Raw genomic sequence first — 44,655 nt, forward strand, 5'->3', positions numbered from 1 at the left:
CCGCGACGTCTACCAGGACCGCCGCCACCAGATCTGGGACGAGCGCGACACCGCCACCCTCCGCGACGACCGCGGACACGTCATCGACACCGAAAACTGGGGCCGCCGCACAGACCACGGACACCACGACGACCACCGCCGCTAACCCAACCGCCGGCAGCCACACCATCGGGGACAGTGAACTGCCGACCACCCACCCGACCACCCACCACCACCTGCCGCGGCAACCAGCCGCGGCACACCCCACCCCACCCGAACGCGGGATTCTGTGAGCACGTGGGTGTGACGTATCGGATGGAGAGCGTGGGCGCCGGCCCGGGCCCATCACCACAGGCGCCGTCCCGAACGCCGAACGCCGAACGCCGAAGTCCAAACCTCGAACTCCGAACTCCGAACTCTGTGAAAACGACCGCAGCCACACATCCGTCCGACCCCGGGAGGTTCTCGTGGAGTCCTGGCAGTGTTCCCCGTCAGCGATCACAACCCCTCAGCTGACCCTCGACCCCTACCGCTTCCCCGGCGCCGAGATGGTGGAGTCCATGCCCTGCGATACCTCGCCGCAGATGCCAGGCGATCCGAACGCGAACACACTGCCTTCCCGCGACGAGGAGAATCCGCGGGTACCCCGGCAGGCATCCCACCTCCGCCTCACCTGGTCCCTGCAGCCGTCGGATCGGCGACGCCTGGACCTCCACGCAGCGCTGACCGCCGCGGGCATTCCGCCACTCCCCGGTGACCTGGCAGCGATCCGCACCCTGTCCTCCCTCGACGACACCACCCACGCGGCTCTCGTGCGGTGGATCAACACCAGCCGATAAGCCAACGAGGTCGTCCTCCGGTCAAGGCGCGCCGGCAGTCCTGGAGGCGTCCCTCGTGTCGGGGCCGGGTCGCCCCCCGAGCTGTTGAGCCCGGCGATCAAAGCCGTCGGGCTCAGCACGGGGAAGCGGCCCGGCCTCACGTTTCCGGTCAGCGGGTGGTCGCAGCTCCCCTGCGGCGCGCGTACAGCACCGCGCCGCCGATCGTCGCCACGGCTGCGAGCCCGGTGACGGCTATCGGCTGCCAGGGCTCATCGGCGGCGGGCTGCACGGATGCGGCGGGGACCTGCTCCGGCTGGTCCTCCACGAGGCCGCCGTATCCGCCGGCCAGGCCCTTGCGGTCGTACTCCGAACCGGGCATCTTGTCGCCGTAGCGGGCGGTGACCAGCTTCTGGTAGGCGGCGAGGGTGATGCCGCGCTTTCCGCCGAGGCCGGTGGTCGCCTCCTCGTTGAGCGGCTCGACCATGCCTTCGGCAGTGAGCCGGTACCAGGCGCGGATCTGCGGCTCGGTGAAGGTACGGGCCTGAGGAGTGCCGCGCTCGGCGAAGCCGACCTCGGCGTCCCCGTCCCGGATGCCGGCCAGTTGCCAGCCCTCGGCACCGACGTTCTGCACGCCGCTTGCCGGTGTGGCGGCGTTCCCCTTGGGCGCGAGCAATACGGCGGCGTGCTTTCCGTCGGAGGCGGTCACCCGGGAGGCCAGGTAGGAGAGCCGGAGCGCGGTCTGCGGGGTCGCCTGGGCCTTGCCGGTCACGAACTCGGGGCTGATCTCGAACATCGGCACCGGGTCCTTCTTGAGATCGAACCCGGGCGGCGCGGCGACGGCGGGGGGTGCGTTACCGGGGGCGCCGAGGGTGCCACCGTCCGCGGCGGGGGCAGTGCGGGGCTGTCGGGCCGAGACCAGGAAGCGGGAGACGGTGTCGCGGAGTTGGTTGCTCTGGATGGTTTGCCGGGCGGACTCGTAACCCGCGATGCCGTCGCCCTCCGCAGCCTGCGCGGGAACGATTCCGCACAGGGCGGCGGCGAGTGCGGCCGTGGCGAGGACGGCGGCGCGGGGTGTCGCCTGCCTGGTGTGTCGCATGATCTGCATGGTCGGTCTGCTCCTCAGCCCTGGATGCCGATGCGGGAGTGGGTCCACTGGAACGAGTTGTTGTTTGCGTAAGTGGAGTGGTTCCACCAGGTGTAGGTCTGGGTGGTCTGCCACGGGTCGCCGACCGCGATCATGTTGGTGGCGCTGTCGTAGCCGTAGATGACGTTCATGTGACCGCCGCCGGTGCGCCAGCCGAATCTGACGGCGAACGGGCGGCCCGCGTCGATCTCGGCGACGGACTCACCGAACGAGGCGTTGCGGTACAGGCTGCGGCCGCTGCTCCTCAGGCCCAGCCTGGCCAGGCCGTTGGCCATGTCCTCCAGCGTGGCGGGCTGGTTGTTGCAGTTCACCCAGGTGCCCTGGGCCGCGAGTTGGCAGAACTGCTCCTGGCTGACGGAGCGGCCCCAGTGTTTGGCGATGGTCACACCGGAGGCGTCCCAACACCACTGGGTCCTGACCTGCTTCTGCATGTCGATCTTCAGTGTCTTCGCGGTCGTGGGGATGGGTTTCGGGTTCGGCGTTGCACCGCAGACCGGCAGCGGGGTGGTGTTCTCCTTGATGAAGGCATCGGCTATGTAGTACGAGCCGGTGTAGATCCACCTCGGGTTGTTCTCCACCGTGTCGCCCGTCGTCCGGCAGGACATCCAGACCCTGGCGCCTACCTTCGAGGAGCCCTTCACCTGGGCAGAAAGGGACGGCTGGGCACGGTGGTTGACGGTCTGGTAGTTGCCCTGCCCGCCGATGACCGTGCCGCTGACCACATCGGCCTGGGCGAGGGCGTTGAAGCCGAACAGCAGACCGCCGGAGAGTGCGGCGGTGATCGCGGCTATCAGCGCTTTCTTGCGGCGGGACGCGCGGCGTTTGTGCATCATGCTCCTTGATCTGAGAACGCGGAACTCGCCTGCCTGGGCGAACGTTTCACAAAATGACGAGTAGTCAGCTGGCCTTTGGAGCCGAACCGTTGGGCACCAACGGAACGGCGCAGGATCATCACGGCGGCCCCGGACGGCTGCGGGGTGCCCGCCGCCGCACGGCCATTGCGGCGCGACCGCCACGGTCTCGGGGATCGGTGCACGGCAAGGAGGCCGACCACACGCGTCCGAGCAGAGGCCTACAGGCGGACGACTCGGCCGCCTCGACCCCGGCCACGGCCACGGCCGCGGCCTCGGCCTCGGGCCTCCAATGACTCAGGCCCGGCGCCGTGTTGGCGCTGAAGCAGCCGTGGTGAGCCGGGGTGGACAAGACATCACCGGCGATGGACCGGTGGCGGCACCGTGGCGGCGGGCGCGCTCAGCGGTCGGGGAGCCGGTCGGTACGCCACCCTTCGCCGCCGACCACCGCCCCGACGACTACAGCCCGGCGGCGCCGTCTGACCGTGTGTCACATCCGGGCGGGTCGATGGCCCTGCACTGCCGGCGAAGCTGAGCTTCAGGTATTCCGCGGCCACGCACAACCACACCTCTTTCCTTGAGTGGTTTGGGTGCCGGGAATCCTGCCAGAGAGATCAAGGGTTCTGAACGCCATCGCTCTACGCGCGAAGATGTCGCGAATTCAATTACCTTGAGGCGGTCATGTGATGGGTCGTCAATTCATCGACAGTGCAGGTGAGTTGTAGCTGGTCAAATCCTTGGTCCAGGCCATCCCCACCTGTTCGACAGCGCACGACTTTACGTAAACTTGGCACAAGGCACCCCTTTATTGGACACGATGTCAAGAAATTGAATAGCCCAGCGTGCATGCCGCGTAACTCTGGATCATTTCAAAAAGGGGAATCGCCCCCGGCTTTCCCATCGAAATGCACCCGAGCCGAGGCGGGGGCTCCCCTGTCCGCCCGGCGGCCACCGCCCCGGCGTCCGCCCGGTGGCCCCCTCGGGCCCTCCCCCGTCCCGTGCCCCGTTCCGCCCTGTGCACCGCCCGGGGCAGTCCAGGCGTCCATGCCGCCGTCCAGGAATCGGGCCAGCCATTCGTAGCCGATCTTCAACACCTGCCAGGTGATCTCCGCCAGGACCTGGCAGGAGGCGGTCACGAACACGAGCGGGGCGTCGTCGGGTAGCAGCCGGCCCGGCCAGGTGGGGAACTGGTCGCGCAGCGGAATCGAGATCGCACCGGGAATGAGTGCGGGCCGCCTCTATCGTCAGTTCGCCGATGCCCGACTGCTCGATCCGTCCGAGTAGCAGTGGCCGCCCGGCCTCGACCCGGACGGATCCCCCTCACCACCATGCGGATAGAAGCGCGTGCCGTTACCTGCCCTGCGGGGTCAGGAGCAGGGCCTTGGAGCGGGTGGTCCCGAGTGCGGTGGGCAGCGTTTTGGCGGACATGCCGTCGTCGCGCAGCGCGCCGGCGGTCTCCGGGCAGCGGCGATCCGCTCCAGCGCACCGGCGGCGCGCAGCGCGGCCAACGGCGCGTCCGTAGCCGTGGCGGTCAGCTGCCCGGCCAAGCCCGGGGCCCAGTCCGCGAGCGGTCCCGTGAGGTCGACGTCCGCTGCGAACAGGGACAGGTCACCGATCGTGTCCCAGTCCAGCGGGTACTCGGCGGTGCTGCGCCATCCGCACGCGCACACCGCACGGAACACCTCCGCGCGCGGGCGGCGGGCCCGGCCGTCATAGGCCGACCAGTGCGTGGCCGACGACACGTCAGACCGCCCCCGACACCGGAGTACACCGGACCCGGCTCCACCTCGACGCGAGAGTGCGCCTGAGATCCGCTGTCAGCGGCGGCCAGTGGCCAGGATGACGAGGAACTGGCCGCCGCCCGCCTGGATGTCGGCGGTCACCGGCATCCCCGGTGCCAGTCGGGAGAAGCGGTCCACCAGCCAATCCGCCGCCTCTTGGGCGTCCTTCCTGCTCGGGCAACGGCCCACGACCTCGCGGCCGCCCTTGCGCTCCAGCCTCTCGGCAACGGCGATCAGTGGTGCAGGTTCGACTACGTACAGGCGCTCCGGCCAGGCGATGACCACCTTGACCGCACCCTTGCGGGTGTTGCACCCGCGGTGCGCGAGGCGCTCGGCGACCTTGGCCTTCCGGTCGGCGGTCCGGCTGTCGACACTGGGCCCTCGCGGGTCGTTCACCGACTCGTCGGGGTCGACCGGTTCGTCACACACCCAGCACTGCCAGCCGTCGCGCTCGGCCACATCATCAAGGAGACTCATCCGAGCAAACTAACCTGTCCGGCCGCCACCCGCGCACCAGGGCCCTGGCAAGGCCTCAACACGGGCCGGCCCCCGCCGACCGCCCACCCGGCAGCCGCAGCCGGCCCGCCTCGCCTTGTACGGAAACGGGAGGCCGGCGGCTACCAGCTCTGCCACGCCGGGGCGGAGTAGCGGGGTGCGCGCCGCTTGCGGGCTTCGAGCCCGAGAAACGCGGCTCCCGAGGCGAGGGTCGCGAGGAACGACACCGACATGGCCAGCGGCAGCAGGACGCTGGCGGGCTCCCCCAGGCCCAGCCACAGCGCCGCCGTACCCATCGCCAGGGCCACCAGCAACAAAACCCTCGCCGCGAGCGACAGCTTGCCGCTCACCGCGACGAAGGCATACCCGACGAACAGACCCGGCGCGACGGCCACTATCAAGCCCAGGAACAACAGGAACAGGAAAACGAGCAAGGCGATGATCATGTCGTGCCGACCTCCGGATCTCATGGCCAACTCGTGCCGAAGGCAGACGGATCCACGTCCCCCGGCCTTGCAGGCCCTCCGGCCGCCATGCTGTCAGATTTTCTGAACACGTTCAACTCAGGTTGTGGACGTGTCCACGAAGGCGGGGATCCGGGCGCTCTCGCCGGCCTTCGGCCAGAAGAACCCGTACTCGGCGGGAGGGACGTCGCTACAGGGGACCCCCCGACGGCAGCAGCTTGGTCACCGCGTGACAGCCATGATCACTACGGCTGGGCAGTCTGTGCAGGGACACCCGTCCCGTCCTCGCTGACGCCCATCTGGAGCCACCGCCGCACCCATTCACAGGTGTCTGGCATACACCCGCCCTCGAGGAGGGAAATCTCAACCGCGCCCCTGTGCAAAGGACGCTGCGGTCTCGGCCAGGGTGTCCGCGTCGATCAAAGCCTGGCCCACCCCGGGCGGGCGTTGACCCGCTGCAGGTCTCTATCCATCGGCGAGCGGCATCCAGTTCATGCTGACCGTGGCGTACGCCTCCCCGTCTCCCGGCGGCCGCGTCCATGAGCGGGTGGTGAACGTGTGCAGCCGTCCGTCCTTGATCGCGTAGCGGGGCAGTCGGACGCCGAACTCGGCGGTCATGGCCTCCAGTAGCGACCGTTCCACCTCGGTACCCTCCTCTCGGGAGCCGAGGAACCGGTCCGGGTCCAGTGCCTGAGGTATCCCCCCGATCCGGTGTATCTCTCCGCCCGCGTACGTAAAGGCGTACTGCTCGGCACCGTCCTGCGCTACTGAAAGATGGAAGAACGGTTCCCCGCGCCACGTCCTCAGACCGCTCCACACGACCACCGCGCGGGTGCCCGCGCTCGCGGCCGCGGCCGGGGAGACGAACCGCTGCGGGTCGAAATGCGCAGGGGCGCTGTCGAAGGCGAAGCTCCAGCGGGTGCCGGCCCGGCCGACGGCCATCAGGGCCTTGTCGTCGTAGGACGAGAACTCCCGCTGCCCGCGGAGCAATCGGTGGCGCGCTTCGACGGAAGTCATGGGCTCGGCGAGCACTGCCTCGGCACCGTCCGCGAGGCGTCCGGGAAGGTCCTCCGGCTCCACGCCTTCAACCAGGACGAACCGGTAGGACGTGAGGTTGTCGTGGGGGCCAGGGTCCGCGAGCCACGCCAGGTCGTCCGGGTCGAGGCCGACCCTCGGGCCCGGTGCCTCACCCGACTGCCCGGCCCTGGGGGTGGACAGCAGCTCGCGGCCCCGCTCGGGGGTCAGCAAGGGTCCGAGCAGGGGGTCGGCCACCCAGCCCAGCGGCGCCAGGTGGTCGGGGCCCAGCGCCCGCCATACCGGCAGAGCGTCCATCAGCGTCCGCCATGCCCCGTCGGTATTGCCCCACCGCGCCAGCTCCCGTGCCCGTTCGACCGCTTCGCCGAACGGTCCGGCCGCCGTGTACCGGTACGTGCCGTTGCGTACCTGCTCCAACGTCGCGTAGGCCAGCGACATCACCTCGTCACCGGCTCCCCGCAAGTGGAACTTCAGCGTGGAGTCGTCCCTGTACGAGTGCGCCGCGTGCTCGGCGACGAGCGCCGGCAGCAGCTCGGGCGCGTACTGCGGGTCGTTCACCACGTCCTCGAAGTACACCATGGAGGTCCGTCCGAGCAGGCGGCGTATCTGATCACCCAGTCCGGTGGCCCGCGGTCTGCCGTACCCCTTCGCCTCGTCCAGCGCCTGCTCGGCCCGTTCCCAGTTGCCGCGCAGCGCCTCCAGTCGGGCCTGCTCCACCAGGGCGTCCAGCTCTCGGGTCGTGTCGTTGGCGAACTCCGGCTCCCCGTCGGCCGGGCGCGCCCGCAGGCTGTGGAACTCCCGGTGCATGGCTCGCATGAACTCACCGAAGTTCGCGTGCCGCTCGGGTGCCTCGGCACGCCAGCTCGCCCACGTGTACACGGCCCACTCGCCGTCCTCGTCCACGTCCTCGGGATCCAGGAGGACGTGGGTGATGTCGGACTCGACGTCGAGCTGGAGCCCGCGCCGCCAGATGTCCGCATCCCGCCGCTCGTCGGGACCGGCGTCGTCGTCGAGGTACTCCTCGAACACGTCCGCGAGTCCGGACTCGTTGTCGTGCCAGCGCGCGTCCGTGGTCCCCGCGAGCAGCCAGACGAACCCGCCGGCCTGGCGCCACCCGTCGCTGACCTTGAGGAATTCCCGGTACGAGGGGGGCATCCGTCGACCGAGGCGCTTCTCCATGGCGGCAATCCGCTCCTCGGACGCGGGCGGGAACCCCAACCACCGATCACGCCGGGCGGCGTCGTCCTCCTCGCTCCGCGTGTCGTCATCGGGCAGGGAATCCGACCACTCCCCGCTCCATCCGAGCAGGAACGGCCGCCAGTCGATCGGTGTCGTATGCGTCATGCGCCCGATGCTGCCATCCGCCGCTGACAGTGCTCTGTGATGCCTGTCGGCAGGCATTGGGCGGCTGCTGACACCTCTAGTGACCAGCCCGATGGCGTTCTCGCGTTCAACGACAAGAGACAAACGTTTCGGTCCGTGACAGCCCGGTGCCCGCCCACGGCCTGAGCGACCAGCGGGCCTCGACGAGCACTACTCAGCCGGCCTGCGGGGCCAGTTCGGTGCCCCGCCGGTCGCGACCCGCCCAGGCGTCGGGACGGCTGGACATGGCGGAAATTTGTCGGACCAGCGGCCGCGGCCGGACCGGCCCCCGAGCCGTTCGTCATCCTCCACCCGATCCGCCCGGCCGTGCGGGCATCCCGCTTTCGGCCGGACGGACCGCCACCACATGGCACGTCACGCCAGTGAGATTCTCGTGACGGCGCCCTGTGCCAGGACTGCGTGGCCTCGGCGCGTCCGGTCCAGTGGCCTGCGGCCGGAATGGCGCCGGGCCGCCCGCCCGGCGCAGAGAGAGCCGGGGCGGGCGGCTGGATCACTGGATGGATCAGTGGTGATGACGTTGCGTCACCGCGGTAGCCGCCCGATGATCCACTCGCAGAGTTCCCGGGTGATCGCGGTGTGCGGGGTGGTGGCCGAGGACCAGAAGAACTCGTCCACCTCACTCTCCTCCGGGTCGAGCGTGGCGACCTTCGCGTACAGGTCCTCCTGCTTGTCGATATCGCGGATCGCCACCGCGCTGACGGTCGGGACGAAGCAGATGGCCTCGTGGCGCAGGTCGACCCTGCCGCCCTTCGCCACCAGCTCGTCCGCCACGATCTTGTAGGAGGCGAGGGTGCCGCCTGGTGCGCCGTCCAGCTCGGGGTAGCCGCTGGTGATGACCGGCTTCGAGGCGGGCGGGAACAGCCGCTTCAGCTCGGCGACCGTGACGTTGCTGCCGGCGGCCTGGGTGTAGAAGGTCGTGCCGGGGAAGCCGATCAGACCGGTGCTCTTCAGTGCCACTTCGCCGGGCGGGATGCTCAGGCCCATGCCGTCGCCGGTGCCGTTGGCCACCGCGAGCGTGCGCGGGATCCGCGGCCAGCCGCCCATGCGGTCCAGCTCGTCCAGCAGCTCGGTGCGCAGCGGGTCGATCTCGTCCTTGCCGGTCTCGCTGTTGTAGTGGCGCCAGAGCATCTGCCGGGCCGCCGGGCTGTTCATCTGCCGCGCGAAGTCGTTGTCCTGCGGGATGAAGTGTGCGAACGCCTGCAGGCCGATCGGGATCACGGCGCCACGGTGCGGGGTGTCGTAGGAGAAGTACACCTCGGTCTGGTGGTCCATCCGCCGCAGCTCCAGCTTGGCCAGCGCGTAGCGGGTGATCAGGCCGCCCATGCTGAAGCCGCCGACGGTCAGACGGTCGTCGCCGACGCGCTCGCCGAGGGTCCGCTGAATGGCCGCGATCACGGTCTCGGCGTTCTCCTGGATCCGCGCGGTGCGCTCGTCGAACCCGACCAGGATCACGGTGCGTCCCTGCTTGCGCAGTTCGGTCAGGAACTTGTACTCCCCGCCGTCCAGGCCCTGGGCGAGCCACTGCAGATCACTTCGGCCGAGGTTGAAGCCGTCCGCCATGATCACCGGCTTGGCGACGTGGTCGGTGCCCTCGCCGTAGTAGACCCAGGCGAAGCCGTGCGGCAGCTCCCACTCCGCGTCGCGCTGATGCACGGGGACCGTGATGGGCGGCTGCGAACTCAGCGGGGCCGCCGCGATCAGCTTGCCGCTGATCTGTTCCGCCTGGGCGTCCTTGCCGTCCTGGGCTGCGGGCATGGGTATCTCCTTCTGACTGCGCGCACGCCTCGGCGGTCCGGCCATGGCCGGACGCTCGGCGGTGCGGGGGGATGTGTGGTGACGACTCAGCGTGCACACATAGAGTATTGGATCAGTTACCTTCTGTCACGTCACTCGTTGGAGAGAGCCCCGACAGCGCGAAGCGGCTCCCGTCGTCGACGAACGACTGCCGTCGATGGCCCAGACGAAACCCCCGAACGCCTCACCCCGATCCAGGCCCAGAAATCCCCCCAACGACGTTCCGGCGGGCATGAACCCCCACGCCCGGGAAAAGATCGAGCACATCAGGCAGGCAGTCCGGGACGGCGACGATGCGACCATCCGCACCTTGCCGGCCGATCTCGCCCCTGTCGCGGAAACCGCCGCCCTGCCGTACCTGCGCCAGCGGCTCTACGCGGCGCAGTGACCTGCGGCGGGCGCGGCGATCACGGCTGGCCGGGCGGCGATGCGGCGGCCAAAAGCTCCTCGGCGGCACGGCTGATGAAGTCGCGGGTGCTGTCCGGGTTCAGAGCCTGGGCCTGAAGGTGCTCGTGCATGACGCTGTAGTGCTGCACCTCGGATCGCTTCTCCAGATAGAGGTCGCTGGTGAACCGTTCCAGGTACACCGTCCCGGCCCCGGCTGCGTCCGCGAAGTGAAGGATGGAGAACTGCCCGGAAATACCCGGGTGAGCCCCCACGTCGTGCGGGAGGACCTGCACGGTGATGTGCGACTGCCCGCCGAGGTGGTTCAGGAACGCAAGCTGTTCGCGCATGATCTCCGTGCCGCCGACCACGCGGCGCAGCGCGGATTCGTCCAGCACAACCCATAAGCGGAAGGGGCGGGCCGGGTGGTGGGCCCGGTGCTGACGGCGTAGCCGGACCTCCAGGCGCGTGGCGATCTGTTCAGCCGTGGCCAGAGGTATCGTTTCCTCGATGACGGCGCGGGCGTAGGCGGGAGTCTGCAGCAGGCCGGGGATCACCAGGGGCTCGTAGGAGCGGATCGAGGCGGCTTCCGTCTCCAGGCCGATGTAGACGGCGTACGGGACCTCGCCGCAGGCGACCCACCAGCCCTGTCGGTCCGCTTCCGTGGCCATCCGCATCAACGCGTCGACGACCTGCGGGTCTGTGACTCCGTAGAGGCCGCACAGGTCCCGCACATCGCGGGGCTTGATGGTGCGGCGGCCGTTCTCCAAGTGGCTGATCTTGGGCTGGGAAATCCACAGCCGCTCGGCCACCTGCGTACTCGTCAGGCCGCAGGCCAGGCGGAGCCGGCGCAGCTCCGCGCCCAGCCGGCGTCTCCTGACGGTGGGGTTTCCATTCTCCGCCACGCGCGGTCTACCTCCGGCTCGGGACTCGTTACCAGCCGCAGGAATGCCACGGCCGGGCCCGGGCGAACGCAGTCGCCGTACAGAAACGATCATCGAGCCCTGCAGGTGAGTGTCGCGCTGCGCGAACGGAGCCGCGTGCAGAGGCCAGGCAGGATTCACCCGGACGCCATGCTCTTCCACCTATCTGATGGAAAAGTCCGCTTACCTGAAGGGTTCCATGTGTGGGGTTCGCGTCAACTCCATCAGCCCCGGCATCATCCTCACCCCGCTCGCCCGGGACGAGACGAGCGGCCCCGGCGCCGCCGGATACCGGGTGATGATCGACAACTGCGCGGCCGGACGCGTCGGCACCGCCGACGAGGTCGCCACCGTCGCCGCGTTCCTCCTCGGCCCCGACGCCGCGTTCATCACCGGCAGCGACCTGCTCATGGACGGCGGCGTCATCGCCGCCATCGCCGCAGGCCGCATCAACCTCGGCGGCTGACATCCCAGTCAGACCGGGAAATCACCTACCACGGCAGGTCCGCGGGACCTCCCCGGTGACGCCGGCAAACACGCCGATCTTCACCCCAACTCCGCCCCCGCACGCACCATCACGCGAAAGGCCCCCTAGATGCAGACCGTCACCCTGAACAACGGCGTCGAAATGCCCGTCCTCGGCTTCGGCGTCTACCAGATCCCGCCAGAGGAGACCGAGTGCGCCGTCAGCGACGCCCTCGCCGCCGGCTACCGCTCCCTCGACACGGCCGCGGCCTACGTCAACGAGGAAGCCGTCGGCCGCGCGATCAGGAGCAGCGGCATCCCGCGCGAGGAACTGTTCGTCACGACCAAGCTGTGGGTCTCCGACGCCGGTGAGGACAAGGCGAAGCGCGCGTTCGACACCTCGCTGTGGAAGCTCGGTCTGGACTACCTCGACCTGTATCTGATCCACCAGCCCTACGGTGACGTCTACGGCTCTTGGCGGGCCATGGAGAACCTGCACCACGAGGGTCTCATCCGGGCGATCGGGGTCTCGAACTTCTACCCGGACCGGCTCGTGGACCTCATCGACCACAACGAGGTCACCCCGGCGGTGAACCAGGTCGAGACCCACCCGTTCTTCCAGCGCACCGCCGACCAGGAGCTGATGCGCGAGCGCGGGGTGCAGATCGAGTCCTGGGGCCCCTTCGCCGAGGGGCGCAACAGCCTCTTCACCGACCCGCACCTGGGCGAAATCGCCGCCGCGCACGGAAAGTCCGTGGCACAGGTCGTGCTGCGCTGGCTCATCCAGCGCGGCGTCGTCGTCATCCCCAAGTCGGTGCGCGCCGATCGGATGGCAGAAAACCTCGACGTCTTCGACTTCGAACTCACCGACGATCAGATGGCAGCCATCGCCACCCTGGACACCGGAGCATCCCTGTTCCTCGACCACCGCGACCCGGCCGTCGTCAACCAGCTCGGCAACTACACCCTGACCACCTGATCACGCGCTGCGGCTCATTGCACCATCAGGGGGACCCGTCTCAGCCGTAAGAGCGACCACGAAACCGGGACGCCGCCCCCGGCCTGGTCGCGCCACGCCATGAACAGCGTAAGGGTCTAAAGAAGGGCGAGCCCGATTCAGTCCTCGGAGCCGGACCGGCCGACGACCCGCGCATGAAAGGGCACGAGACGACCTGCTCGGCGTCCCGCGGCGGGCACTACCCCACCCACCGAAGGCAGTCCCGGGCGCACCAAAGAAGTGACATCCGGCCATGCGTGAGGGGTGTTGTTCCAGCCATACCGGGCGTAGCGTGAGCGCACCACCTGGGAGGTTGCGCGCCGGTCTCCCGCCTTGCACCTGCCGGCGCGCACAGCGAAGTGCCCCGCCGCCACGTCCCCCGTGCGGCGGGGCTCTTCTGCACCCAGGCACCGAACCGAGGACGGACTGCGCGTCACAGACCGGTCACAGCCACCACACAGCGGACCAGATCCCGACAGCATGGCCCGATGCGCACACACCACGCCCTCGCCGTCCTCACCACGGCCGCTGCCCTCGCCCTCACCGCCTGCGGCCCGGCCGACATCAAGACCAAGCCCGACAGCCCGGCCGCAGCCGCGCCGGCCTCCAGCGCCCCGGCGGCCAGCAGTTCCGCGCCCGCGCAGCAGACCGCCACCGTCGGCAGCACCCTCACCTTGAAGGGCAACGGGGAGGGCGAGCAGATCGCCGTCACAGTGAAGAAGTGGGTCGACCCAGCCACGTCGAAGGACCAGTACATGAAGCCGGCCGACGGCAGCCGGTACGTCGCCGCGCAGCTCGAACTCGTCAACACCGGCAGCGCCCCCTACGACGACAGCCCCTCCAACGGGGCCAAGGTCGCAGACGCCGAAGGCCAGCAGTTCAACTCCACCATGACCCTGGGCATCACGGCCGGCCCCGAGCTCCCCAGCGGCGTGAAGATCGCCCCCGGTGGGAAGGCGCTCGGATACATCGTGTTCGAGGTCCCGAAGGACTCGAAGGTGGCGCTGCTGCACTTCGGCCTGAACAGCGGCTTTGCCTCGCAGACGGGGCAGTGGACCATCCAGTAGCCCCGGGCAGAGCTGCAGGTCTTCCACTTGGTTGCAAACCTGCGCTCGTAACCCATCCTGGCCTCACGTCCCACGTGCCCGGACACCGAAGCCCCGCCACTGTGTGGGGTTTTGCGTGTCCTAGACCGGTCACAGCCACCCCACACCGGCCATCTACCTCGCCGCGCTCAACAAGATCGACCCTGAGATCGTCAACGGCAAGGACGCCAAGGCCATCAGTCGCGGCCTCAGCCGGTGCCAGTCCATGAAGGACGAGAAGGATCCGACCAGGCGCGTCGAGTCCACGAACGGGTCGATTCATCGGCCCCAACCACCCGGACGGCTTCGGCCCGACCAAAGCCGCGTTCATCCTCGCCGCCGTGCAGACCAACCTCTGCCCCACGTACTGACGCACGCACCATGACCAAGACGCCCAAGAGGACGTACCCCTGCTGCGTCATACCCCTGTTCCTCTTCGCGGTCCTCACGATCGCAGACAGCTGCATGGACAGGTCCGATGACACCGACTACACGCCCAGCCGACGCGCCCCACCCTCAGAGATCCCAGGTACACCGACAGCCTCCGCGGAGGCAGCGATCACGCGCTCTACGACGACTGCCGCTGAACCCGTCAACCCCGACGAACACGCCTACGTCTTCCACGGCACCGTCACCACCGCCGCGATCCGGCTTTGGCTCCGGGCGCTGAGCAGACCTGCTGTCTCAGTCTCCGAGGAACCACAGGTAGAGGTGCTGTCCGTCGAGAACCGTCTGGCCCAGGTCCAGAAGCTCACGCGCGAACTCATCGGTGACCACGCCCGGAGGCAGGCGCGGTACTTCCGCCAGCAGGGTGACCACCTGACGGCTGTTGAAGACAGTGTCCGCATACGGCAGCAAGTGCCCCAGCATCGGAAACACCGACAGGTCGAGAGCGGCAAGCTCCGGCCCCCAGAGCACACCGTGCTCGGCGCGAGCCTCGATCGTGCCGGCCTCGCTACGGACCTGAAGCGTCATCATGCTTCGACCCTAAGGCCCCCAAGACCCGCCGGACAGAATTTAGCCGTTCAGGTGGGCCAGGAGGAGGTTGGGGTCCTTCGCCGTGACGTACGCGGCGCTCAGGACGTAGGCGGTGTCGCCGCGTAGGGCGATGGAGGTGGGATTCTGCAGGCCGTCGGCGGCGGTCAAGACGGTGGAGTGGGTGCCGTCGGGCTGGACGAGGGCGACCTCACCGGGGCCGTTGAGGGCGGCCAGGATCTGGTCGCCGTGGCCGGTGAAGGCGAAGTCGTCGATCCCGGCCAGGCCGGTGGCCCGGGTCTGGACCGGGCCGGCGCGACCGTCCCGCAGGACGGGTATGCGCAGCACGGTGCCCCGGTCGAGGTTGGTAACCCACAGCGCCCCGTTGCGGATTTTCAGCCCGTTGGCGCCGAGGAATCCGGTGGAGGCCAGTTCGGGGGCCGTGGACCAGGTGTGGGGGGTGCCGCCGGTGGGGGGCACGCTCGAGATGGTGCCGAGGACGGAGTCGGTGACGTAGAGGGTCTGGGTGCGCGGGTCCAGGGCCAGGCCGTTGGGCAGGCCGGCCGCGGGAAGCGCGGCGATGCGCTGCGGTGCGCTGCCGGGGCGCAGGCGCCACAGGCCGGTCAGGTCGGCGGTGCCGGTGGCGTACAGGAAGTACAGGGTGCCGTCGTGCGCGCGGATGATGCCGGTGGTCAGAGCGAAGCCCAGGACCGGGGTATGGATGCCGCCGTCGGCGGGCGCGGGCAGGGTGGCCAGGATCCGGGTGGATCCCCCGGGGGTGATCCGGGCGACCTGGCGGGCGGCGGCGAAGGTCACGTACGCGCTGCCGTCGGGAGCCAGCGCGATGTTCTCGGGCGTCTGGTGCCGGGCCAGGTCGAAGTGCGCGGCGATGCGCGCGCAGCTCAGCGGGGCGGAGACGGCCGACGCGGCGCCGGGGGTGGCCGCAACGACCGCTGCTGCGGTCAGTACGACGGCTGCCGCGGCGGTCTTGGACAACGTGTTCTTGAGCATGGTTCCTTCACTGTTTTCGGATATGCGGCAGCGGTACGCCGACGCGCGGGGGTTGGGGGGATGGCTTCGGCCGGGGGGCCTCGTGCGCCCGGTTGCCTCGGGCGGCGGCCGGTGGCCGCCCGGACCTGGGTGTGCGGAGGGATGGACGGGCGCTCGGGTGTATGCCCGGCGTCCGGTGGTGTGTGCCGGGTCAGCCGGACCCGGCCCGGACTCCCGGGCGCGCTGGGTCGCTCTGTGGGCTGACCTGGGCGAGCAGGGCCAGCGTGGTTCGCGCGGGCGAGTCGGCCTCGGTGGTGGCGAGCACGATGTTCTGCTCCTGGTCCGGGCCCGTGCCCTGGCTCAGGGTCTGCTGGGTGACGGTCAGCGGCCCGACCAGCGGATGCCGCATCTCGTAGGTCGCGACGGCGCACGCCGTGACGCGGTGGTCGGCCCACATCGACGCGAAGTCCGCGCTCTTCGCGCTCAGTTCACCCACCAGCGCGTGGAGCGCGGTGTCGTTCGGGTGCCGGCTCGCCACCAGGCGCAGGTTCCCCACTACGGCCCTGGCCTTGGCCGGCCAGTCGGTGTACAGGTCACGGGTGTGCGCGTCGAGGAACACCAGCCGGGCCATGTTGGGCCGTTCCGCAGGCCGATTCGGGGCGCCAGGGTCCAGGTGTCCGGCGAACAGCGCATGGCCCAGCAAGTTCCATGCCAGGACGTCGCTGCGGCGGCCGGTCACGATCGCCGGGACGTGGGCCAGTGCCTCCAGCAGCTGGCCGGTCGCTTCCGTCACCCGCTCCGGGGCGGGCCGGCGGCCTCGTCCTGAACCCGTGGCCGACGACCGGGCCAGGTTGTGCAGGTGCAGGCGCTCGGCGTCCTCCAGCCGCAGGGCCCGGGCGATCGCGTCCAGCACCTGCGGTGAGGCGTTCAGGGACTGCCCCTGTTCGAGCCGGGTGTAGTAGGAGACGCTGACACCTGCCAGCGACGCCAGCTCCTCGCGTCGAAGACCCGGCACACGGCGCCGCTCCCCGTAGCCCGGTATCCCGAGATCCTCCGGTTGCAGCTGGGAGCGACGCGTCTGCAGGAACTCCCCGAGCCGCACTTTTGCGTTCATGGATCCGAGTATGGGCCGGGCCCGACCGCAGAGCCTGACCCTGGCGTGGATAGGCACCAGCAGGTCTGGCTCCCCGACGGGACCGGTGGTGACGTGGGCGTCGCCGACACGGCACCACCCCATCCGTCCAGGAGGACGCCTTGAGCGCAAGCGCAACCACCAGCGAACACGACCTCTTCGAGGTCCTGGACGCATCGGATTTCACCTTCACCCGGCGCGCCTGGGTCGATGCCGCGCCCGCCCGGGTCTACGACCTGGTCAGTGATGTGTCCGCCATCGGGCGCTGGAGCCCCAACGCGAGCGACGTCACGTTCGACCAGGGCGCCGGGCCCCGGGGTCGGGGCCTGGTTCAGCGGCCGCAACCACAAGGACGGCAGGCAGTGGACCACCCGCTCCCAGGTCGTACGGGCCGACCCCGGCGCCGCCTTCGCCTTCGTGGTCGGCGGCGCCGAGGACGGCATCGTGCAATGGAGCTGGACCTGCAGCCCCCGGGGACGTGGAACCGTCATCGAGCAGTCCTGGCAACTCCTGCGCCTCGACTGCGTGCTGGGCGCTACCCGCGGTGATCTCGAGGCCCTGCGCGACTACATGACGAACAGCGTCGAAACCACCCTGCTCTCCCTCGCCCAGTGGATCGCCGAAGCACCGGCCGGGTGAACGGCCCCGCAGGTCGGTGCATCCGGACCGTCTCGCGATCCGCAGGACTCCGCGCTCGCGACGGCGACTACCCCCGGGAAGAGGACTCCGCTTCCTGTAGGGGCGCATCGCAGAACGGCAGTCGGCTCCGGCACCCGCTCACCCCGCACCGCGGCGGTGGGCGCCACCGTCGGCGCTGACCGGCTTCCTGGTGCTGCTCGTGGTGATGTTCGCCGCCTTCGGCCGTGGGGATAGAGGGCGACCCGCAGTTCCGGCGCCGGGACATCCGGCGCCGGGACGTCCGGCCCCGGGACGTCCGGCCCCGGGACGTCCGGCCCCGAGCCGCCCCGGTCGTGGCAGACGAGACGGACGCCGTCGCGTACGAGGGGTGCGCATGGCCGGAAGTACGGCGGCCCCTCCGCACCGCGCGGTAGATCTCGGCGTCGAAGCCGGGCGGGCGGCCGCCTCGGCGTCCTCGCCGCAGGCGGTGGCCGATCTGGTCGGAGGGCTGCGGGATGACCGCGCGGATCCCGCGTCGTCGCAGGTGGGATCGGATGGCATGGGAGGAGTAGGCCCGGTCCGCGAGCACGGCCAACGGCCGGGTTCGGGGCCTGCCGGGCCCGCTTCGTGGCACGTGGATGCGGGCAATGACCGCTTCGAAGGCGGGTGCGTCGCCGGCCTGGCGCGCGGTGACGGTCAGGGCCAGGGGCCGTGCACGGTCGTCGGCGGCCAGGTGGACCTTGGTGCTCAGGCCGCCGCGTGAGCGTCCGAGGGCGTGGCCGGCGGGCTCGCTGCGGCCTTCGGCCCCGCTTTGCGTGCTCCGGCGGAATGCTGGTGGGCGCGGACGACGGTGGAGTCGACCGAGACGGTCCAGCCAAGTCGTCATCGGCGTCCGCGGCTGCCGGCACGGCGTTCAGGATGTTCTGCCAGGTTCCGTCGACGGCCCATCTGATCAGCCGTTTGTGGGCGGTCTGGAACGGGCCGAGCTCGTCGGACAAGTCCCGCCAGGGCGAGTTGGTGCGGTACTTCCACGCGATGGCTTCCAGGGTGCGGCGGTGGTCGGGCCACCGTCGTCCACGGACCGGATCAGCCGGCATCAGCGGCTCGATCCGGTCCCACATCGCGTCAGTGATCACTCATCGGACAGACGCATCCGATCAACTGACCGACCAACCCATAAAGAGACATGCGCTAGCCACGAGACCCCAGCCGACTGCTCCCGCGGGGCAGTCGGGCCCTGGTCAGATCGTGACCGGGCCGTGGGCGGTGGCGAACTCGACCGAGACCAGGCCCGGTTCCTCATCCTCGACCCAGGTGACGTCGATCTGGTCGAGGGGGTGGTCGGCCGGTTCGCCGAGGAATTCGGCGATGGAGGCGGCGTCGCCGGCGATGGAGACCCCGTGGATGGTGGTGGAGGTGCGCGGGTCGGCGCTCGGGCGCTGCTCGATGGGGACCAACCACTGAAGGAAGTAGGGCAGCTGCGGGTCCTCCAGCAGTTCCAGCAGGCCGATCTGCTTCCACCTCAGGTCGAACCCGTCGGGGCGGACACGGTGGCCCTCGGCCGAGGTGCGGCCGAGGCGGGCCTCGACCGGGGTGATGTCGTCGACGGAGACCACCCAACCGAGCCAGCCGCCGCCCTCGGCGGCGCGGCGCGCGACCGCCTGGCCGAAGGGTGCGCGGTCGGCGGCGGGGTGGTCGAGTGTGGTGACGACCTCGACGTAGGTGCCGCCGCTCAGCGGGAGAATGAAATTGCGGGTGCCGAATCGCGGATGCACGCCCCCGTCGACGAACCCGGCGCCGAGGGCCGATCCAATCCACTGGACGGTCGAGACGAAGCTGTCGCGGGCCACCGCATAGGACACGTGATCAAGTCGCACTGCGCCATCATCACCCGACGACCCGTACACATCCCGACGCCACGCCCGCCGCCCCGGCCGCGTCCGCCGTGGATTCAGCCGTGGAGCGGATCGATCATCGTCATCCCGGCGGGGGAGGCCCGGTGGAAGCCAGGCAGCAGCGCTGCCGCCTCGTCGAGGCCCACGACCCGCTCGATCAGCCGCTGCGGGGCGAGCGCTGCTGCCACAGGATTTTCGATCCGGCATGCAGCACCATGCGCACCGCGCTTCCAGGAGCCAGGCTCCTGCCCGCTCCCGTCGCCGTCCTCTCCAACTCCGGCCCGTCTGGATCGCGCAGCGGGCGCAGGGCGCCGACGGCCGGGACGCTCACGGTGAAGCTGTAGCGGCCGAGCAGGTTCAGGTGCTGCGCCACGACCTTCGCCCCGGCGCTCGCCGGGCCCTTCGAGGCCCAGTCCTTCCACAACGCGTAGGTCCGGACGGGGTCAAGGTGCACTTCGTAGGGCCCGAAGCAGTCGGCCACGAGGGTCGCGACCGGAGCGCCGCAGGGGCAGGACCGGTTGAGCCCTCCGTTGCCTGTCCTGCTGAGCGACGGCGAAGGGACACGAGGAGGTTCCTCCCGCACGGCTCCACGGACCAGGAGCTCATGGTCCACTTCCGCGACCGTTCCGGCCTCTGGTGGGAACGCATCGGCGAGAAACCCCCCGTCCGGCTGCCCTCCGGACCTACCGAACCCGACCCCGCACCGCGATAGCCGACCATGGCGCCCAGCTCTGCACACACCCGATCCGTCTTTGGCAGCGCTCACGGGGTGAACCTGTCCCAGCAACCGCACATCGCTACCGGCAGGGCCTTCGGTGGACCCAGGGCCGGGGCTGTGTCCGTCCCCACAGCGACCGTCGGCAGTGGTTCGAGCTGACTGATGCCGTTCTCTCGGACGGCACGTACGCGGCGGCGGAACCCCTCGACTGGTATCGCTACGACTGGCCAGCCGTCCAGGACCAGCTACTTCCGGGAGTAGCTGGACGGGGTTGTGCGGTTGCCGGCAACGACGCCCACGACGACGGCGCGGTCCACGGTTGCTCCACGCGGCCGGTGAGCAGTACTCCACCCCTCCGGGAGCCCCGCACCGGCCCACCCGCCGACCCGCCGGTCAGGGGGCGTCGATGAGTACCCGGCCGTCGGTCGGCACGGTTGCCGCGAGCCCGTTCGCGTACGCGTTCTGCACGCGGGACCGCTCCGTCGCGTTGGGCACGGCGTTGGTGCAGGCCGTTCCGGCGCTGGACCCGGACATCAGCTGAGAGCACGGCCCCGGCTTGGTGTCCGGGAGGCCCAGGCTGTGGCCCAGCTCGTGCGCGGCGATGCGCGTCTTGTCGTACCCCTGGCTCACGGCCTGCGCGCCGAGTTCGACTCGGACCTGTCGTCCCGGACGGACCGGGCCGAGGGTGGCCTGCGGCCAGCCGGTGGTGGCGACGATGACGATCTCGGCCCGGGCCCCGGGCGCGGCCTCCACCAGCCGTACGTTACTGACGTTCGCATTCCAGGAAGCGACGCCGGCCGCGATGGCCGCTTCCCAGCCACCGGCCCGGCTGTCGTCGTAACGGAGTGTCACTACCGCTGCGGTGGCGTCGGGTATGGGCGCGGGTGCCGCGGTCGCGGCGGGTGCCGCCGCGAGGACCAGCGCGGCGGCGGCGGTGCCGACTTTCAGCCAGGTGCCCAGAGACATGGTCTTCTTCCTTCATGCGTGGGGGGGCCGGCCCCTCGGCGGAGCCGGGGCACCGGAGACACCGCCACCGCCCGCCTGTGGCCCGCGGGTTCGGACAGCCGCCCCTCCGGAGCTTTAAGAAGGTAGCCCCGCACCCCACCAACCGGTCATGCACCTGCCAGCCAATTCCCGCAGGCACTCCAGCCGATGCCCGGTCAGCGGGCGGCACCGTCCAGGGGCGTGCGCGGCCAGCACGGAGGAAACATTGATTACGCCTCGGCGCCGCCCGCGTGCCAGGTGGCCGGCCGAATCTCCAGGGACCGCGGGTACGCGCTGATGCCCGGCTCGCCGTCGGTGCCTGAGCCAGCATGCCGCGGTCACGTGCCTCCTGGATGACGTGTGGAAGACCTGGACGAAGTGACGGTCCTTCCTGTCTTCCCCCTCCCCGGGAGGGGGAGACAGGGCGCTGGTGAGAGTGCGGGGCGGACCGTTCAGGTCCGCTCGCGCTCTGGGGGGTTTTCGCGTGTCCGAGTACCGTCTCGTCTTCTCCGCCGCACTGCTCACCGCTGGCTGCCTGCTGCTCTCCGCCTGCGGAGGCACCCCCGCACCCGGCGGCGCCGACCGCCCGACGGACGGCACGCGCACCTCCGCCGCGCCCGCCCCCTCGAAGCCGACGCCCACCGCTCCGTTGCCGACGCCGGCGGGCGAGGTACCGGACACCGCGCGACTGGTCAAACCGGCGCTGCAGCCGGGCGAGACCGCCGGGGTCCGGGAGGACGGGAGCAGCACCCGCAGCCTGGACGAGGTCGAGGTGAGGCCGCTGTTGCCTGCCGAACTGACGGCCCCCTGTACCGCCATGTGGGGCCTGCTCGGCCAGCGGGGCGCCCACGCCGCCGTCTCCCAGACCTTCGACACCGAGGAGCCGGGGAGCCCGACGGTCAACTTCCTGTCGTCCTATGCGGGGACCGACGCCGTGACGGTCTTCGGCCGGCTGCGCACGGCACTCGCGGGCTGTCCATCGGTGGAGGAGGACGGCCGCACGGTGACGATCCGGTACGAGGACCTCGACACGGGGGGCTTCCCGGAGGACACCCTGCGCATCCGGATGACCATGACCGATGCGGGCTCCACCGGCCCCGCCGAGGTCATCGACCGCATCGTGACCCGGGTCGGCGTGTGCGTCACCGACCTCTCGGCGACGGGAACGGAACCGTACCCGCGCGTCTCCGAGACGCCCGTCCTGCGCCAGATCGACCGTCTCCGGGCCGCTCAAGGACTCTGAACCCGGCGTACGGCCCCGCCCCGACGGCCGGCCGGTCCCGGGCACCGCCTGGCCGGACCATCGCGCGCCCCGCGGTGCTCCCGCCGTCCACCGCGACCGGGCCCCGTCCGCCTCCACCGGGCCCCCGCACCGCCCGCTTGCTCGCACGGTACGCGGCGCCGTTCGCCCGGGCCTGCTGTGCCGCCGAGAACGAGGCACGATTCCTGGACGGCTCGCGGACGCGGTCGTGGACGGTCGACGTACGCGTCAGCTGACCCGAAGACCGACCGCCAGCGTCAGTTCAAGGACCCGGTGTGGCGATGCGAGATCCGGAAACAGCTCCCGCAGCTGCGACATCCGGTACCGGACCGTCTGGGGATGGACGAACAACGCCGCCGCCACCTCGTCCCGCCTGCCCTGGTGCAGCAGCCACGCTCGCAACGTCTCCTCCAGCCGCCGTGCCGTCGCGACAGGCAAGGTCCGCAACGGTGCGAGGGCTCGGGCACGCAGGTCTGCGAACGCGTCCACGTCGGCGCTCAGCACCAGCTCGGGCAGGTGGTCCTCGGTGTCGCGAATATCGGAGGAGAGGGAGCGCGCGCGTACGGCTCGTGCGTACGAGGCGGACGCACGAGTCCATGGCCGGGCCGGGCCGACCACGGCGGTGCGTTCGGTCAGTTGCCGCAAGAGATGTGATCGGTCGGCATCGGGGACGAGCAGCACACCGGTGGCGTCCGGCAGATCGTCGAGGACGAGGGTGCTCGGGTCGAGCGCGCGGTAGGCAGGCCGGGCCTGGGCGGCGGGCAGAAGGACCGCCGTCAGCGAAACCGGAGGCTGCCACCCGGCCCGTTGAACAGAGGCCAGCAGCACGTCCGGGCTCGCGCCGGCGAGGAGGTCGCGGGCCAGGTGTTCCAGGTGGCGCTCGTGGGCCCTGCCCCGGGCGGCCAGTTCGTCGGCGTGGCCCGCGGCGCTCGCGGCAGAGAGCTCGTCGATGTAGGCGAAGGTCAGCTCGGCGAACTTGGCGACCTCGGCGGCGGGCAGACCTACGGGTACGGCACCCGCTGCAAGGCATCGCCAGGCCACGCGGGCGCCTACGCGGTAGGCGCTGAGCAGGGCGTCCATCGAACGGCCGTCGCGCACCTCGCCGCGGCCCAGCTCGTAGGCTGCGTCACCGGCGTCGCCGCCTGTGGCCTTCCCGCTCGCGAGGTCCAGGTAGTGCCCCAGGGCGGTACGGACGGCTCGGCGGATGGTGGCGCCCATGCGGCCCGAAAGGGCGTTGGCGTAGGGAGGGACCTCGTCGATGATCGCCTGGACGACCTCGTCGGCGGTGGTCTTCAGCACGGCCCGAAGTGCGGTGACCGTCGTCTCATCCAGGGCCAGTTCGCTGGCCCTCCGGATTGCATGGCTCACGATTTTGTTCCCTGCGAACAATTCAGCCGATCAGATTTACGTCCTGCGGTCAGGACTTTACCCCTTGAGACGCAGCAAGCTGGAGTCATGACGAGTACAGCCCTCCGCAGCAGGGCGTGGAAACTGCTGGAGATGGTCACGACGCCGCTGCTGCCGTCGGACTACCTCGACCTGGTCAGCCCGCTGCGTGCGGGCGCTGACCTGCGTGGGCGCATCGAGGCCGTGCACCCCGAGACGGGTGACGCTGCGACCATCGTGATCAGGCCGGGACGGGGCTGGCGCGGCCACACAGCCGGTCAGTACGTGCGGATCGGGGTCGACGTCGACGGGGTGCGCCTGTGGCGTGCCTACTCCATCACCTCGCCGACAAACCGCCAGGACGGCCGCGTCACGATCACCGTGAAGGCGATCCCGGACGGCAAGGTCAGCAACCACCTGGTCCGCAGGGCGAAACCGGGCACGCTGGTCCAGCTCGACCAGCCGACCGGTGACTTCGTGCTGCCGCAGGCCAAGCCCGCCAAGGTGCTCTACCTGACGGCCGGCAGCGGCATCACGCCCGTGATGGGCATGCTGCGCGACATCGAGTTCGACGACGTCGTCATGGTCCACTGCGCGCCACAGCCGCAAGACGTGATCTTCCGTGACGAACTGCACGACCTGGTCGCGGACAAGAAGCTGCGGCTCACCGAGGTGCACACCGACACAGACGGCATGCTCGACATCGCCCGTCTCGACGAACTCGTGCCCGACTGGGCCGAGCGCGAGACCTGGGCTTGCGGGCCCGCGGGCCTGCTGGACGCCGCCGAAGAGCACTGGACCGAGCACGGCGTACAAGAGCGCCTGCATACCGAACGCTTCCGCCCCGGCATCGTCGTCGCCGGCGACGGCGGCGAGGTCACGTTCAGCGCCACCGGCAAGACCGTCGACGCGGACGGCGCCACGCCGTTGCTGGACATCGGCGAGGAGGCCGGCGTGCTCATGCCCTCCGGGTGCCGCATGGGCATCTGCTTCGGCTGCATCACGCCGCTCAAGGCGGGCGCCGTCCGCGACCTGCGCACCGGCGAGATCACCGAGGCCGAGCCGGGCGTCCTCATCCAGACCTGCGTGTCCGCCGCGGCGGGCCCCTGCGACATCGAACGGTAGGAGCACCTTGACCGCCATCGACCCCACCGCCCACCTGACCGCGGAGCAGATCGAGGAGCTGGGCCGCGAGCTGGACGCGATCCGCGACGAGGTGATCGCCGGCCGCGGCGAGGAAGACGCCGCCTACATCCGTAAGGTCATCTCGGCGCAGCGCAAGCTCGAGCTGGTCAGCAGAGGCGTGCTGCTGTTCTCGATCTTCCCGCCCGCGTGGCTGCTCGGCACCGCCGGTCTGTCCGTGGCGAAGATCATGGACAACATGGAGATCGGCCACAACGTCCTGCACGGCCAGTGGGACTGGATGCGGGACCCGAAGATTCACTCCACCACCTGGGAGTGGGATCACGTCTCGCCGTCCGAGCAGTGGAAGCACTCGCACAACGAGCTGCACCACACGTACACCAACGTGATCGGCAAGGACAACGACCTCGGCTACGGCATCATGCGCGTCGACGAGGACCAGAAGTGGCACCCGTTCCACCTCGGCCAGCCGCTGTGGAACTTCATCAACGCCTGCTTCTTCGAGTACGGCATCGCAGCGTACGACCTGGAGCTCGCCAAGAACCTGCACAAGCGCCGCCGCAAAAACCCGGAGTTCCGCGCGCGGGCCAAGGCCGTGGGCCGCAAGATCCGCAAGCAGGTGCTCAAGGACTACGTGATCCACCCGCTGCTGTCGGGCCCGTCGTTCCTCCCCACGCTCGCCGCCACGTTCACCGCGAACCTGGTCCGCAACATCTGGTCCCACTCGGTGATCATGTGCGGGCACTTCCCCGAGGGCGTACAGGTCTTCGAGCGCCGGTCGATCAAGGACGAAACGCGCGGCCAGTGGTACCTGCGCCAGATGATGGGCTCGGCGAACATCAGCGGCAGCAGGGCCATGCACTTCATGACCGGCAACCTGTCGCACCAGATCGAGCACCACCTGTTCCCGGACCTGCCGAGCAACCGGTACGCCGAGGTCGCAGTGAAGGTGCGCGCGCTGTTCGAGAAGTACGAGCTGGAGTACGTCACCGGGCCGCTCCCCAAGCAGGTGTTCTCCGCGTGGCGCAAGGTCTTCCGGCTCTCACTGCCGAACAAGAAGCCCAAGGTCAAAACGCCGGACCGCGAGCAGGAGCTCGTCGCGGCCTGACCCGGCGCCCTCTCCCGCGGACGCGCCACCCGCCACTGCGGCCGCACTGTGTTGGTGATCGAAAGGATTGTGGGCGGCCGGCGGTCAGGACTTGCCGACACGGCCCCGGGTGAGCGTCAGGTCCATGGCGACGAACGCCCCCAACCCCAGAAGCGCAGCAAGGTGCAGCACCCACCAACCACGTTCAAAGCTGCTGACGCGGCCCGCCGAGACCACGTCGTTCCCGAGCAGCACCAGCGGAAAGGCGACGGCGCACAGAAGACCCACGACCCTAAGGGCACGAAACCGCGCGTACGGCCGGATGGCGCGGCAGGCGATGGTGAGCATGCCAAGGAATGAGAGCAACCAGGGCCAGGTCAGCAGCCCACGCCAAGGGTCCACGGCCGGGAAGAGGTCCAGCCCCAGGACGTCCTGTGTCAGCAGGAAGACACCACCCTTTGAGCTTCCGCCCTCGTACTCGAAGAGCATGGCCGGCAAGGGCATCGCGGCAGCGAGCACCGCCCACACTGCGGCACATGTCAGCAGCGCTGCCGTGACGAGGCTCCAGCGAGGCCCGTAGGCGTCCGGCAGGGCAGGCCGGAGGGCGCCGACAGCCGGGCCCGGCTGCCACTCTGGCGCGTACGGACGAACGGAGCCCGTGTACGGATCCCCGCCCACGGACGAGTGGCCCGCCGAGGTTCCCACCTCGACGATCCGCACGTGTGCGGGCGCGTACCGCCGCGTCTTTGCGGTCAGCTTCCCGAGGTCGAACTTCCGCCGCTCCACCGCCACATGGAGCTGTGCGGGCATCGACGCATCGGGTGGCAGCACCCCGGCCCCGGTGGGTACGGCCACACCGTCGCGCAGCTGCGTACCGATCAGTACCTGCGGCCCGAGCGCGGCCGACTCGGCGACGACGAAGGCGGTGACATCGGTCCACGGCAACCGGACGTGGCCGATGCGCACGCCGGAGGAGTCGAACTGGAAGAGGACGCGCCGCGCGTCGAACCACGTGAAGACGTACGGCACCAGCAGCACGATGACCGTGCCGCCCTTCATGTCCAGGGCCCAGCCGAGGACCAACGCGACACCCACCAGAGCGCCGATGAGGCCCCAGAGCTTCGCGAGGTCGGATGGGGAGAACGGCCCTGTGACACGGTAGCGCTCCCAGCGAGCGCGGCGGCGCGCAGTTCCTGTCGGCGGCATGGGTGCGGGTTGCGGACGGGTCATGCTGCTATCCCCTGGTGTGCTTCAGGCCGACACGGAACGCGGCACCTCTCAGGCGCCCCCCGCGAACCAGGGTCGGCTCGCGGAACGTTTGTACCGCACGCCGGTGTCGGGCCGCCCACACCGTGGGCAGCCGGAGACGAGGATCACAGAACAGGGAGCCGGACCAGAGGGCAGTTCCGTCACGTTGTTCCATCTCGGCCTGTCCGGCCTGTCCGGCCTGTCTGACTGATCGGCTGGTCCCGGTGTCTCGCCGTGTTCCGGGTGAGCCAGGGCGTCATGAGGTTGATCGTCGCGAGGCGAAGCGCGGCGGCGGCGCGCTGCCGAGAGTGGTCATGGGCAGGTACGCGCGTGCTCTGCTCTGCGGGGCGGGCCCCCAGGGATCGACGGTGGTTGGCCGCGCCCGACCATCTCCACCAGGAGATACCCGCCCGCCCACCAGGTCGCCCGCTGCCCCCACCATGTCGATCCGTGGATCGTGATGGAGTTCATCACCGGGCCCTCGCTAGCCACCCTCGTCAGGGCCGAAGGAAGCCTCGACTGGGAGCGGGTGGCCGCCCTCGGGGAAATGATCGCCGACGCCTTGGCCCACGCGCACGCCGCCGGGGTGGTCCACGCGACCTGAAGCCCGACAACTTGCTGCTCGCCGGTGAGAGTCCGGTCATCACCGATTTCGGCATCGCCCGGATCCTGGACGCCACCCAGCATCTGACAGGGACGAATACCGTCATCGGCACTCAGCAGTACATGCCGCCGGAGCAGGGGGGAAGAACGGGCTGCGCCTGACGGACCTGGCCAACCCGGCCGGCACCGCGACCACCGTCCTTGGCCAGGAGATCGTCCAGCGGGCGGCAATCAGCCCGGACGGCAGCACCATCGCCGCCGTCATCAACTCCGACCGCACCGTCAAACTCGGTGTGTGGTCCCTCGCAACCCGCACCCGTACCACCACCGCAGACCTCAGCAGCACCCTTGGGGGCGGGATCCCGGTGCAGCCGGTCTTCAGCCCCGACGGACGGACGCCGGCCACCGCCAGTGAGGACAACACCGTCCGACTCTGGCCGCTCCCTATCCAGGCCGCTCACCCGTGGCCACGGCCTCTGGTCGGCACAGAGCCCGGCGGCCCGGGTCACGTGAGGTTGTTCGTGTTTGGCGTCGAGGCCATGACATCAACGGAGGGCAAGGCCCCGTGTGGGGCTGCGTGGTGCCGATCGTGGTGGTGATCGTCGTGATCGATATCGGTGTGATGATGCTCGGCAAGAACATGATCACCTCAGAGACCTCGACTCTCTGGGCAGCCAGGTGATCAAGTAAGGCGCGACCTGCCGGAGCTGCTCCAGGGGTCGGCGAGGTGGCCGACTCGTTGGGCGCCGTAGAAGCCAGGGTCAGGCAGGATGGAAGCAAGGACTTCTTCGGCTGGATCGGCGTCCTCGTCGCAGGCGCCGTCGGTGCGGGCGGAATCGCACTCATGTGGGTCACGATCAAGCACCGGAAACCCGAACCAGGGCATAACACTTACGGGTGGCACACCGGCGTGTGCACAGCACTGCCGCAACTGTCTACCCGGCGGTAATCTGCGGACCGGTCCGCAATATGGGGGAGTGGTATGGGAACCGTCACGGGATTCGATCCCTCCGCAGAGCATGAGAAGACCCGCGCCGCGCTGGGTGCCGTAGTCCCGCGGCTCGTCCGGCTGTTGCGCGACGTCCCCGACCTGGACGCGGCCTCCGGTGTCCCCGTGTGGACGGTGGGCGACGTCGGCTCGCACCTCTCGGCCGTGTACGTCGGGTACTCCTCCGCCAGCAGCGCAGACGAATCCATGGACTGGGACAGCATCCTGCCGGCGGGAGAAGGGCCGTTCAGCGAGCGGATTGCGGCCATGAACGCCACATCAATAGGCCTCTTCGGCGGCAACGACAGGGCCCGTCTCGCCGACTTGGTCGCCGAGTGGGGCGAGGTGTTCCTGCGGGTCACCGAGCACCTCGCCCCGGACACCCCTGTCACCGTGCCTTCCTGGTTCGGGCAGGACATCACGCTGGCGACGGTGACAGGCCTGATGCTCAGTGAGAGCCTCGTGCACGGTCTGGACATCGCCCGCGGCGCCGGACTTTCGTGGCCGATCAGCCCGCACGAAGCGCGCCTGGCACTCGGTCAGACACTACCGACGACGATGCCACTGGCCCTGGACTCCGAGAAGGCACGGGGGGTCAGCATTGCCTTCGACCTCGCCATCAAGGGCGGCCCGCGGCTGGCGGTCGTCGTCGACGACGGAACGGTGACGGTGGCCCGCGATGCTCCGCCACGCGCCTACGACTGCAGGATCACGGCGTCGCCGACCGCGTTCCTGCTGGTCTCCTTCCGGCGCACGCCGACCTGGAAGGTGATCGCGCGCGGCCAGATGCGAGCCTCCGGCCGCAGACCGTGGCTCGCCATGCGGCTCGGCGAACTCATCGCCACTCCCTGAACCAGGGCTGATTCACAGTCCTGTCTGCTTGGAGAATCAGCAGGTCGCAGGGTTGTGACGAACTTTCAGTACGGCAGTTCCGCACGCAACGAAGCTCCGATGATCAAGGGGACCTCGAACCGCGAGGACGTTCTCGATGCCCTGGAGGCCGGACATCGATCCTCGTCCGGGCCGACCAGACTGGCACTCGCCTGGCTCGACGGCGACAACGCCGCGGAAGCCGCACACGTCCCCCGCAGCCGGCTGATCCACCGGGCCCGCCACTGGCTGAAGAAGGGCACAGGCCGCCCCAGCGGGGCCGCGTTCCGCGAGAACCCCTGCGCGGCGATGTCGCTTTCGTCTTCACCAACGCCGCCGCGAGCTAACCCGGCATGGGCCACGAGCTCGGCAGCGCCCTGCGGTCGACCGTCGACGCCGTCATCGCCGCAGTCCCCCCAACTGCCCTTCGACGACGGTTTCGGCCGACGCGCCTGCCCGCCCCACCCCGTGGACCAGGTCGCCTCGGTCATTCTGCTCAGCACCTTCCACCCGACCGTGACCCGCAACCTGGCCGGTATCTCACCCGACGCCGCGATCGGGTTCTGCACGGGCGACCGACTTCGACGCCTTCAGAGAGGACGCGTTCAGCTCTCGGCGCCGCCCTGGGCGTGGTCGCCGCGATCCCGACAGGCGGCCTTTCCCTGGCCGGAAGCGCGGCCGGCGGTCTCGTCGGAGGCGGAGTCATCGGCCACTTCTTCCACAAGGGCCTCAAGATCACCGAAGAGGACGCAGCGAAGATCACCGACCAGCTCAACGCGGGCCGCGCAGCGGTGGGCGTGCTCGCCTGGGACTTCGAGGCCGCCGAGGTGGAAGACAAGCTGAAGGAGCTGGGCGGAACGCCGCAGACCCACGAGGTGGCCAAGCTGTAGGCAGAAACCGGCAAGGTGTCGTCGCGGTCCGCCGCACCGGGCGGGCCGCAGCACGAGGGCCTTGGGCCGGCCCGCCGCGTCACGGCCGAGGCCGGGCGGTGAGGGAACATGCGCCAGCCGTCATCGGGCGCCTGGTGTCTGCTCGTCCCGGTCGTCGGCCGAGGGGCGCTGCTGCCGGGTTCTGGCCTGCTCGATCGCCGACATCAGGAACCGGGCCGCGCCGCCGATCAACAGCAGGTTCGCCGTCATCTGCCCCGTGACCAGCAACCGGGCCGGTTCGCTGCGTGGGCTGATGTCGCCGAAGCCGACCGTGCTGAACACGGTCACGGTGAAGTACAGCGCGTCGGACCGCGACAGCGGCTCGCTGAAGCTGCCGGGGGCGCTGTGCTCGATCAGGTAGTACGTCGTGGCGAACAGCAGCAGGTAGAGCGGCAGGGACGTCCCCAGGGCCTCCTGGTCTGGCAGATCGGGAAGATCGCGCGGTCACAGCGGCCCAGGCTGCGGGCCATCCGTCAGCTCACTGCCGAGCAAGCCCAGTTGTAGGCGGACTCCCAGTCGCCGGTGGTCTCGTTCTTCACGGCGCGGGTCGGCGGCCGCAGCGCGGTCATCAACTCCAGCCCAGAGGTGGCGGTGGAGCCGCGCGGGGTGATGACCCGGGCCGCGTAGGTCCCAGCACGCGGGCGACCTCGGCCGGCTCCATGCCGGCGACGCCGGGCCAGGCCCGGGCATCGAGCGCGTCCCAGGACAGGATCGCGAGCTGCACACACTGCCGCTGCCCGGCCTGCGCCGGCCGGTAGATGCGAGCCCACGGCCCGAAGCCGCGCTTGGTGAGCTTCCACTTCGCCTTCGCGAGCTGCCTGACGACCGGGTGCTCGTCGCCAAGGCGCAGGGAGCGGCGCTGCTCGTGGCCCTCCAACCGCTCAGGCAGGCCCAGCTTCACGGCGGCCGCCTCGGTGAGCACGACCAGCAGGTCGGAGTCCTTGCCGTTGCGGTTCAGCCGCGGCCCACCGAGCCCGGACTCCTGCAGCGTCCACTCCACCAACTGCGGAACAGTGGTGGCCGGGCAGTCCAGCACCATCCCCTCGACGCCGTACGCGCTCCCATCACCGTCCAGGACCACCAACGGGCCGTGGGGGAACCGCGCGGTCGACGGCCGCCTGCGGGGCGGCCTTCCTCGCCGGGCGGCGCGACGTTGCCGGCGGCCCGGCCACCGCCACGGGAGGATTCACGACCGGATCCGGTGCAGTGGCGGTGGCGGGCTCGGCGGGTTTCTCCCTTGAGCCGGTGAACGCCTCCGGAACGGGCGCAGGTGTGGGTGCGGCGGTTGGTGCCGGATAGCGCTCGGCCCAGCAATCCAGCAGCCGCAGGTACGCCTGCAGGCGCGGTGGGCGCGGCTCGGAGCGGCCGTTGTTCTTCACCGTCTGCGGCGTCGACTTCAACGCGGCCCCGAGCCGGGCCTGCGTGACGCCGGCCGCCTCACGCAGCCGCGCCCGCTCCGCCGGCATCGCCGCGGTGACGCTGCTGACCCCGCCCCGCCGCAGGCGCCCGCCGAACACCCGGTCGCGCAGGGCTGGACGGGCGGGTTCCTCGACGAGGAGGCCTACCAGTGGGTGCGCGACGTCGAACTGCTCACCGACGAGGAGTGCCTGCTGCCGTACGCGGTCGGCCTGGATCTGAACACCGCGTTCCTCGCCGCGGCCGCGCGTCTGGTCGTCGGCCTGTCGGGCCCCGACCACTTCCACGCGCCGAAGTTCAACAAGAAGATCCCCGGAAGCTGGCTGGTCGACCTGTCCGGCATCGAGGTGGACCCGCGGCTGCCGTCGCCGTTCACTCCGTCCGGGCAGCGGCCCGAGGGGCCGGCCTGGTACCAGACCCACACCGTCGCCTACGCCCAGGAACTCGGCTACGACGTCGCCCCGCTCGAGGCGTTCCTGCGCAGGGAGACGGGTGCCTATCTGGATCCGTGGCACGACCGGCTCAAGACCGCCTACACCGACACCCTCGCCGACCTCGGCGTGAGCGCTGAAGGCCCGCATCAACTTCCTGATGAGCAGGCCACCACGAAGGCCGTCGCCGCCGAGCTCGGCGTCAGCCAGCGGTCGGTGGAGCGCTACCGCACCGGCGAACGCAAGACCCCGCCGAAGGAAATCATCTACCGCATCGACGCGGTCGTGCGGGCCCGCTGGCAGCCCCTGGTCTGCGACCGACGCCGCAAGAAAGCCGCCTCCCGCATCGGTATGACCGTCGAGACGAGGGCACGGTTCGGGTACACCACACCTGTCGGCACCACCGACGACGGGCGGATGCGCCGCCTCACCGTCCACCTCCCCCCGGCTTACGCGCAGCGCCTCTTCGACGCCCAGCAGCAGGGTGCCCCGGACCGGCAGCTCGAAGTCGCCAAAGCGCGCTAGCTGTCACATAGGCAGGCCTGTTGTCACCTGCGAGGTTGGGCGCCGGACTCGGGGGTGTTGGCCGACTCCATGGTGGTGGGTCGGCGTCCGCCGCAGCAGGCCACCACTACTGTCGCCGTGGAGTTCAGGAAGATCGTGAACCAGGATGACCTGTCCACCGCGTCGATGGATCCGGTACGAAGCGGCTCTTCCCCGGCTCGCAGAAGGATGTCGACACTCTCGGCCGCGCCATCGACCGTGCGGCCACGCTTCAAGGACTGGTGCATTCGACGCCGGAAGACGCCTGCGTGCCGGTTGGCAGGGACCAGGCCGTCCCAGACGACGAAGTCAGCCCCGGCGATCAAGGCCTTACGCGCGGGCCCGCATGCCGGAGTCTGGTCGCGGAGCATCGCGATGAAGTCGTCGCGCGTCACACTGCGCCCCCGTGACAGGAAGACCAGTGACCGACTATGTGTGACAACTCCCGCGCCTCTCTGGTGACAGTCCGGCTGCTTCGACCTGGTTTCCGTGCAGCCTAAGCGGTGCCGCCGGTGACAACTACCGAGCCCCCGGGTCAGCCCGCGCACGCCATATCGGCGGGCCGCTGCGACTCCAACCGGGCCCTGCCCGGGCCCCACACACTTCCGTGGCACGAGCAGCAGCCCCGGATGCAACCGCAGTCAGCATCCGCCCACAGCTCTCCGGGCTGCTCTCCACGCCGTCCTCACCCTGGACTTCCATTCGGCGGCCGGCCCAGGATGGACGCCGACGACGCGTTCTCCGCAGAGCGGGAGGGCGCGTACTGCCTCAGGCCGCGGCCGTCGGGTTCGCCGGTTCGGCGGTGCGGCGGTATGCGCGTTAATGCGCTGGGCTTCTTCGAGCTGGTCTTCGCGGATGACGATGTGTAACTGGACGAGATCCAATTGGAGGTCTTTCCTCCCGGTGCTTCCTCCCGGAAAACGATTTTTTGGTCCCACCGATGCCCGTGGTGAGGGACCAGATCATCGACGGTATGCGTGCAGGGGGTAGGTCGAGGGGCGCCGGCGGGCGGTCGGGGAACGGGTGAGCGGCATGACGTCGGTACACGTGACGCTCCCCCGCCGCGATCCCGAACCCGCCCCCGGCTGTCGCGTGCGCGGGCGCTGCCGTGCGGCGGGCCGTGTACCGGAGGGCCGGGGACATGGCCGGGATGTCCGACTGCAACGTGGTCGTCCGCAGGCACCTCCACGCCCGAGACGGGGGTACATGGTGATCGACCGGGAGGATATCGGGGTACGCGTCCCGGACGCGTACGGCAGGACCGGGATCCGGCGGGACATCGGACCCGAGTGGGAAGACCCCTCCGAGCCGTCCGGCGGCCGCCGACGGCACACGGAGGCGTTCATCTCCCCGGAGCGCGGCGGACGGGAACGGCACGCCGACCCCTCCACCGTGACACGGGTGTGAGCCGGCCGGGTCGAACGGGCGTCTGGGGTGCGTCGTTCGGTTCTTCGGATCTTCGTCGCGGTCCCGGGCGGGGATACAGTGCGCGTCGTGGATATACCCGACTGGTACGTCTGGATCGTTCTCGGTCTGGCCGGCCTGCAAGCCCTTAGCCTCGTTCCCATCGTCCGCCGGCTGCGCGGCCCCGACTCGAGGTTGCGCTCCAAGGCACGTCTCGAACTGCTGGATGCCGTCGCCTCCCTGCTGCTCATCGGCGGCCTGCTGCTGAGTCTCAAGGCGGCGGAATCGTGGTACTGGCTCGCTGCCACCGGCTTCGCGCTCATGACCGCCGTCTACGCCGTGAAGGGTGTCCGCCGGCTCCGCGCCCGCCGCAGTCCAGCTTCCTGATCCGTTCGAGAGCCGGCTCGTCGTGTCGTCCGGGCTGCCTTCGACGGGCGGGGTGGCGACACGATCCGATCGGCGATGGCGTGGGGGCGGCCCGGTGGGACTGATGCCCCAGAGCGCTCTGAGCACCGGGCTTCACCCACGCACGCCATATCGGCGCAGGCCGGCCACGACCCTAACCGCCACCCGCACCGGTCCAAGCACAACCCGGAAAACTGGTCCTGACACCCGACGCTGCCACCACCACGAACGGCGACATCCTTCCCCAGCGACAGCAGCAAGGAACGGAAGACGTCAGGCGTCAGGACCTGGGACCGTTCCGGGCAGGCCGAGGAGAACGGCAGAGCGTGCCCGGGTTTGTTCGTTCAGCGCGCGGTTCAGCGGTTGGTGCCGACGGGTGCGGTGTAGCCGAACCGGGCCCGCGTCTCCACCGTGATTCCCGTGCTGGTGGCGGCTTCCTTACGGCGGCGGCCGCGCACCACGGGGGCAGCGACCCCGTACTGCCGTGTCGATGCGGTCCGTGACGGCCTTGGGCGGGGTCTTGCGGTCGCCCTTGCGGTACCCCACCGACCGCCCGCTGATGCCCAACTGCTCGGCGACGGCCTTGGTCGTCTCGAGCTACTTCAGCTTCGGCAGCGGATCGGCCAGCGCCATGATCTCCCCCGCCCCGGCCCCACGTCCAGAGCGCGGATCGCCACCTGGTCGCCCTCACAGACCGGCCCATGCGCCGCACGGTGCGGTTCGCCAGGTGCGCGGTACGGGCACCCTCGAGCCCCCTGTGCGAGTCATCCAGGGCCGCGCGGCGGGCGCAGTAGGTGAGCTGAAGCCGTATCCGTCCTGCCGCCCGACCCGGCTCGCCGCAGCGCGAGGCCGGCGCGCAGTGCACCGCGGGCGGCGTGGACCGTTGCTCGGCCCCACTGCCGCTGTGGCTGCACACGCTGGCCCAGGAGATGGCACGCCGTGCACGGATCGCCTGGGCGCCGAACCCAGACGGTTGGCGACCCTGTTTAGATATCTGCGAGGGCCGCCTGTTCCCTTGGGGAGACGGCTGTCCGGACGACCTCTCCCCTCCTGGCGTCAGCGGGCGCTGAGAAAGGGGTCGAGCTCCCGCTCGAGCGCGACTTTCGGTTTGGCGCCGACGATGGTCTGGACGACCTCGCCGCCTTGGTAGACGTTCAGCGTGGGGATGGACATGACGCCGTATTTGGCGGCCGTTGCGGGGTTCTGGTCGATGTTCAGCTTGACGATCTCGATCTTGTCTCCGTGTTCGGCCGCGATGGCCTCCAAGGAGGGGGCGATCTGTCGGCATGGGCCACACCACTCGGCCCAGAAGTCAACCAGTACGGGCTTGTCGCTCTTGAGGACGTCTTCTTCGAAGGAAGCGTCGGTCACAGTCTTGAGAGCCACAAGGGCCTCCTCTTCATCCGGTAGCACTCGGCGTCCACATCCGCAGCAAGCCGCGGCGAGCGACGGTGATGGCCTGCGCCAAGTGTGATCGACGGTTTCATCGAGCTGCAGGCGCCTCACCGTTTCGGCTCGAAATGCCTTCCGAGGCGAGGGGCTCTCTTGTCCGGGCGCGCTTCGTGGGGTTCAGGCGTTTCCATGGCTCGGGGTGATGGTCCGTCGGGGTGCGGCGTGATGTGTCGGCATGGGTCCGGCGGCGGCTTGGAGACGCTGCAACCACAGGGAAGCCATGCCGAGCAGGACGGTGAAGACGGCCAGGAGGAGGAGGGAGACCCACATCTGCCGGCTCCCGGGATCGGTCCTTCCCGTCCAGACCGAGGCGGCCGCCCACAGCAGGGCGCCTGCCGTGTACAAGGTGCGGACTCGGCGCAGCTGCCGTACGGCCCGCAGGGACCTGAGGTGTTGCGTCTTCGGTGCCATGCCGGCCCGTGTACCCCGATCCGCGCCATCCACCAGGGGTCCACCTCCTTCTCCCGTCCACCTCAGACAGGGCCTGGACCACGGCGGGGGTCGGTCAGCTGTCGTCGGCGAGGATCAGATCGGCCGCGTGGTGCGGACAGGCACGGCTGTGCCTGGTCACCGACAAGGCCCCGCCATCAGCGCACAGGGTCCGCGCCCCACCAGTGACCGCTGTAGCCCCACACAAGCCGCACAAGACGGTCCTCAGCAGGAACAAGTCCGCCCACCGAGGGCCTACTGCTCCGTCGCAACGAAGGTCGGGAGAGCTGGTCAGGGCCGGGGCCCCGAGGTGTTCGGCGGCCGCGTCGTACAGGCCGCCGAGCGGGATGCCGTACGACGCGGCGCGCCGACCGTGAAGCAGGTCTTCACCGACGCCCCATAGCCAGGCCACAGCCCGGCTCAGGCATTGTGATTCCAGAAGGAGAACTGATCCGACTGGAGGAAGTACAGGAAGGATTCCGCGGTCTCGTCGTGGGCGCCGTTTACGAAGGTGAGGAGTTCTGATGGTTCCGGCTGTGCCGATGTGGCGAGAGGGGCGGAAGCCTCATGCCCGCTGGACATCCCGGCCGCTGAGGCGGTCGGTGCGGCGGCGAGCACAAGGGCGGTAGCGGCCAAGGCTGCTTTGATGATCTTTCGCATGCGCTGACTGTCTCGGTTCGGGCGGTACCTCGCACGTGGATTCCGCCGCGTGCCACCCACGCGAGTGAAATGCCTCCACCCGTCCGGTCTTCGCAGTTGGGCGCTCAACCTTCGACGAGAACCACTCAACCTTCGTTGCGACAGGTCGCCCTCACCGGCCCCCTGCCAGGGCTCGCGGAGCCTGCGGGCCCTCAGCGGCCCTGAGCGGCCCTCAGCGGCCCTCGGGGGGGTCCGGGAAGGCCACGGCGGGCGAGCCGCCCGCCCACCACACGCCGATCACGAACGCGGCCGTGGCCTCCACGTATGCCGCCCGGTCCAGGCCGCCCACCGGCATCGGGCTCCAGCCCATGGCGCTGATCAGCTCCGTGACGTGCTTGGCAGCCCCCGGGTCGTCCGCGCAGAACGGCACCGCAGGCGGGGTCGCGCCGAAGGCGGCCGCCGGGTGCTCCCACATGCTCGCGTGGGCCAGGTTGAAGGCCTTCACCACGTGTGCGCCTGGCGCCGCCTCCTCGATCAGGCTGGCCACGCTCTCCCCGGCGCCGGTCGTCAGCATCACCCCGCTGGGCCCGGGGGCCAGGGGGTTCGTGCAGTCCACGACCGTCCGCCCAGCCAGTGCCCTGGCGTGCTCCCGGGCTAGCGCCGGCGCTGCCCCGGCCGGTACGGCGAGCAGTACCACCTCCTCCCCATACCCCGCCGCCTGGGCGGGCGTCCCGTGTCCGGCCGCCCCGATCCGCCCGGCGAGCGCCTTGGCAGCGGCCGCGTCCCGCCCGCCGATGAACACCTCGTGCCCGGCCCGCACCCACGCGCCGCCCAGTGCCGCCGCCATGTCCCCCGTACCCAGTACGCCTATGCGCATCGTCGTGTTCCCTCTCGTCCTGTCTCGTCCTGCTCGTTCCGTTCTGTGGGATGACGCTACGGACGCCGACGCGCACCGTTCGGTGTCCATCGGCGGAGGCAGGATGGGCGGCATGGAGAAGCTGACCGATCCGGCCGCGGGCCTGCCGGACCTCTCGTACACGGCGGACTGTCGGGCGCGCGTCGCCTTCGAGGTGCTGGCAAACCGCTGGGACAGCGTCGTGGTCTTTACGCTCGGGGTGACCGGCCCGATGCGGCCGCGCGCGCTGGTGGCGCGGATCGGCGGGATCAGCCCGAAGGTTTTGAACGAGGCGCTGCGACGGCTGGAGTACAACGGCCTCGTCGAACGCCACGCGTACGCCGAGGCCCCGCCGCGCGTGGACTACTCCCTGACCGAGGCCGGCACGGCGTTGCTCACGCCGATGCGGGCGATGGGCGCGTGGGCCGCGCGATACGCGGACGACGTGCTCGACGCGCAGGACCGGTACGAGCCCCGCTGAGCCCGCGTAGTACGGGGAGTGGTCCGTGACGGCGGCCGGCCTTGCCCTGCCTGTCGTCTACCCCCAGGACGCCTGCGGGCTCCTGCCCCGTCCGCGCACGCGCCCACAGCCCCAACAAGGCGAACCTTGAGTGCCTCGCCGGCGTCCTCGCGGCGCCGTCGCCGCGCACGGCGTGTGCCGTTACGCCGAACGGCGCCGCCGGGCCATGGCGTACAGGGCTCCGCCGAGCGTCAGGGCCACGGCGGCGAGTCCGCCCGCCGCCAGCGCGGCGGATCCGGTGTGTTGGCCAGGTTGCCGCCGGTACCGCCGTTCGGGCCTGGGGTGTTGCCGGCTCGGGGCGGTGCTCGCGGAGGCCGAGGCCGAGGGCGCGGTCGAGCCGGACGGGCTCGGGGAGGGAGACGTCGACGGGCCGGGCTGCGGCCCGCCGGCCGGCCTGACGGTGATGGTAAGTCCGGCCGTGTTGTTGCCAAGGTCGCCGTGGTACGTGCCCGGCTTGACCCACGACTCGATCTTGAAGATCCCTTTGACCGAGCCGCCGGTCCCGCCGAACACCCGGCGCCCCTCCGGGCCCGGGCGGCCGCCGGCGAAGCTGATGCCGGGCGGCAGGACGAACTCGGTTTCCACCACGTTGTCGTCGGCGGCCGTGGTGGCGACCGACCCGGTGCCCTTGATCTGCCAGCCTGGGGTGAGCAGCACCTGGCCGCTGCCGGTCGCTCCGTTCGCGGTGAAGTCGGCTGGTTCGCGGTGTTTTCGACCGGCACCTCGCGGGCCCAGAAAGAGACTCAGCCGGCCCGGCGGGCTCCCGACCGCAGGGCCGTAGGCCCGGTACGGCCGCGCCGGACGCCCCGCCCCGGCCTGCCGTGCGCCCCGCCGCCAAACCCAGGCCCAGGAAGGCGAAGGGGCCGAGCCGTACGCCCGCACCGCACCGTCCGGTATGCGCTCCCGGGGCGGGGCCGGGGACATGAGGGAGCTGTGCCGCGCCGCGCACGGCGTCACCAGCCCTGCCGTGGCCGCGCTCTGCCACCAGACCTACCGGTGACTGAGCGACCTTGGGCGGTCTGAACCTTCTCCACAGGCGGACCAGCAACTAAGGAGGTCAATTCCCCCCGCGGCGCGTACATGATCACGGCCATACCGGCGAGGCAGACCGTGGCGCCGATGATGTCGTATCGGTCGGGCCGGTAGCCGTCGGCGACCATGCCCCAGGCGATCGACCAGGCCACGAAGATCCCGCCGTCCGCGGCGAGGATGCGGCCGAAGTTGTCGTCGGACTGGAAGGTCGCCACCACCCCGTACAGGCCCAGCGCGATGACGCCGGCGCCAACCCACGCCCAGCCCTTGTGCTCGCGAATGCCCTGCCACACCAGCCAGGCGCCGCCGATCTCGAAGAGGGCGGCGACGACGAACAGAGCAACGGAACGAGCGACAGTCATACCGGCCGACCCTACCGACGGCTCACGCTCGTGATATTCAGCGGGTCGGCATCCTTCTGGCAGCCGCACCCGCCCTCACCTGCGGTCTTCGTTCCGCAGGAGCAGGAGCGGCGACGCTGGCCGAGCCACCAGGCACCGCCGGCGAGCACGGCCAGGACCACGGCGAGGGCGGGCAGCCAGCCCACCACCACACCCGCGCCGGCCCCCAGGACGCCCGCGGTGATCAGTACGGGCAGCGCGCAGCAGGCCACGCAGGCCAGGGCGGCCAGGCCCGCAAGCGCCTTGGGGGCCTTCTGGGGGCGCGGGTCAGCAGCAGGGTCCGGCATGGCGGTTCTCCTCGGCGAGGTCGGTGAAGGGGATGGGACAGCACGGGCTTTGGGCGCAGACGGTGAGGTCGTCGCAGCCCGCCTCGACGGCGGTGGCCAGGGCGGTGCGGATGGTGGTGAGGTCGGCGATTTTCGCGTCGACCTCGGCGAGCTTGGCCGCGGCCCGCTCCTGGAGCCCGGCGACCGGGCGGCCGTGCCGGTGACGGCCTGCCTCCAGGAGCTCGGCGACCTCCTCCAACGTGAAGCCGAGTCGCTGGGCGGCCTTGATCACCCGCAGCGCGGTCACTGCCTCCTCGCCGTACAGGCGGTGGCCGCCGTTGCTGCGTTCCGGCTCGGCCAGCAGACCGCGCCGCTCGTAGTAGCGCAGCGTCTGGACGTTCACCCCGGCCGCCTCGGCGACCTGCCCGCTGCGCAGACCCGTACTCACCGCTGCTCCCTGGCGGCAGCGGTCCGGGCGGCGAGCGCGTCCAGGACCGCCTCGTGCGCCGGGTCGACCGAGATGTCGAGTACGACCGAGTTCTTACCGGAGGTGGTGGTGAAGGTGAAGGCCGAGCAGCAGCCGCTCTCGCGCTCCACCAGGTCCCGCACCTGCTCCTCGACACCCGGTTCGCCGGCCAGGTCGAGGCGCAGTCGCAGCGGCTCGGGCCTCACCAGCGACGTCAGCCGCTCGGCGAACAGCGCATCCCACTCCGCGACCCGCAGGGGCCGCTCCTCGGTGGGCAACGTGCAGGACTGCGGCACCCACGCCAGATCGCTCATCGCACTCACTCCCGTCATCGGTGTCCCGCAGGGCGGGGACACCTCCGACGGTAAACCTGTACCTGGGTACCGGATGCAAGCGCCTGAGCGCACGACTGGCCCTCTGTGACGGCTCGTAGGCTCAGTCGTGTCGGGCGAGCTTGAGCGCGGAGACGAGCAGGATCACGGCCAGCGCGGGGATGAGCACCAGGTCCGGGAATACGCCGAGCAGCAGCCCGCCCAGTACGGCGCCGCCGATAGAGCCTGCGGCCATGATCATGGTGAAGCGGAGGTCGGCGCCGAGTACGGCGAAGCTGCCGTCACGGCTGTAGCGGGCGAAGGCCACCAGCATGGTCGGCAGCGAGACCAGCAGGGAGAGGCTTCCCGCCGTCCTGATGCCCTCCCCGAACAGCAACACGATCGTCGGGATCAGCAGCTCGCCGCCGGCCACGCCCATGATCGCCGCGACCACCCCGATACCGAAGCCCGCTGCGACCCCGCACGGCACCTGCGCCCACAACGGCAGATCGAGCGTGCCCAGGGTTGTGGTGTGCGTGACCAGCAGGGCGGCGGCCATGAGTACCATCAGGGCGGCCAGCACTTTGCAGAGGGTGGCGGAGCGCATACGTACCGCCCAGGACGCTCCCGCCCATGCCCCCAGCAGGCTTCCGGCAAGCAGGTTGGCCGCCACCGGCCAGTGTGCGATCACCTCGGCGGCCGGGACCGCCGCCATGCGGGCGGGCAGCGCGACCAGGACCACGACCAGGCTCATCGCCTTGTTCAGGATGACTGCGGAGAGCACGGCGGAGGAGAACAGGCTGATCAGCAGCGGGAGGCGGAACTCCGCGCCGCCCAAACCGATCATCCCGCCCAGAACGCCGATGGCCGCTCCCGCCCCGAATACCAGAGGCGCTGAGTGCGTCGAGCGGAGGGGAAGCAGGTTCTGGTCGGACGTCATGACGGGCATCCTCGCTGCTGGCCGGCCTTGCCTGCTACGGGCAGGGGCTCGCCTTCGGCGAAAGGTACCGGCCGTCCGCTCGGGGCTCGTCCGGACGTCACTGGCCGCCGCACCGCACGGGCATCCGATGGGTCGGGCACAGCGCGGGTGAGGGGTGCGAGGTCGCCGTACAGGGCGGCGTGCAGCGCGGCGGCGAGTTGACGGGCGCGGCCTTCGGTCTCGACGTCGTACAGCACGAAGTAGACCGGGCCGGCGGAGGAGTCGGAGCGGATCTCCCGCGCGTGGAACAGGCGGATGACGGCGGCGCGGATCGCTTCGAACGCGGCATCGCTCACGGTGTGGTCCGGGCCGGCCGTGAGCACGTCGACTTTCACCGTCCAACGCCGGCCCTGGTTCTCGACGGCGACGAACACCGCGTACTGCTGCTTGGCCTGCTTGTACGCGGCGTTGAAGGCGTCGACGGCGGTGGCGTCGGGGACCTGGTCAGCGGGGCACGGAGTGGGCAGCGGCTGCATGAGGGCATCGTCCCAGGTGAGGCGGGAAGCTGCGGTGTTGCCACCGATCGTGCCCTTGCCGGTGCGGCGGCGTTGATGGGGTGAGGCGTCCGCGGGTCGTAGAAGGCTCTTCATGGACGTGTGCAGGTCGGCGGCCCCGGTACCTGCCCGGTACCCGGGGCCGCAACATGTCAGCGGCCCGACCCTTCCGGGGCTTGCGCAGGTGGTGGCCCTGGCCGGCGCGGCCCCTGGCGGTGGACCGCCGGGCCGGGTCGGCATGATGAGGTCCGTAGGGCGTGGTCTTGCCGTCATCTGCTGGCGAGGTCATGGACGTGGGAGCGGAACAGTGGAGTACTGCGATGGTGACGGCAACGACCAGTGACATCGAGCGGGCGGCCGAGGTGCTGCGCGCCGGCGGTCTGGTGGCCCTTCCGACCGAGACCGTCTACGGTCTGGGCGCGAACGCCGAGGACCCTGCCGCCGTCGCGAGCATCTTCCGGGTGAAGGGGCGTCCGCCCTCCCACCCGCTGATCGTCCACATCGCCGCCGCGGAGCACCTGGACGACTGGGCCGAGACCGTGCCCGCGACTGCGCGTCTGCTGGCCGAACGCTTCTGGCCGGGACCGCTGACCCTGGTCCTGCGGCGCGGCCAACGGGTGCCGCTGGAAGCGACGGGCGGGTTGGAGACGGTGGCCGTGCGCGTGCCCGACCACCCTGTCGCCCTCGCGCTGCTGTCGGCCTTCGGTGGCGGCGTCACGGCCCCGTCCGCCAACCGCTTCGGCTCGGTCAGCCCCACGACGGCCGACCATGTCCGTACGGAGCTTGGTGATGCCGTCGACTTCGTGCTCGACGGCGGCTCCTGCGAGGTCGGCGTCGAGTCGACCATCGTTGATGTCACGGGCGAGATCCCGAGCATCCTGCGGCCCGGCGGGGTGACGCGCGAGGACCTCGAAGCGGTGCTGGGGCGCTCGATCGCGGTGCCCTCGACGAGTCATGTCCGGGTACCGGGCCAGCACCCGTCGCACTACGCGCCGCGTGCGCGGGTTGTCCTGGTCGAGCCGGAGAAGGTCGTTGCCGAGGCCGAGCTCGCGCAAGGGCTGGGGCACAAGGTCGGCGTCTTTGTGCCTGCCACCTTCGCCAACGCCCCGGTGAAGGCGCACGCCGTGGTGACGGTCCCCGGTTCGATGGACGCCTACGCGCACGGCTTGTATGGATTCTTGCGCGAGCTCGACCAGCAAGGGTGCGACCTCATCATCGCCTCCCTGCCGCTGGAAGACGGGATGGGGCTGGCGATCGCCAACCGGCTTCGCCGGGCTGCGGGGCCCCGGCCCTCCCGGTGAGCGGCCGCGACCGGGACGGTCAGGACGCGGTGGGGACCGCCGCATCGACGCCGCGGGAGGCGACGAGCTGTGCACTGCCGTCGGCCAGCCGGTAGGACAGCCCCACCACTGCGAGGCGGCCGTCGGCGACCCGTTCGGCCAGGACGCGGGAGCGTTCGAGCAGCAGGTCCACGGTGTGCTCGATGTGCTCGGCCAGGATCTCCTCGGCCGTCTCGCGTCCGGCGGCGCGGGCTGCCAGCACGCTCGGGGTCACCCGTTCGACGACATCCCGGACGAATCCGCCTGGCGTCTGTCCGTCTTCCAGGGCGGAGCAGGCCGCGGCGACGGCCCCGCACGAGTCGTGGCCGAGGACGACGACCAGAGGCGCGTTGAGGACGCTCACGCCGAATTCGATGCTGCCGAGCACTTCCGTACCGGCGACATGCCCGGCGGTGCGGACCACGAACAGGTCGCCCAGGCCACGGTCGAAGATGATCTCGGCGGCCAGCCGGGAGTCGGAGCACCCGAACAGCACGGCGAAGGGCTGCTGGGACGGTGCGGTCTCGGTGCGGCGGGTGGCGTCCTGGTTCGGGTGCTCGGGAGTGCCGGAGACGAAGCGCTGGTTGCCGGCCATGAGCAGCTCGAAGGCGTCGCGGGGCGTCTGGGTCTCAGTCATGGCCGCAGCCTACGAAACGGCACCGGCCATCGCTGCGACCGGTCCCGCCGTAAGGCGCCGCGTCGGGCGACGCTGCCGGCCCCACCATTACCCCCAGGCGCCGGGGGGGGGGGGCCGCGCCCGGGCCCGGGGGGGGTTGGGGGGAGCGAAGCGGGGGGGGGCGCGGCCCCGCCCGGGGGGGTTTAACAACG

At 70.2% G+C, this 44,655-nt stretch carries 48 protein-coding genes and 6 pseudogenes; 18 read left to right on the plus strand and 36 right to left on the minus strand.

Features of this window, described 5'->3' with window-relative positions:
- Positions 1–446 precede the first annotated feature (446 nt).
- Complete coding sequence (locus ACWGIF_RS24635; protein WP_453500663.1) at positions 447–818, plus strand: hypothetical protein; 372 nt, start codon at positions 447–449, stop codon at positions 816–818.
- A gap of 148 nt (positions 819–966) precedes the next feature.
- Here ACWGIF_RS24635 and ACWGIF_RS24640 read toward each other — a convergent pair whose 3' ends face one another.
- The 8 genes from ACWGIF_RS24640 to ACWGIF_RS24675 all read right to left on the minus strand — a co-directional run bounded on the left by ACWGIF_RS24640 (position 967) and on the right by ACWGIF_RS24675 (position 9,705).
- Entirely contained in the window at positions 967–1,893 is a 927-nt protein-coding gene (locus ACWGIF_RS24640; protein WP_453500664.1) for a hypothetical protein, read from the minus strand.
- Positions 1,894–1,916: 23 nt separating this feature from the next.
- Positions 1,917–2,774, minus strand: a complete 858-nt coding sequence (locus tag ACWGIF_RS24645; RefSeq protein ID WP_453500665.1) for a papain-like cysteine protease family protein — start codon at positions 2,772–2,774, stop codon at positions 1,917–1,919.
- 887 nt (positions 2,775–3,661) lie between these two features.
- On the minus strand, positions 3,662–4,015 hold the full coding sequence (locus ACWGIF_RS24650) for a rhodanese-like domain-containing protein (protein WP_453500709.1): 354 nt from the start codon (positions 4,013–4,015) through the stop codon (positions 3,662–3,664).
- Between the two features lie 144 nt (positions 4,016–4,159).
- On the minus strand, positions 4,160–4,534 hold the full coding sequence (locus ACWGIF_RS24655) for a hypothetical protein (protein ID WP_453500666.1): 375 nt from the start codon (positions 4,532–4,534) through the stop codon (positions 4,160–4,162).
- 75 nt (positions 4,535–4,609) lie between these two features.
- On the minus strand, positions 4,610–5,050 hold the full coding sequence (locus ACWGIF_RS24660; protein ID WP_453500667.1) for a hypothetical protein: 441 nt from the start codon (positions 5,048–5,050) through the stop codon (positions 4,610–4,612).
- A gap of 140 nt (positions 5,051–5,190) precedes the next feature.
- Positions 5,191–5,514: a hypothetical protein gene (locus tag ACWGIF_RS24665; protein WP_453500668.1), complete on the minus strand. Its 324-nt coding sequence runs from the start codon at positions 5,512–5,514 to the stop codon at positions 5,191–5,193.
- A gap of 483 nt (positions 5,515–5,997) precedes the next feature.
- On the minus strand, positions 5,998–7,911 hold the full coding sequence (locus tag ACWGIF_RS24670) for an SMI1/KNR4 family protein (RefSeq protein ID WP_453500669.1): 1,914 nt from the start codon (positions 7,909–7,911) through the stop codon (positions 5,998–6,000).
- A 561-nt stretch (positions 7,912–8,472) separates the two neighbouring features.
- The gene (locus tag ACWGIF_RS24675; RefSeq protein WP_453500670.1) at positions 8,473–9,705 is read right to left on the minus strand and encodes an esterase/lipase family protein; all 1,233 of its coding nucleotides are present in this window, start codon (positions 9,703–9,705) and stop codon (positions 8,473–8,475) included.
- A gap of 271 nt (positions 9,706–9,976) precedes the next feature.
- Between ACWGIF_RS24675 and ACWGIF_RS24680 the strand changes: the two genes are divergently transcribed.
- Entirely contained in the window at positions 9,977–10,132 is a 156-nt protein-coding gene (locus tag ACWGIF_RS24680; protein WP_453500671.1) for a hypothetical protein, read from the plus strand.
- Between the two features lie 19 nt (positions 10,133–10,151).
- On the opposite strand, the gene ACWGIF_RS24685 is transcribed toward ACWGIF_RS24680, so the two are convergent.
- The gene (locus tag ACWGIF_RS24685) at positions 10,152–11,033 is read right to left on the minus strand and encodes a helix-turn-helix domain-containing protein (RefSeq protein ID WP_453500672.1); all 882 of its coding nucleotides are present in this window, start codon (positions 11,031–11,033) and stop codon (positions 10,152–10,154) included.
- A gap of 187 nt (positions 11,034–11,220) precedes the next feature.
- On the opposite strand from ACWGIF_RS24685, the gene ACWGIF_RS24690 reads away from it, so the two are divergent.
- From ACWGIF_RS24690 to ACWGIF_RS24700, 3 genes are all read left to right on the plus strand, one after another.
- Positions 11,221–11,517, plus strand: coding sequence for an SDR family oxidoreductase (locus tag ACWGIF_RS24690; RefSeq protein WP_453500673.1), 297 nt, complete (start codon positions 11,221–11,223; stop codon positions 11,515–11,517).
- 129 nt (positions 11,518–11,646) lie between these two features.
- Positions 11,647–12,495 (plus strand): aldo/keto reductase, encoded by an 849-nt coding sequence (locus ACWGIF_RS24695; RefSeq protein ID WP_453500674.1) that lies wholly within the window; start codon positions 11,647–11,649, stop codon positions 12,493–12,495.
- Between the two features lie 506 nt (positions 12,496–13,001).
- Positions 13,002–13,580 (plus strand): DUF4352 domain-containing protein, encoded by a 579-nt coding sequence (locus ACWGIF_RS24700; RefSeq protein ID WP_453500675.1) that lies wholly within the window; start codon positions 13,002–13,004, stop codon positions 13,578–13,580.
- Between the two features lie 702 nt (positions 13,581–14,282).
- Here the strand turns inward: ACWGIF_RS24700 and ACWGIF_RS24705 are convergent.
- From ACWGIF_RS24705 to ACWGIF_RS24715, 3 genes are all read right to left on the minus strand, one after another.
- Entirely contained in the window at positions 14,283–14,576 is a 294-nt protein-coding gene (locus ACWGIF_RS24705) for a hypothetical protein (RefSeq protein WP_453500676.1), read from the minus strand.
- A 39-nt stretch (positions 14,577–14,615) separates the two neighbouring features.
- Entirely contained in the window at positions 14,616–15,584 is a 969-nt protein-coding gene (locus ACWGIF_RS24710; RefSeq protein WP_453500677.1) for a hypothetical protein, read from the minus strand.
- Between the two features lie 190 nt (positions 15,585–15,774).
- A complete protein-coding gene (locus ACWGIF_RS24715) occupies positions 15,775–16,677 on the minus strand; it encodes a helix-turn-helix domain-containing protein (protein ID WP_453500678.1) in 903 nt (300 codons plus the stop codon).
- A 140-nt stretch (positions 16,678–16,817) separates the two neighbouring features.
- On the opposite strand from ACWGIF_RS24715, the gene ACWGIF_RS24720 reads away from it, so the two are divergent.
- On the plus strand, positions 16,818–17,243 hold the full coding sequence (locus ACWGIF_RS24720; protein WP_453500679.1) for an SRPBCC family protein: 426 nt from the start codon (positions 16,818–16,820) through the stop codon (positions 17,241–17,243).
- Positions 17,244–17,740: 497 nt separating this feature from the next.
- On the opposite strand, the pseudogene ACWGIF_RS24725 reads toward ACWGIF_RS24720, so the two are convergent.
- The 5 genes and pseudogenes from ACWGIF_RS24725 to ACWGIF_RS24745 form a co-directional block, all read right to left on the minus strand.
- Positions 17,741–18,434: pseudogene (locus ACWGIF_RS24725) on the minus strand (IS5 family transposase); the annotation flags it as partial.
- A 120-nt stretch (positions 18,435–18,554) separates the two neighbouring features.
- On the minus strand, positions 18,555–19,190 hold the full coding sequence (locus ACWGIF_RS24730) for a VOC family protein (protein WP_453500680.1): 636 nt from the start codon (positions 19,188–19,190) through the stop codon (positions 18,555–18,557).
- Between the two features lie 74 nt (positions 19,191–19,264).
- Positions 19,265–19,396 carry a hypothetical protein gene (locus ACWGIF_RS24735; protein WP_453500681.1) on the minus strand — a complete coding sequence of 44 codons (132 nt, stop codon included), beginning with the start codon at positions 19,394–19,396 and terminating at the stop codon, positions 19,265–19,267.
- Positions 19,366–19,689, minus strand: a complete 324-nt coding sequence (locus ACWGIF_RS24740; protein WP_453500710.1) for a hypothetical protein — start codon at positions 19,687–19,689, stop codon at positions 19,366–19,368. The genes ACWGIF_RS24735 and ACWGIF_RS24740 overlap by 31 nt, the downstream gene beginning before the upstream one ends.
- A 630-nt stretch (positions 19,690–20,319) precedes the next feature.
- A complete protein-coding gene (locus tag ACWGIF_RS24745; RefSeq protein WP_453500682.1) occupies positions 20,320–20,892 on the minus strand; it encodes a snapalysin family zinc-dependent metalloprotease in 573 nt (190 codons plus the stop codon).
- Positions 20,893–21,394: 502 nt separating this feature from the next.
- Here ACWGIF_RS24745 and ACWGIF_RS24750 point away from each other — a divergent pair.
- Positions 21,395–22,153 (plus strand): hypothetical protein, encoded by a 759-nt coding sequence (locus tag ACWGIF_RS24750; protein WP_453500683.1) that lies wholly within the window; start codon positions 21,395–21,397, stop codon positions 22,151–22,153.
- A gap of 246 nt (positions 22,154–22,399) precedes the next feature.
- Here the strand turns inward: ACWGIF_RS24750 and ACWGIF_RS24755 are convergent, their stop codons facing one another.
- A complete protein-coding gene (locus ACWGIF_RS24755; protein ID WP_453500684.1) occupies positions 22,400–23,539 on the minus strand; it encodes a PucR family transcriptional regulator in 1,140 nt (379 codons plus the stop codon).
- A gap of 87 nt (positions 23,540–23,626) precedes the next feature.
- Here ACWGIF_RS24755 and ACWGIF_RS24760 point away from each other — a divergent pair, with 87 nt between their 5' ends.
- Positions 23,627–24,682, plus strand: coding sequence for a ferredoxin reductase (locus tag ACWGIF_RS24760; protein WP_453500685.1), 1,056 nt, complete (start codon positions 23,627–23,629; stop codon positions 24,680–24,682).
- 7 nt (positions 24,683–24,689) lie between these two features.
- Positions 24,690–25,808: a fatty acid desaturase family protein gene (locus ACWGIF_RS24765; protein ID WP_453500686.1), complete on the plus strand. Its 1,119-nt coding sequence runs from the start codon at positions 24,690–24,692 to the stop codon at positions 25,806–25,808.
- Positions 25,809–25,892: 84 nt separating this feature from the next.
- On the opposite strand, the gene ACWGIF_RS24770 is transcribed toward ACWGIF_RS24765, so the two are convergent.
- On the minus strand, positions 25,893–27,017 hold the full coding sequence (locus ACWGIF_RS24770; RefSeq protein WP_453500687.1) for a hypothetical protein: 1,125 nt from the start codon (positions 27,015–27,017) through the stop codon (positions 25,893–25,895).
- Between the two features lie 478 nt (positions 27,018–27,495).
- On the opposite strand from ACWGIF_RS24770, the gene ACWGIF_RS24775 reads away from it, so the two are divergent.
- The 4 genes from ACWGIF_RS24775 (at position 27,496) to ACWGIF_RS24790 (ending at position 30,386) form a co-directional block, all read left to right on the plus strand.
- A complete protein-coding gene (locus ACWGIF_RS24775) occupies positions 27,496–27,639 on the plus strand; it encodes a hypothetical protein (protein WP_453500688.1) in 144 nt (47 codons plus the stop codon).
- A gap of 11 nt (positions 27,640–27,650) precedes the next feature.
- A complete protein-coding gene (locus tag ACWGIF_RS24780; RefSeq protein ID WP_453500689.1) occupies positions 27,651–27,800 on the plus strand; it encodes a hypothetical protein in 150 nt (49 codons plus the stop codon).
- Between the two features lie 820 nt (positions 27,801–28,620).
- Complete coding sequence (locus tag ACWGIF_RS24785; RefSeq protein ID WP_453500690.1) at positions 28,621–29,478, plus strand: maleylpyruvate isomerase N-terminal domain-containing protein; 858 nt, start codon at positions 28,621–28,623, stop codon at positions 29,476–29,478.
- A gap of 647 nt (positions 29,479–30,125) precedes the next feature.
- Positions 30,126–30,386, plus strand: coding sequence for a hypothetical protein (locus ACWGIF_RS24790; protein WP_453500691.1), 261 nt, complete (start codon positions 30,126–30,128; stop codon positions 30,384–30,386).
- Between the two features lie 120 nt (positions 30,387–30,506).
- On the opposite strand, the gene ACWGIF_RS24795 is transcribed toward ACWGIF_RS24790, so the two are convergent.
- The 3 genes and pseudogenes from ACWGIF_RS24795 to ACWGIF_RS24805 form a co-directional block, all read right to left on the minus strand.
- Positions 30,507–30,635 carry a hypothetical protein gene (locus ACWGIF_RS24795; protein WP_453500692.1) on the minus strand — a complete coding sequence of 43 codons (129 nt, stop codon included), beginning with the start codon at positions 30,633–30,635 and terminating at the stop codon, positions 30,507–30,509.
- Positions 30,636–30,851: pseudogene (locus ACWGIF_RS24800) on the minus strand (potassium channel family protein); the annotation flags it as partial.
- Between the two features lie 30 nt (positions 30,852–30,881).
- Positions 30,882–31,888, minus strand: a pseudogene (locus tag ACWGIF_RS24805) (helix-turn-helix domain-containing protein); the annotation flags it as partial.
- Between the two features lie 21 nt (positions 31,889–31,909).
- On the opposite strand from ACWGIF_RS24805, the pseudogene tpg (ACWGIF_RS24810) reads away from it, so the two are divergent.
- Positions 31,910–32,797, plus strand: a pseudogene (gene tpg / locus ACWGIF_RS24810) (telomere-protecting terminal protein Tpg); the annotation flags it as partial.
- 23 nt (positions 32,798–32,820) lie between these two features.
- Here the strand turns inward: tpg (ACWGIF_RS24810) and ACWGIF_RS24815 are convergent.
- Positions 32,821–33,210, minus strand: a complete 390-nt coding sequence (locus ACWGIF_RS24815; protein ID WP_453500693.1) for a hypothetical protein — start codon at positions 33,208–33,210, stop codon at positions 32,821–32,823.
- A gap of 811 nt (positions 33,211–34,021) precedes the next feature.
- On the opposite strand from ACWGIF_RS24815, the gene ACWGIF_RS24820 reads away from it, so the two are divergent.
- Positions 34,022–34,222, plus strand: coding sequence for a hypothetical protein (locus tag ACWGIF_RS24820; RefSeq protein ID WP_453500694.1), 201 nt, complete (start codon positions 34,022–34,024; stop codon positions 34,220–34,222).
- Positions 34,223–34,309: 87 nt separating this feature from the next.
- Entirely contained in the window at positions 34,310–34,606 is a 297-nt protein-coding gene (locus tag ACWGIF_RS24825) for a hypothetical protein (protein ID WP_453500695.1), read from the plus strand.
- Positions 34,607–34,989: 383 nt separating this feature from the next.
- On the opposite strand, the pseudogene tpg (ACWGIF_RS24830) reads toward ACWGIF_RS24825, so the two are convergent.
- The 5 genes and pseudogenes from tpg (ACWGIF_RS24830) to ACWGIF_RS24850 all read right to left on the minus strand — a co-directional run.
- A pseudogene (tpg, locus tag ACWGIF_RS24830) lies at positions 34,990–35,221 on the minus strand (telomere-protecting terminal protein Tpg); the annotation flags it as partial.
- 459 nt (positions 35,222–35,680) lie between these two features.
- Positions 35,681–36,010, minus strand: coding sequence for a thioredoxin (gene trxA, locus ACWGIF_RS24835; protein WP_453500696.1), 330 nt, complete (start codon positions 36,008–36,010; stop codon positions 35,681–35,683).
- Positions 36,011–36,193: 183 nt separating this feature from the next.
- Entirely contained in the window at positions 36,194–36,487 is a 294-nt protein-coding gene (locus ACWGIF_RS24840) for a hypothetical protein (protein ID WP_453500697.1), read from the minus strand.
- A 438-nt stretch (positions 36,488–36,925) separates the two neighbouring features.
- A complete protein-coding gene (locus ACWGIF_RS24845) occupies positions 36,926–37,165 on the minus strand; it encodes a hypothetical protein (protein WP_453500698.1) in 240 nt (79 codons plus the stop codon).
- Between the two features lie 211 nt (positions 37,166–37,376).
- Positions 37,377–38,021 carry an NADPH-dependent F420 reductase gene (locus tag ACWGIF_RS24850; RefSeq protein ID WP_453500699.1) on the minus strand — a complete coding sequence of 215 codons (645 nt, stop codon included), beginning with the start codon at positions 38,019–38,021 and terminating at the stop codon, positions 37,377–37,379.
- A gap of 112 nt (positions 38,022–38,133) precedes the next feature.
- Between ACWGIF_RS24850 and ACWGIF_RS24855 the strand changes: the two genes are divergently transcribed.
- On the plus strand, positions 38,134–38,520 hold the full coding sequence (locus ACWGIF_RS24855; protein ID WP_453500700.1) for a winged helix-turn-helix transcriptional regulator: 387 nt from the start codon (positions 38,134–38,136) through the stop codon (positions 38,518–38,520).
- A gap of 180 nt (positions 38,521–38,700) precedes the next feature.
- On the opposite strand, the gene ACWGIF_RS24860 is transcribed toward ACWGIF_RS24855, so the two are convergent.
- The 7 genes and pseudogenes from ACWGIF_RS24860 to ACWGIF_RS24890 all read right to left on the minus strand — a co-directional run bounded on the left by ACWGIF_RS24860 (position 38,701) and on the right by ACWGIF_RS24890 (position 42,604).
- Positions 38,701–39,216, minus strand: a complete 516-nt coding sequence (locus tag ACWGIF_RS24860) for a hypothetical protein (protein ID WP_453500701.1) — start codon at positions 39,214–39,216, stop codon at positions 38,701–38,703.
- 407 nt (positions 39,217–39,623) lie between these two features.
- Positions 39,624–39,953: pseudogene (locus ACWGIF_RS24865) on the minus strand (YnfA family protein); the annotation flags it as partial.
- A gap of 11 nt (positions 39,954–39,964) precedes the next feature.
- Positions 39,965–40,279, minus strand: coding sequence for a hypothetical protein (locus ACWGIF_RS24870; RefSeq protein ID WP_453500702.1), 315 nt, complete (start codon positions 40,277–40,279; stop codon positions 39,965–39,967).
- Positions 40,260–40,706 (minus strand): MerR family transcriptional regulator, encoded by a 447-nt coding sequence (locus ACWGIF_RS24875; RefSeq protein ID WP_453500703.1) that lies wholly within the window; start codon positions 40,704–40,706, stop codon positions 40,260–40,262. Before ACWGIF_RS24875 ends, ACWGIF_RS24870 begins: the two co-directional genes overlap by 20 nt.
- Positions 40,703–41,038, minus strand: coding sequence for a hypothetical protein (locus ACWGIF_RS24880; protein ID WP_453500704.1), 336 nt, complete (start codon positions 41,036–41,038; stop codon positions 40,703–40,705). The genes ACWGIF_RS24875 and ACWGIF_RS24880 overlap by 4 nt, the downstream gene beginning before the upstream one ends.
- A 121-nt stretch (positions 41,039–41,159) precedes the next feature.
- Positions 41,160–41,975: a sulfite exporter TauE/SafE family protein gene (locus ACWGIF_RS24885; protein ID WP_453500705.1), complete on the minus strand. Its 816-nt coding sequence runs from the start codon at positions 41,973–41,975 to the stop codon at positions 41,160–41,162.
- Positions 41,972–42,604, minus strand: a complete 633-nt coding sequence (locus ACWGIF_RS24890; RefSeq protein ID WP_453500706.1) for a hypothetical protein — start codon at positions 42,602–42,604, stop codon at positions 41,972–41,974. The genes ACWGIF_RS24885 and ACWGIF_RS24890 overlap by 4 nt, the downstream gene beginning before the upstream one ends.
- Before the next feature lie 224 nt (positions 42,605–42,828).
- Between ACWGIF_RS24890 and ACWGIF_RS24895 the strand changes: the two genes are divergently transcribed.
- Positions 42,829–43,809 (plus strand): L-threonylcarbamoyladenylate synthase, encoded by a 981-nt coding sequence (locus ACWGIF_RS24895; RefSeq protein WP_453500707.1) that lies wholly within the window; start codon positions 42,829–42,831, stop codon positions 43,807–43,809.
- Positions 43,810–43,828: 19 nt separating this feature from the next.
- On the opposite strand, the gene ACWGIF_RS24900 is transcribed toward ACWGIF_RS24895, so the two are convergent.
- Entirely contained in the window at positions 43,829–44,464 is a 636-nt protein-coding gene (locus tag ACWGIF_RS24900) for a carbonic anhydrase (RefSeq protein ID WP_453500708.1), read from the minus strand.
- Positions 44,465–44,655 lie beyond the last annotated feature (191 nt).

The sequence above is a fragment of the Streptomyces sp. NPDC054849 genome, assembly GCF_053610945.1.

Excerpts from the sequence above, each read along its gene's own strand:
- ACWGIF_RS24745 (WP_453500682.1), bottom strand. The coding sequence starts at position 20,892 with ATGTCTCTGGGCACCTGGCTGAAAGTCGGCACCGCCGCCGCCGCGCTG.
- ACWGIF_RS24785 (WP_453500690.1), top strand. The coding sequence starts at position 28,621 with ATGGGAACCGTCACGGGATTCGATCCCTCCGCAGAGCATGAGAAGACC.
- ACWGIF_RS24820 (WP_453500694.1), top strand. The coding sequence starts at position 34,022 with ATGGTGATCGACCGGGAGGATATCGGGGTACGCGTCCCGGACGCGTAC.
- ACWGIF_RS24795 (WP_453500692.1), bottom strand. The coding sequence starts at position 30,635 with ATGACGGCGAACCTGCTGTTGATCGGCGGCGCGGCCCGGTTCCTGATG.
- ACWGIF_RS24705 (WP_453500676.1), bottom strand. The coding sequence starts at position 14,576 with ATGATGACGCTTCAGGTCCGTAGCGAGGCCGGCACGATCGAGGCTCGC.
- ACWGIF_RS24845 (WP_453500698.1), bottom strand. The coding sequence starts at position 37,165 with ATGCGAAAGATCATCAAAGCAGCCTTGGCCGCTACCGCCCTTGTGCTC.
- ACWGIF_RS24710 (WP_453500677.1), bottom strand. The coding sequence starts at position 15,584 with ATGCTCAAGAACACGTTGTCCAAGACCGCCGCGGCAGCCGTCGTACTG.
- ACWGIF_RS24895 (WP_453500707.1), top strand. The coding sequence starts at position 42,829 with ATGGTGACGGCAACGACCAGTGACATCGAGCGGGCGGCCGAGGTGCTG.
- ACWGIF_RS24695 (WP_453500674.1), top strand. The coding sequence starts at position 11,647 with ATGCAGACCGTCACCCTGAACAACGGCGTCGAAATGCCCGTCCTCGGC.
- ACWGIF_RS24715 (WP_453500678.1), bottom strand. The coding sequence starts at position 16,677 with ATGAACGCAAAAGTGCGGCTCGGGGAGTTCCTGCAGACGCGTCGCTCC.
- ACWGIF_RS24660 (WP_453500667.1), bottom strand. The coding sequence starts at position 5,050 with ATGAGTCTCCTTGATGATGTGGCCGAGCGCGACGGCTGGCAGTGCTGG.
- ACWGIF_RS24890 (WP_453500706.1), bottom strand. The coding sequence starts at position 42,604 with ATGAAGAGCCTTCTACGACCCGCGGACGCCTCACCCCATCAACGCCGC.
- ACWGIF_RS24775 (WP_453500688.1), top strand. The coding sequence starts at position 27,496 with ATGGAGTTCATCACCGGGCCCTCGCTAGCCACCCTCGTCAGGGCCGAA.
- ACWGIF_RS24665 (WP_453500668.1), bottom strand. The coding sequence starts at position 5,514 with ATGATCATCGCCTTGCTCGTTTTCCTGTTCCTGTTGTTCCTGGGCTTG.
- ACWGIF_RS24855 (WP_453500700.1), top strand. The coding sequence starts at position 38,134 with ATGGAGAAGCTGACCGATCCGGCCGCGGGCCTGCCGGACCTCTCGTAC.
- ACWGIF_RS24760 (WP_453500685.1), top strand. The coding sequence starts at position 23,627 with ATGACGAGTACAGCCCTCCGCAGCAGGGCGTGGAAACTGCTGGAGATG.
- ACWGIF_RS24770 (WP_453500687.1), bottom strand. The coding sequence starts at position 27,017 with ATGACCCGTCCGCAACCCGCACCCATGCCGCCGACAGGAACTGCGCGC.
- ACWGIF_RS24680 (WP_453500671.1), top strand. The coding sequence starts at position 9,977 with ATGAACCCCCACGCCCGGGAAAAGATCGAGCACATCAGGCAGGCAGTC.
- ACWGIF_RS24645 (WP_453500665.1), bottom strand. The coding sequence starts at position 2,774 with ATGATGCACAAACGCCGCGCGTCCCGCCGCAAGAAAGCGCTGATAGCC.
- ACWGIF_RS24870 (WP_453500702.1), bottom strand. The coding sequence starts at position 40,279 with ATGCCGGACCCTGCTGCTGACCCGCGCCCCCAGAAGGCCCCCAAGGCG.
- ACWGIF_RS24885 (WP_453500705.1), bottom strand. The coding sequence starts at position 41,975 with ATGACGTCCGACCAGAACCTGCTTCCCCTCCGCTCGACGCACTCAGCG.
- ACWGIF_RS24675 (WP_453500670.1), bottom strand. The coding sequence starts at position 9,705 with ATGCCCGCAGCCCAGGACGGCAAGGACGCCCAGGCGGAACAGATCAGC.
- ACWGIF_RS24850 (WP_453500699.1), bottom strand. The coding sequence starts at position 38,021 with ATGCGCATAGGCGTACTGGGTACGGGGGACATGGCGGCGGCACTGGGC.
- ACWGIF_RS24640 (WP_453500664.1), bottom strand. The coding sequence starts at position 1,893 with ATGCGACACACCAGGCAGGCGACACCCCGCGCCGCCGTCCTCGCCACG.
- ACWGIF_RS24690 (WP_453500673.1), top strand. The coding sequence starts at position 11,221 with ATGGAAAAGTCCGCTTACCTGAAGGGTTCCATGTGTGGGGTTCGCGTC.
- ACWGIF_RS24840 (WP_453500697.1), bottom strand. The coding sequence starts at position 36,487 with ATGGCACCGAAGACGCAACACCTCAGGTCCCTGCGGGCCGTACGGCAG.
- ACWGIF_RS24880 (WP_453500704.1), bottom strand. The coding sequence starts at position 41,038 with ATGAGCGATCTGGCGTGGGTGCCGCAGTCCTGCACGTTGCCCACCGAG.
- ACWGIF_RS24900 (WP_453500708.1), bottom strand. The coding sequence starts at position 44,464 with ATGACTGAGACCCAGACGCCCCGCGACGCCTTCGAGCTGCTCATGGCC.
- ACWGIF_RS24700 (WP_453500675.1), top strand. The coding sequence starts at position 13,002 with ATGCGCACACACCACGCCCTCGCCGTCCTCACCACGGCCGCTGCCCTC.
- ACWGIF_RS24670 (WP_453500669.1), bottom strand. The coding sequence starts at position 7,911 with ATGACGCATACGACACCGATCGACTGGCGGCCGTTCCTGCTCGGATGG.